This window comes from Aeromonas sp. FDAARGOS 1418, from assembly GCF_019048585.1.
Taxonomy (GTDB): Bacteria; Pseudomonadota; Gammaproteobacteria; order Enterobacterales; family Aeromonadaceae; genus Aeromonas; species Aeromonas caviae.
The window spans coordinates 1742416-1797793 of sequence record NZ_CP077387.1; the positions used below are offsets into that span (position 1 = coordinate 1742416).

52 protein-coding genes, 3 tRNA genes and 1 pseudogene (2 of these 56 running past the window's edge) are annotated in these 55378 nt (G+C 64.1%); 24 read left to right on the plus strand and 32 right to left on the minus strand.

Translation table 11 applies throughout. The annotated features are described in order from the left end of the window. Positions 1-657 carry the 5' portion of a putative RNA methyltransferase gene (locus I6L48_RS08370; RefSeq protein ID WP_113069754.1) on the minus strand. The gene continues 144 nt to the left of window position 1, outside the view, so the window shows 657 of its 801 coding nt (coding positions 1-657); it begins with the start codon at positions 655-657; its stop codon lies off the left edge, out of view. Between the two features lie 127 nt (positions 658-784). After that, entirely contained in the window at positions 785-1423 is a 639-nt protein-coding gene (gene crp / locus I6L48_RS08375; protein WP_010673237.1) for a cAMP-activated global transcriptional regulator CRP, read from the minus strand. Positions 1424-1796: 373 nt separating this feature from the next. On the opposite strand from crp, the gene I6L48_RS08380 reads away from it, so the two are divergent. Both I6L48_RS08380 and I6L48_RS08385 read left to right on the plus strand, forming a co-directional pair. Then, a complete protein-coding gene (locus tag I6L48_RS08380; RefSeq protein ID WP_010673238.1) occupies positions 1797-2201 on the plus strand; it encodes an OsmC family protein in 405 nt (134 codons plus the stop codon). 48 nt (positions 2202-2249) lie between these two features. After that, positions 2250-2549, plus strand: a complete 300-nt coding sequence (locus I6L48_RS08385; protein WP_010673239.1) for a hypothetical protein — start codon at positions 2250-2252, stop codon at positions 2547-2549. 69 nt (positions 2550-2618) lie between these two features. Here I6L48_RS08385 and I6L48_RS08390 read toward each other — a convergent pair whose 3' ends face one another. The 3 genes from I6L48_RS08390 to I6L48_RS08400 form a co-directional block, all read right to left on the minus strand. Beyond that, positions 2619-3152: a lipoprotein gene (locus tag I6L48_RS08390; RefSeq protein ID WP_048208269.1), complete on the minus strand. Its 534-nt coding sequence runs from the start codon at positions 3150-3152 to the stop codon at positions 2619-2621. A gap of 16 nt (positions 3153-3168) precedes the next feature. After that, positions 3169-4038: a phosphoribulokinase gene (locus I6L48_RS08395; protein ID WP_042016805.1), complete on the minus strand. Its 870-nt coding sequence runs from the start codon at positions 4036-4038 to the stop codon at positions 3169-3171. Positions 4039-4273: 235 nt separating this feature from the next. Further along, entirely contained in the window at positions 4274-4519 is a 246-nt protein-coding gene (locus I6L48_RS08400) for a YheU family protein (protein ID WP_010673242.1), read from the minus strand. Between the two features lie 89 nt (positions 4520-4608). Here I6L48_RS08400 and I6L48_RS08405 point away from each other — a divergent pair, with 89 nt between their 5' ends. Beyond that, on the plus strand, positions 4609-5760 hold the full coding sequence (locus I6L48_RS08405) for a GGDEF domain-containing protein (RefSeq protein ID WP_042864339.1): 1152 nt from the start codon (positions 4609-4611) through the stop codon (positions 5758-5760). Here I6L48_RS08405 and I6L48_RS08410 read toward each other — a convergent pair. The 3 genes from I6L48_RS08410 to I6L48_RS08420 all read right to left on the minus strand — a co-directional run bounded on the left by I6L48_RS08410 (position 5742) and on the right by I6L48_RS08420 (position 8510). After that, positions 5742-6725: a hydrolase gene (locus I6L48_RS08410; RefSeq protein WP_113069755.1), complete on the minus strand. Its 984-nt coding sequence runs from the start codon at positions 6723-6725 to the stop codon at positions 5742-5744. The two genes, I6L48_RS08405 and I6L48_RS08410, sit on opposite strands and share 19 nt — an antisense overlap. A gap of 60 nt (positions 6726-6785) precedes the next feature. Further along, complete coding sequence (locus I6L48_RS08415) at positions 6786-7685, minus strand: chemotaxis protein (RefSeq protein ID WP_069651814.1); 900 nt, start codon at positions 7683-7685, stop codon at positions 6786-6788. A gap of 138 nt (positions 7686-7823) precedes the next feature. Next, on the minus strand, positions 7824-8510 hold the full coding sequence (locus tag I6L48_RS08420) for a hypothetical protein (RefSeq protein WP_042881265.1): 687 nt from the start codon (positions 8508-8510) through the stop codon (positions 7824-7826). Positions 8511-8549: 39 nt separating this feature from the next. Here I6L48_RS08420 and I6L48_RS08425 point away from each other — a divergent pair, with 39 nt between their 5' ends. Continuing rightward, positions 8550-8756, plus strand: coding sequence for a YheV family putative zinc ribbon protein (locus I6L48_RS08425; protein WP_010673247.1), 207 nt, complete (start codon positions 8550-8552; stop codon positions 8754-8756). 146 nt (positions 8757-8902) lie between these two features. Next, a complete protein-coding gene (locus I6L48_RS08430; protein WP_113069756.1) occupies positions 8903-9541 on the plus strand; it encodes a peptidylprolyl isomerase in 639 nt (212 codons plus the stop codon). Between the two features lie 64 nt (positions 9542-9605). Here the strand turns inward: I6L48_RS08430 and I6L48_RS08435 are convergent, their stop codons facing one another. Continuing rightward, complete coding sequence (locus I6L48_RS08435) at positions 9606-9821, minus strand: SlyX family protein (RefSeq protein ID WP_010673249.1); 216 nt, start codon at positions 9819-9821, stop codon at positions 9606-9608. A 14-nt stretch (positions 9822-9835) separates the two neighbouring features. Next, positions 9836-10804, minus strand: coding sequence for a WD40 repeat domain-containing protein (locus tag I6L48_RS08440; RefSeq protein WP_113069757.1), 969 nt, complete (start codon positions 10802-10804; stop codon positions 9836-9838). Positions 10805-10923: 119 nt separating this feature from the next. On the opposite strand from I6L48_RS08440, the gene fkpA reads away from it, so the two are divergent. Both fkpA and I6L48_RS08450 read left to right on the plus strand, forming a co-directional pair. After that, entirely contained in the window at positions 10924-11733 is an 810-nt protein-coding gene (fkpA, locus tag I6L48_RS08445) for an FKBP-type peptidyl-prolyl cis-trans isomerase (protein ID WP_029313875.1), read from the plus strand. A 148-nt stretch (positions 11734-11881) separates the two neighbouring features. Then, positions 11882-13285 (plus strand): sigma-54 dependent transcriptional regulator, encoded by a 1404-nt coding sequence (locus I6L48_RS08450; RefSeq protein WP_113069758.1) that lies wholly within the window; start codon positions 11882-11884, stop codon positions 13283-13285. A gap of 69 nt (positions 13286-13354) precedes the next feature. On the opposite strand, the gene I6L48_RS08455 is transcribed toward I6L48_RS08450, so the two are convergent. The 3 genes from I6L48_RS08455 to I6L48_RS08465 all read right to left on the minus strand — a co-directional run bounded on the left by I6L48_RS08455 (position 13355) and on the right by I6L48_RS08465 (position 15109). Beyond that, positions 13355-14221, minus strand: coding sequence for a tetratricopeptide repeat protein (locus I6L48_RS08455; protein WP_113069759.1), 867 nt, complete (start codon positions 14219-14221; stop codon positions 13355-13357). 98 nt (positions 14222-14319) lie between these two features. Next, positions 14320-14655, minus strand: coding sequence for a hypothetical protein (locus tag I6L48_RS08460; protein ID WP_010673254.1), 336 nt, complete (start codon positions 14653-14655; stop codon positions 14320-14322). A gap of 115 nt (positions 14656-14770) precedes the next feature. After that, positions 14771-15109 (minus strand): DUF2956 domain-containing protein, encoded by a 339-nt coding sequence (locus I6L48_RS08465; RefSeq protein ID WP_041211201.1) that lies wholly within the window; start codon positions 15107-15109, stop codon positions 14771-14773. Positions 15110-15357: 248 nt separating this feature from the next. Here I6L48_RS08465 and ushA point away from each other — a divergent pair, with 248 nt between their 5' ends. Continuing rightward, a complete protein-coding gene (gene ushA, locus I6L48_RS08470) occupies positions 15358-17028 on the plus strand; it encodes a bifunctional UDP-sugar hydrolase/5'-nucleotidase UshA (RefSeq protein WP_041211202.1) in 1671 nt (556 codons plus the stop codon). A gap of 195 nt (positions 17029-17223) precedes the next feature. On the opposite strand, the gene I6L48_RS08475 is transcribed toward ushA, so the two are convergent. Then, entirely contained in the window at positions 17224-18078 is an 855-nt protein-coding gene (locus I6L48_RS08475; RefSeq protein WP_010673257.1) for a Tim44 domain-containing protein, read from the minus strand. A gap of 420 nt (positions 18079-18498) precedes the next feature. Between I6L48_RS08475 and dnaB the strand changes: the two genes are divergently transcribed. Then, a complete protein-coding gene (gene dnaB / locus I6L48_RS08480) occupies positions 18499-19893 on the plus strand; it encodes a replicative DNA helicase (protein WP_039040054.1) in 1395 nt (464 codons plus the stop codon). 138 nt (positions 19894-20031) lie between these two features. Beyond that, positions 20032-21105, plus strand: coding sequence for an alanine racemase (gene alr / locus I6L48_RS08485; RefSeq protein ID WP_216987945.1), 1074 nt, complete (start codon positions 20032-20034; stop codon positions 21103-21105). A 150-nt stretch (positions 21106-21255) separates the two neighbouring features. On the opposite strand, the gene putA is transcribed toward alr, so the two are convergent. Further along, complete coding sequence (putA, locus tag I6L48_RS08490; protein WP_183149473.1) at positions 21256-25203, minus strand: trifunctional transcriptional regulator/proline dehydrogenase/L-glutamate gamma-semialdehyde dehydrogenase; 3948 nt, start codon at positions 25201-25203, stop codon at positions 21256-21258. Positions 25204-25601: 398 nt separating this feature from the next. Here putA and I6L48_RS08495 point away from each other — a divergent pair, with 398 nt between their 5' ends. Then, on the plus strand, positions 25602-26039 hold the full coding sequence (locus I6L48_RS08495; protein ID WP_010673262.1) for a VOC family protein: 438 nt from the start codon (positions 25602-25604) through the stop codon (positions 26037-26039). A gap of 122 nt (positions 26040-26161) precedes the next feature. On the opposite strand, the gene fumC is transcribed toward I6L48_RS08495, so the two are convergent. After that, the gene (gene fumC, locus I6L48_RS08500) at positions 26162-27553 is read right to left on the minus strand and encodes a class II fumarate hydratase (RefSeq protein WP_216987946.1); all 1392 of its coding nucleotides are present in this window, start codon (positions 27551-27553) and stop codon (positions 26162-26164) included. Positions 27554-27675: 122 nt separating this feature from the next. Between fumC and I6L48_RS08505 the strand changes: the two genes are divergently transcribed. The 3 genes from I6L48_RS08505 to I6L48_RS08515 are packed head-to-tail and all read left to right on the plus strand — an operon-like array spanning position 27676 to position 30749. Then, entirely contained in the window at positions 27676-28104 is a 429-nt protein-coding gene (locus tag I6L48_RS08505; protein WP_045523708.1) for a MarR family winged helix-turn-helix transcriptional regulator, read from the plus strand. A gap of 37 nt (positions 28105-28141) precedes the next feature. After that, positions 28142-29209, plus strand: a complete 1068-nt coding sequence (locus I6L48_RS08510) for an HlyD family secretion protein (RefSeq protein ID WP_216987947.1) — start codon at positions 28142-28144, stop codon at positions 29207-29209. Between the two features lies 1 nt (position 29210). Next, positions 29211-30749: a DHA2 family efflux MFS transporter permease subunit gene (locus tag I6L48_RS08515; protein ID WP_103858720.1), complete on the plus strand. Its 1539-nt coding sequence runs from the start codon at positions 29211-29213 to the stop codon at positions 30747-30749. Between the two features lie 66 nt (positions 30750-30815). On the opposite strand, the gene pepE is transcribed toward I6L48_RS08515, so the two are convergent. The 3 genes from pepE to I6L48_RS08530 form a co-directional block, all read right to left on the minus strand. Further along, the gene (pepE, locus tag I6L48_RS08520) at positions 30816-31544 is read right to left on the minus strand and encodes a dipeptidase PepE (RefSeq protein WP_216987948.1); all 729 of its coding nucleotides are present in this window, start codon (positions 31542-31544) and stop codon (positions 30816-30818) included. A 120-nt stretch (positions 31545-31664) separates the two neighbouring features. Beyond that, the gene (locus I6L48_RS08525) at positions 31665-32276 is read right to left on the minus strand and encodes a response regulator transcription factor (RefSeq protein ID WP_216987949.1); all 612 of its coding nucleotides are present in this window, start codon (positions 32274-32276) and stop codon (positions 31665-31667) included. 1 nt (position 32277) lies between these two features. Continuing rightward, positions 32278-34245, minus strand: a complete 1968-nt coding sequence (locus tag I6L48_RS08530) for a PhnD/SsuA/transferrin family substrate-binding protein (RefSeq protein WP_216988064.1) — start codon at positions 34243-34245, stop codon at positions 32278-32280. A gap of 259 nt (positions 34246-34504) precedes the next feature. On the opposite strand from I6L48_RS08530, the gene dsrO reads away from it, so the two are divergent. From dsrO to I6L48_RS08545, 3 genes are read left to right on the plus strand one after another with little or no spacing between them, the layout of a single operon-like run. Next, on the plus strand, positions 34505-35293 hold the full coding sequence (gene dsrO / locus I6L48_RS08535) for a sulfate reduction electron transfer complex DsrMKJOP subunit DsrO (RefSeq protein WP_216987950.1): 789 nt from the start codon (positions 34505-34507) through the stop codon (positions 35291-35293). Further along, entirely contained in the window at positions 35283-36389 is a 1107-nt protein-coding gene (gene nrfD, locus I6L48_RS08540) for an NrfD/PsrC family molybdoenzyme membrane anchor subunit (protein ID WP_216987951.1), read from the plus strand. Before dsrO ends, nrfD begins: the two co-directional genes overlap by 11 nt. Next, positions 36389-39496 carry a tetrathionate reductase subunit A gene (locus I6L48_RS08545; RefSeq protein WP_216987952.1) on the plus strand — a complete coding sequence of 1036 codons (3108 nt, stop codon included), beginning with the start codon at positions 36389-36391 and terminating at the stop codon, positions 39494-39496. The genes nrfD and I6L48_RS08545 overlap by 1 nt, the downstream gene beginning before the upstream one ends. A gap of 56 nt (positions 39497-39552) precedes the next feature. Here the strand turns inward: I6L48_RS08545 and I6L48_RS08550 are convergent. The 7 genes and pseudogenes from I6L48_RS08550 to I6L48_RS08580 form a co-directional block, all read right to left on the minus strand. Further along, positions 39553-40858, minus strand: a pseudogene (locus tag I6L48_RS08550) (endonuclease/exonuclease/phosphatase family protein). Between the two features lie 82 nt (positions 40859-40940). Beyond that, complete coding sequence (locus tag I6L48_RS08555) at positions 40941-41672, minus strand: EAL domain-containing protein (protein ID WP_201901520.1); 732 nt, start codon at positions 41670-41672, stop codon at positions 40941-40943. Positions 41673-41786: 114 nt separating this feature from the next. Next, entirely contained in the window at positions 41787-42059 is a 273-nt protein-coding gene (locus I6L48_RS08560; RefSeq protein WP_042017737.1) for a hypothetical protein, read from the minus strand. A gap of 136 nt (positions 42060-42195) precedes the next feature. Further along, positions 42196-42280: transfer RNA gene (locus I6L48_RS08565), tRNA-Tyr, on the minus strand. Between the two features lie 31 nt (positions 42281-42311). Further along, positions 42312-42396, minus strand: a tRNA-Tyr gene (locus tag I6L48_RS08570). A 41-nt stretch (positions 42397-42437) separates the two neighbouring features. Continuing rightward, positions 42438-42522: transfer RNA gene (locus tag I6L48_RS08575), tRNA-Tyr, on the minus strand. A gap of 222 nt (positions 42523-42744) precedes the next feature. Next, a complete protein-coding gene (locus tag I6L48_RS08580) occupies positions 42745-43833 on the minus strand; it encodes a ketoacyl-ACP synthase III (protein ID WP_216987954.1) in 1089 nt (362 codons plus the stop codon). Positions 43834-44033: 200 nt separating this feature from the next. Here I6L48_RS08580 and I6L48_RS08585 point away from each other — a divergent pair, with 200 nt between their 5' ends. The 6 genes from I6L48_RS08585 to I6L48_RS08610 all read left to right on the plus strand — a co-directional run bounded on the left by I6L48_RS08585 (position 44034) and on the right by I6L48_RS08610 (position 49286). Continuing rightward, positions 44034-44987 (plus strand): LysR family transcriptional regulator, encoded by a 954-nt coding sequence (locus I6L48_RS08585; RefSeq protein ID WP_216987955.1) that lies wholly within the window; start codon positions 44034-44036, stop codon positions 44985-44987. 128 nt (positions 44988-45115) lie between these two features. Continuing rightward, positions 45116-45727, plus strand: coding sequence for a LysE family translocator (locus I6L48_RS08590; RefSeq protein WP_039041052.1), 612 nt, complete (start codon positions 45116-45118; stop codon positions 45725-45727). Between the two features lie 178 nt (positions 45728-45905). Then, on the plus strand, positions 45906-47768 hold the full coding sequence (locus I6L48_RS08595; RefSeq protein WP_216987956.1) for a U32 family peptidase: 1863 nt from the start codon (positions 45906-45908) through the stop codon (positions 47766-47768). A gap of 117 nt (positions 47769-47885) precedes the next feature. Then, positions 47886-48215, plus strand: a complete 330-nt coding sequence (locus I6L48_RS08600) for a DHCW motif cupin fold protein (RefSeq protein WP_041214635.1) — start codon at positions 47886-47888, stop codon at positions 48213-48215. Positions 48216-48251: 36 nt separating this feature from the next. After that, entirely contained in the window at positions 48252-48509 is a 258-nt protein-coding gene (locus I6L48_RS08605; RefSeq protein WP_010673281.1) for a DUF1272 domain-containing protein, read from the plus strand. Between the two features lie 111 nt (positions 48510-48620). Next, positions 48621-49286, plus strand: a complete 666-nt coding sequence (locus tag I6L48_RS08610) for a class I SAM-dependent methyltransferase (protein WP_216987957.1) — start codon at positions 48621-48623, stop codon at positions 49284-49286. Between the two features lie 22 nt (positions 49287-49308). Here the strand turns inward: I6L48_RS08610 and I6L48_RS08615 are convergent, their stop codons facing one another. The 6 genes from I6L48_RS08615 to I6L48_RS08640 form a co-directional block, all read right to left on the minus strand. After that, entirely contained in the window at positions 49309-49785 is a 477-nt protein-coding gene (locus I6L48_RS08615) for a methylated-DNA--[protein]-cysteine S-methyltransferase (protein WP_041214637.1), read from the minus strand. Further along, positions 49782-51290, minus strand: coding sequence for a DNA-3-methyladenine glycosylase 2 (locus I6L48_RS08620; protein WP_216987958.1), 1509 nt, complete (start codon positions 51288-51290; stop codon positions 49782-49784). Before I6L48_RS08620 ends, I6L48_RS08615 begins: the two co-directional genes overlap by 4 nt. 261 nt (positions 51291-51551) lie before the next feature. After that, complete coding sequence (locus tag I6L48_RS08625; RefSeq protein WP_216987959.1) at positions 51552-53030, minus strand: carboxypeptidase M32; 1479 nt, start codon at positions 53028-53030, stop codon at positions 51552-51554. A gap of 106 nt (positions 53031-53136) precedes the next feature. Further along, entirely contained in the window at positions 53137-53718 is a 582-nt protein-coding gene (gene smrA / locus I6L48_RS08630; RefSeq protein WP_216987960.1) for a DNA endonuclease SmrA, read from the minus strand. 115 nt (positions 53719-53833) lie between these two features. After that, entirely contained in the window at positions 53834-53983 is a 150-nt protein-coding gene (locus tag I6L48_RS08635) for a DUF3149 domain-containing protein (protein WP_010673287.1), read from the minus strand. A gap of 155 nt (positions 53984-54138) precedes the next feature. After that, on the minus strand, positions 54139-55026 hold the full coding sequence (locus I6L48_RS08640) for a TraB/GumN family protein (protein ID WP_216987961.1): 888 nt from the start codon (positions 55024-55026) through the stop codon (positions 54139-54141). Between the two features lie 70 nt (positions 55027-55096). Here I6L48_RS08640 and I6L48_RS08645 point away from each other — a divergent pair, with 70 nt between their 5' ends. Continuing rightward, positions 55097-55378, plus strand: the 5' portion of a protein-coding gene (locus tag I6L48_RS08645; protein ID WP_103244392.1) for a DUF1904 family protein. It continues 51 nt past the right edge of the window; 282 of the gene's 333 nt are visible here — the first part of the coding sequence; its start codon is at positions 55097-55099; its stop codon lies beyond the right edge, outside the window.

The window sequence follows — 55378 nt, forward strand, 5'->3', positions numbered from 1 at the left end:
CAGCGCCGTACTGAACTGTGCGCGTTGCTGGGCAACACTGACAAGCCCGGTGAGGGCGGGCCAACTCAGGGGATGTTCCATGCTCACCGGATTGAGGCTGACGCGCAATTGCCACTGATGGCGAGGGCCTGGCTGCACGTGGAGCAGATAGCCGCCCGGCGCCAGCCAGCTGACCAGGAGTTCCGTCTTGACCTTGAGGTCGTTGACCAGCAGCACCTGGGCCGTGCCAGGCAGTAGCGGGGCGCGCGCCGGGTCGGCGATGACGAACTGGCCTTCCGGTTGCGCCTTGTTGGCGGCGAAGATGGCATTCTTGGCCAGATCGAAACCGCCGACCTGCCAGCCGGACAGCCGCTCAGCCAGGGCGCGGCAGTAGTACCCCTCGCCACAGCCGAGGTGGACAAGCTCGCGCTCGCCAAGAGGAGCGAGCAGGTTCGCCATGGCGTCCACCAGAGGCAGTTGGTGGCCTTGTTCCAGGAAGCGGCGCTTGGCGCGCAGCAGGGCCCGGCTGTCGCTGTCCTTGGGGTTCTTCTTGCCGGGGATGAGGTCCAGATAGCCTTCCGGTGCGGGATCGAAGTGGTGCTTGTTGTCGCAATAGACCCCGCGGGAGGCGGCATGAAGGTGCAGGGGGCTGCGGCAAAGGGGGCATTGAAGGTGCATAGGAGTTCTCTTGGCGAAGGCCATGGCGGCGGGGCGTTCGGGATTATAGGGGAGAGGATCGGAAAAGGCTGCCATGGGCAGCCTTTTTATCCAACGGCGCTGTGCGGGCGCCGTCGGCGGAACCCGGTCATCGGGTACCAAACACCACTATGGTCTTGCCGTGGGCGGAGATGAGCTCCTGCTCTTCCAGCATCTTGAGGATGCGGCCGACGGTTTCACGGGAGCAGCCGACGATCTGGCCGATCTCCTGGCGGGTGATCTTGATCTGCATGCCATCCGGGTGGGTCATGGCATCCGGCTGTTTGGCCAGGTTGAGCAGGGTCTGGGCAATGCGGCCGGTCACGTCCAGGAAGGCGAGGTTGCCGACCTTCTGGCTGGTGTGCTGCAGGCGTTTGGCCATTTGACCGGATAGACGCATCAGGATGTCCGGGTTGACCTGGATCAGCTGGCGGAACTTCTTGTAGGAGATCTCGGCGACTTCGCAGGCGCCTTTGGCACGTACCCAGGCGGAACGCTCCGGATTCTCGTTCTCTTCGAACATCCCCATCTCGCCCAGGAAATCCCCCTGATTCAGGTAGGAGAGGATCATCTCCTTGCCTTCGTCATCCTTGATCAGGACGGCGACGGTGCCCTTGACGATGTAGTAGAGGGTTTCCGCTTTTTCACCGGCGTGGATCAGGGTGCTCTTGGCGGGATACTTATGAATGTGGCAATGCGACAAGAACCACTCAAGGGTGGGATCGCTTTGCGGTTTGCCAATGATCATGAGACTTCCTCTGTAGTGTCATTTTTATGGACTGTGCGTCCAGGCAAGTTGCCAAGCTTGCCATTCCTTACTCTTTGGTCGCAGTAGAATAAGAGCCTTTGCCTGTGCTGACAAGGCTTTGGGGTTTTGCCGTCCACCGGTGAGCCGCCATCTGCTGCGTCGTCCGGGGCATTCTAGGCAAGAAGAGGAGGTCGGATGTTGATTTCGATCTATTTCCCTTTGGGTCGTCGTCCGTTTCGCAGGAGAGGCTTGTCGCCGCAAAACGGGGCTTTATCGTCGGGAACGGGCAAGATCCTGGCGCATGTGCCACTCGACCCCGGCTTGAGGTATGCTATGGGCGTTAGAACCGTCGTCATTGAGAGGAAAGTGAGAGATGAAAGCCAAGGTCAGCTGGGTGGAAGGCATGAAGTTTGTGGGGGAGAGCGAGTCCGGTCATCAGGTGACCCTGGATGGCGCCAACCCGGGTGAAGGTGCCAGCCCGATGGAGATGATCCTGCTGGCTGTCGGCGGTTGCAGCTCCATCGATGTGGTCTCCATCCTGGAGAAGGCCCGTCAATCCGTGACCGCCTGCCATGTCGAACTGGAAGGGACCCGCGCCGATACCGTTCCCCGGGTATTTGAGCAGATCCACCTCAAGTTCGTGGTGACCGGCAAGGGTCTGGCGGAGAAGCAGGTCGCCCGTGCGGTGGATTTGTCCATGGAAAAATATTGTTCAGTTTCCCTGATGTTGGAAAAAGCGGTAGAAATTACCCATAGTTATCAAATCCTTGAGGGTTGACCGCTATAGTTTGTCCCGTCGATAACGCCATGACATAAGGAAAGTGCGATGAAAAAAATGATGATGTTGCTTCCCCTGTTCGGTCTGGCCGCCTGCAGCATGCCGCAGCCGACCCAGTATCAATACAGCCAGTATCAGTGCGGGGAAGAGTTGCTGGCCATCACCTATGATGCCCAGGCCGACATGGTGCAGTTCCCTTATGCCGGTGTCTATCACAAGCTGGGGCGCATCGAGTCGCCCAAAGAGACTGCCAGCTATTCCGACGGGGTGACTACCTTCTCCCGTCAGGACAAGCAGGCTACCCTGGTCAAGAGCGGTGTGACCCAGCTGACCTGCGAGTTGAAGTGACCCTGATGCCGTCACGGCGTGCATGGAAAACGGCCTGCGTGAAGCAGGCCGTTTTTGTTGAACGAGACATCAGTCTGACGGTAGCGAGCCCAGCAGCTGGGCGGCCAGTTGCTGGCTAAGCTGGCCACGGGCTTCCTCTGCGACGGGTACGTCGCTGGCGAGCTGGATGGCGCTGCTCCACACCGCTTTCTGGCTATGCCCGTCGAGCAGCACGACGGCCAGGGTCCCCTTGCGGGCATTGGCGGCGGCGTTCAGGCCCGGTGTCATGCCGAGGCGGGAGAAGATCTCGCCATCGCTCATGTCCTGGCTGCCAGCTACCCCGATGGCGACCCAGACGTCGGCCTCATCCAGGGGAACGCTGCGCCAGCCTTTGCCGTCCAGCTGCCGGATGACGGCCTGCTGTACCGGCTCGAGCCAGGGCGCGGCGCTGTTGCCCGCATACTGGAATTGTTCGGCCAGCGCATAGCGTGGTGTCGCCCCGTAGGTCCAATGCTCCGCCGGGCGAACCACCATGGTGCCCGTTTCGACCGTGGGTGCGGCGGGGCCGGAGCTGCAACCCCCCAGCAGGGTTGCCAGCATGAATGAGAGAAGTGCAGCGCGCATCGTTAAGCTCCTTGGCTCAGGTGATCTTGCCCGTTTCGATCAGTTGCTGGATCAGGGGGCGCAGGATCAGTTCCATTGCGAAGCCCATCTTGCCACCCGGCACGACGATGGTGTTCATCCTGGACATGAAGGCGCCGTCAATCATCGACAGCAGGTAGGGGAAGTCCACCTGCTTGATGCCCCGAAACCTGATCACCAGCATACTCTCGTCCAGGCTGGGTATCACCTTGGCGCTGAAGGGGTTGGAAGTATCGACGGTCGGCACCCGCTGGAAGTTGATGTGGGTGCGGGAGAACTGCGGCGTGATGAAGTTGATGTAGTCGTCCATGGAACGCACGATGGAGTCGGTCACCGCCTCGCGGGAGTGGCCGCGTTCCGAGGTGTCGCGAATGAGCTTCTGGATCCACTCCAGGTTGACGATGGGCACCACGCCGATGAGAAAGTCCACGTGCCGCGCCACGTTGTGCTCCCCCGTGACCACGCCGCCATGCAGTCCTTCGTAGAACAGCAGATCCGTCTCGCCGGGCAGCTCCTGCCAGGGCGTGAAGGTGCCCGGCATCTGGTTGAAAGGCACCGCCTCGTCGAAGCTGTGCAGATAGCGCCGATACTGGCCGGTGCCGCTCTGGCCATACTCCTGGAAAAAGGACTCCAGCAGACCGAAGTCGTTGGCCTCCGGGCCGAAGTAGCTGATATGCCGCCCCTGCTCCCGGGCCTTGCGGATAGCCACGTCCATCTCGGGCCTGGTGTAGCGGTGAAAACTGTCCCCCTCGACCACGGCCGCCTTGTATCCAAGCTGGTGGAACATGGAGCGAAAGGCGTTGGTGGAGGTGGAAGTACCGGCACCGGACGAACCGGTGACCGCGATGATGGGATGCTTGGCCGACATAGAATTCTCTCTTCCTTGGGAGTTCCGTTATAAGGGGTGGCCCAAAGTGCGGTCAAGTGCGCCGTCATCCTCCCGCTGCCCCCACGCTTCCCGGCAATAGCTGTGAACAAGGGCTGCCCTGTGCTCTGGGTACGTTGGAATAGGTGCTGCTGGGTGGCGAACTGGTCATGCGGCCTGATGGTGCGAGTTGGATAGGGGGAGGGCGGGGTGAGCCGCCCGATAAGCCGTGACCGCGTTACGCTTGGGGGAAGTCGTCAGTGGGTGACTTGCTTAAATGAGTCTTTGGGACGACATTGACACTTTCGTGCAGCTCGCTGTAGACAAGCACGGCGCTACCTTGTAGCAATTGTTGCCTGACTGCTTCGACCTTGTCGGTCAGGCTGACATCCTGTTCACCGTATTCGGTGCCTTCTTGCAGCACAAAGTGTTCGAGCAGGTTGGTGAGGGTGTCCGGCTCCAGTTCTTGCCAGGGGATAATCATGATTTCATCTTCACTCAGTGGGTTGCGGATATTGTCGGTGTCTGGTCGGCAAGCGCAAGGGATTTGTCTCGTTTTGGACGAGGGGTGCCATGCAATCCATTGACGCACGCCGACCCTCCAGTCAATTCGAACAGCACCTGTTCGATGCCCGCCGCCGCGCCCTGAGCGCCGGTTTGCGCTGGTACTGGGTCATCAATCTCATCGCCCTCGTATTTCTGCTGACCCGCTTCTACATCTATCGGGATGCACACCTGGTACTGGTCGGCAACCTGCCCTGGTCCTACAAATGGCAGCTCTTTGCCATGATAGGTGTTGGCCTGCTGCTGCCGCTCGGGTGGGGCTGGCTCTCCCGTCAATCCCATGCCATCTGGCTGGTGTCCCTGTGCGTCTGTGCCCTGGCCTGGGGGCTGGCCTGGGCCATGGTGGGTTACACCATCTCGATCGTCGACTTGAAGGGGGGCTTCAGTTTCATTTTCAACATGGTCAGTCTGTTGCTGCTGACCGGTCTCGTCGCCGCGTATTGCGATGTGCGGCTGTTTTACGCACTGGTTTCTGTCCCCCTGCTGTTCTTGTTGGTGAGAGCCTCCTGGAGTCCTGAGCCCTTTGTTCTGGTCAACACCATCGTGGTCGGGGTCTTGCTGGTGGTGCTGGAGACGGGGCGGCGCATGCTCAACGGCTGGTTCGAGCTTGCGGTGTCAAGGGAACACGACAACCTGATGCTGGCAAACAAGATGAATGCCATGGCCAACCGGGATCCCCTGACCGGCATAGCCAACCGTCGCCACTTCGATCAGGCGTGCAAGCGTGCCATTGCGCAAGGCACCACCCAGGATGTACCGCTCACCGTGATCCTGCTCGATGTGGATTTCTTCAAGCGCTACAACGATCGCTATGGTCATCAGGCGGGGGATGAGTGCCTGATCCTGGTGGCTGAGTGCCTGGAGGAGAGTGTGCGGGAGCCCGGCGATCTGGTGGCGCGCTACGGGGGAGAGGAGTTCGTGGTGTTGCTGCAGGAGACGACGCTGGCCGGTGGCCAGGAGGTGGCGGAGCGCATTCGCGCCACTCTGGCGGCCAGGGCTCTGCCCCATGAGGATTCCGACGTAGCCCCCCACCTCACCCTGAGCCAGGGGATAGCCCAGTGGCGAGCCGGGGAGAGCCTCGTCATGCTGCTCGAGCGGGTCGATGGCGCCCTCTATCAGGCCAAGGAAGAGGGGCGCAACGGTTACCGGTTCGCGCCCTGAGTCTGTTCCCGCAACCACTGGCTGATGCGCTCATCCAGCCAGAAGCGGGGGCGCCAGGGAGAGCCGTGCAGGAAGCCCACGTGGCCGCCCTGGCGGCTCAGCTCGTAGCGCACCAGAGGGGAGAGCTGCTCCGCCGTCGGAATGACGGCATCGGTCATGAAGGGATCGTCGGCGGCGTGAATGACGAGGGTCGGGATGGGAATGCGGGCCAGCAGGCTCAGGCCGGAGCAGGTCTGGTAGTAGTGATCTGCGCTTTCGAAACCATGGAGCGGTGCCGTCACCAGCTCGTCGAACTCCCTCAGTGTGGCGATGCGGGTGATCTGGGCCGGCTGCCAGCGCGCCCGTGCCGCGCTCTGGCGCCGGATCTTGCTTTGCAGGTTGGTTCGCATGGTGCGCAGCAGGTAGTTCTGATAGACCCGTGAGAAGCCCTGATTGACCCGATCGGCACAGCTTGCCAGTTGCAGCGGGGCCGACACTACCACCGCCGCCTTCAATGGTGCCGGGCAGGCCCGCGCCAGCAGATTGACCAGCATGTTGCCCCCCAGGGAATAGCCGATGGCGACCAGGGGACGGCCAGGAAAACGCCGCCCCAGCTCGGCAATCACCGCCTGGGCGTCCTCGATGGCGCCTGAGTGATAGGCCTGCAGCAGCCGATTCGGCTCGCCACTGCACCCCCGAAAGTGCATCAGCACCGCCTCGTTCCCTTGCCGCTGCAGGTGGGCAAAGAGCCCCTTGGCATAGTGGGAGTGAATGCTCCCCTCCAGTCCGTGGAACACCACCACCAGGGGTTGTTCATCCTGGCCGGGTTCGCCGCTCCAGGCCAGATCAACGAAATCGCCGTCCGGAAGTTCGAAGCGCTCCTGGATGAAGCGGGCAGGCGAGCGGCGCAGCCACTTGGGCAAAATGGTTTGCAGATGGGGGTTGCGGGCCCACCAGGGGGCGTGAAAGTGGCTTTCTGTCAACATGCAACGACTCGGAAGAGCAGGGAGGAAAAGGGGGCGGCGAGCCCTTGGCTCGCCGCGACATCAGGCCATCAGACGATCGTGGTGCTCGGCGCCGCGCAGCATGGCCTGGATCAGTTCGTTGGCTTCAAACTTGGTGAGCGCCTCGTGGGCGCCGACCTGATGGGCCCGCTCCACGCTGATCTCGCTGGAGAGGGAGGTGTGCAGGATGATGTAGGCTCCCGCCAGCTTGGCATCGCTCTGCACCTCGAAGGCCAGCTCGTAACCATCCAGTCCCGGCATCTCGATATCGCTCACCAGGATGTCGATCCGCGTGCCCTGGGAGACCCGGGTCTGCATCAGGGTGAGGGCGTCGCGTCCGTTGGTGCAGACCTCGTAGGGGATGTTGATGTAATCGAGCGCCGCCATGAGCTGGCGACGGGCGACAGAGGAGTCGTCTACCAGCAGGATCCGCATCGGCTTGAGCCGCTCGCGCTGCACGTCGGTCAGCACGGGGTAGAGATGGCTGGGATCGTCCGGATAGACCCGCGACAGGATGAGTTCCACATCCAGCAACTGGATCAACTGATCTCCCACCCGGGTCACGCCGGTGACGAAGACGTTCTGTCCCAAGGAGGGAGGGGGCGGTTCGATGTCACGCCAGTTGCACTCGGTGATCTTGTCGATGCCCCGCACCAGAAAGCCCACCAGGGTGCGGCGGCAATCGGTGATGATGATGAAGCAGTGGGGCATCTCCTCCCGGGTGATGGGGCGGTAGCCCACGGCCATTGCCATGTCGATCACCGGGATGGTGGTGCCGCGCATGCTGGCGGCACCGAGCACGGTGGGATGGGATTGTGGCAGGGCGGTGAGCTGGGTGTAGGGCACGATCTCCTTCACCTTGAGGGTACCGATGGCGAAGGATTGTCTGGCAGAGAGGTGGAACAGCAACATGCCCTGGGATTGGTTGGCCTTGCTCGTCATGGCGGATGTCCTGTTGATCTAGTCGGTGACGGTCAATCGGGTGTTCAGCATAAAGGATGGTGACATGAATGACTCCTTTGTTGTTAGCGGCGGTGAGCCGCAAAACTGGATTTCTTTTGCCATCCTTTTATGCCTCTCTTATCGGGTCGCGGACGGCTGAGGGGAGAGGGGCGCCCCGAGCCATTGCAGATGAGCCTCGGCCAGCGCGCTTTCATCCCGATAACCCAGCCTGCTCACCACCTGTGACGGTGTGCTGCCGCTTCGCAGCAGGCGAATCCCCTGCAACAGTTGCCACTGATCCTGCAGTGCCTGGGCGTGCGGGCCCTCGAGACCGCGAGTGCCCAGCAGGGTCTGCCAGGCAGCCACGCTATCCGGCTGTGCTCTGGCCAGGGCTTGCCAGGCATCTTGCAGTGCCTGATCCCCCAGTGACGAGATGGTGCAGCCATGCAACTCATCCCCCACCACTTGCAGTCGCTGCCCATAGGGGCCTTGCCAGTCTCGGGGGCGTGACCAGGCCGCCAGGCTGTCCAGCAGTGCGTCCATCAACGGGTTTGCCTGCAACCAGCCAGCCTGGGCGGGCTGGGGCACCCGCACGGAGCAGGCCAGCAGATCATGCTGGCAGTCAGCCAGAGGGGTGAAGGCGGCGAGGGCATCGGCACAGAGCCAGAAGTGGCTGCCAGGTGTCAGCAGCAGCTCATGGGCACCCAATTTCAGCAGCGCCGCCCCCTGGGTGACGCGCAGCAATTGGCCCATGGGGGAGCGCTTGCGGGGGCCGACCTGAAGGGTGGAAGTGGAAAAATGCTGATATTCGATGGCGTGATGCATGTAAAAACCCTGATATGATGCTGCCTGGAGGTAACAAAAATGGAAACCAGACGTAAAAAGCGCTTCATTGCCGGGGCGGTTTGCCCGGCGTGCGGCAAGATGGACACCATGATGCTGTATATGGAGCATGGAGTCGAGAAGGTGACCTGTGTCGAGTGCGGGGATACCCAGGTGCAGACCCAGGAGCAGGTGGACAAGGCCACGCGTGAGGCGGAGCAGGTGATAGGGGTGTTTCGTCCCGAGTGAGGGACATGCCTCAAGGTGATGGTACGCCGGTCAGGCGGGTCGCTGTTGATGACTTTTTCATCATATTGAAGCCGGGCCGACCATATGCTTGTCTGCCTTTTTGAGGTATTCTGAGCCCGTTTTTTTCTATCCGCAGGATCCCTGACATGAAAGTAGCTCCCCTGAGCGTGGTTACGCTGGAATACACGGTCACCGACGAACACGGTGAAGTCATCGACACCACTGTCGGTAAAGAGCCGCTGGTGTATCTGCACGGTACCCGTTACCTGGTCTCCGGCCTCGAAGCCGAGCTGGAAGGTCGCAGCGTGGGCGAGGCGTTCGACGTCACCCTGACGCCGAACCAGGCCTATGGCGAGTACGACGAGAATCTGGTGCAGGAAGTGCCCGGCGAGCTGTTCGACGGTATGGAAGTGTCTGAAGGGGATACTTTTGTGGCCGAGACCGACGATGGTCACCGTCCGGTGACCGTCATCGAGGTGTCCGAGGAGTTCATCAAGGTGGACGGCAACCATCCCCTGGCTGGCGTGACCCTGGGCTTCAAGGTCGAGATCAAGGACGTGCGTGCCGCGACCGCCGAAGAGCTGGCCCATGGCCATGTGCACGGCGCTGGTGGCTGCGGTCACGATCATGGTCATGACCATGATCACGGCCATGATCACGATCATGACCACGGTGGCTGCTGTGGCGGCCATGGTCACAGCCATGCACACGATCACGGCGACGATCACGGTCACGGTGGTTGCTGCGGTGGTGGTGGTTGTGGTGGCAAGGGCCATCAGCACTGATCACGGCCTGGCCGATGATAAAAAAACCCGCGCATGGCGCGGGTTTTTTTATGGCTGGCACTCATCAGTAGTGCGGTGGCGGCGTCTCTTCGGCCATGCTGGCGATCTGGCTCGGCTGTACGCTCTGCAATTTATCCACCAGTAGATGGATCTGGTGTTTGAGCCGGTCCAGCTCGCGACCCTGGGTGGTGACCTCGTCGTTGAGCTGCTCCACCGTGTATTCGGCAAAGGCGAGGCGGCTTTCCAGGGTTTCGAGGCGTTCGTTTAGTTGCTGACTCATGGGCCTTTTGGTCCTTACTTGATAGTCCAGATTTCAGCCAGGCCACTGGAGCTGGCACTGACGAGGTGGTCATTGTCGCGCAAAGCCACGCCATAGACCACAGCGCTCGGCGGTTTCACCTTGGGATGGGGCGAGACGCGCCAGCTCTGCAACGGCTGGCCGTCACTCACCTGCCACAGAGTGAGCTGGCGGGAGGGGGCGCCGGTGATGAGCCAGTTGCCGCCGTTGGCAAAGCGGGCGCTGGTGTAGACCTCGAAGCGGTGATCGTATTGCAACCGGCTGTGCTCCTTGCCGGTTTTGAGATCCCAGATGCTGGCCTGGCGACTGTCTGCGGTGAAGGCGAAGCGTCCGGACGGATCCAGTCTCGCCATCACGACTCGCCCGGCGTGGTTGAAGCGCCACACCACCTGGCCCGTGCGGGTATCCCACAGATAGGCGCTGTAATCGTTGCCGCCAGTGAGGGCATAGCGACCGTTGGGGGAGAGATCCACCGTGTTGACCTGTTCGGTGTGGCCGAGAAATTGCAGCCGGCGTCCGGTCTGGGTGTCGACCACTTCCGCCTTGCCGTCTTCACGGCCGATGAGCACCCGGCGGCCATCCGCCGAGATCGCCGCATCGCGCAGGCGGGATTCTGGCAGGGAGTAGTAGCCCTGGGAGCGGCCATCCTGCAAGCGCCAGATGGCGAAGGTGTGCTGGGTGGCGGTGATGGCATGGCTGTCATCGGGAGAGAAGCGGGTCAGGGTGACGAACTCCTCCTGGTCGTCGCTCTGGCGCCAGCGCCAGCGCTCCTTGCCCTGTTCAAGATCCCACACCACAGTGCCCTGACCCAGGCTGGAGACGAGCGCGAGCTTGCCGGAACTGGCGAGATCCGCGCTCAGCAGACCCTGGTTGGCGAGGCGGATCTGCTGGCTGGGAAGTGAGCGTTGTTCGCACCCCGTCAGCATCAGGCAAATACCGATGAGATAAATGGCACTTTTGATCATTTTTCCTGTCTCATGCTTTCGTTACCTGCGATCACGGCGTTAGTATAAGGCGCTTATCACGATAAACCTCTCATTTCACGAAGGAACCGAGAGCGGTATTTAGAGTTTTGGAGAAACTGATGAACAATTTTCTGAAGGTGTCCCTGTTGGCTGCGGCGGTTGCCGTCGGTCTGACTGCTTGCCAAAAAGATGAGAAACCTGCTGCTACCAACACCGCAGAGGTCAAGGCAGAAGCCAGCAAGCCGGCAGAGGCCCCCAAGGCTGAGGCCAAGAGCTTTGAAGAGCAATCCGGCTATGCGATCGGCCTCTCCATGGGTCGTTATATCGCCAATACCCTGGAGCGCCAGCAGGAGCTCGGCATCAAGCTGGACAACACCGTGATCCTAAAGGGTGTCACCGACGGTCTGGGCAAAGAAGCCAAGATGACCGACGAGGAGATCCAGAAGGTTCTGCAGGAATACGACGCCAAGATCAACGAGCTGACCAAGGCGAAGGCCGACAAGGATGCCGTGGAAAACCTGAAGAAGGGTGAAGAGTTCCTGGCTGCCAACGCCAAGAAAGAGGGCGTGAAGAGCACCGAGTCCGGCCTGCAATATCAGGTCGAGAAGATGGGTGACGGCGCCAAGCCGAAGGCCACCGACATCGTCAAGGTGCACTACACCGGTACCCTGACCGACGGCACCAAGTTTGACAGCTCCGTCGATCGCGGCGAGCCGGCTACCTTCCCGCTCAACCAGGTGATCCCGGGCTGGACCGAAGGGGTGCAACTGATGCCGGTCGGCTCCAAGTTCAAGTTCTTCCTGCCGTCCAAGCTGGCCTATGGCGAGCACGGTGCAGGTTCCATCCCGGCCAACGCCGTGCTGGTATTTGACGTAGAGCTGCTGGCCATCGAAAAACCGGCTGCCGATGGCGACAACGCCAAGAAATAAGCTCAAAGCACCATAAAAACGGCTCCCCAGGGAGCCGTTTTTGCTTGTGTATTGTCGCAATCCCCCGGATAAAGCGATGAGGCCGTCTTGAGTGTGTGGCGGCTAGCCCCCAGAATAGACAACAAAATCAAGCGCAAGGATGGATCTCGTGGCTGAAAGCAAACCCCGTGTCCTGTTGGTGGAAGATACCCGCAGTCTGGCGGTCGTCTATGAGCAGTATCTGGCCCAGGATGGCTACGAGGTGCAGCTGGCAGATTGTGGCCAGCAGGCTTTGGCACAATTGCTGGCAAGCCCGCCCCCCGTGGTGCTGCTCGACCTGGAGTTGCCCGACATGTCCGGCATGGACATCTTGCAGCAGATCACGGAGCGGCAACTGCCCTGTTCCGTGGTGGTGATCACCGCTCACGGCTCGGTGGATGTGGCGGTGGAGGCGATGCGGTTCGGGGCCTTCGATTTTCTCACCAAGCCGTTCGATGGCAAGCGCCTGTGCGCCACGGCGCGCAATGCCCTGAAGCACCAGCAACTCAGCTCGCTGGTGGCCCAGTATCGGGAAAACTTCGAGCGCAGCTCCTTTGCCGGTTTCATTGGCGCCTCCATGGCGATGCAGGCGGTCTATCGCATCATCGAGAGCGCGGCGCCGAGCAAGGCCACCGTCTTCATCACTGGCGAGAGCGGCACCGGCAAGGAGGTGTGCGCCGAGGCCATCCACCAGTGCAGCCCGCGTCGGGATCAGCCCTTCATCGCCCTCAACTGCGCCGCCATTCCCCATGACCTGATGGAGAGCGAGATCTTCGGCCACGTGAAGGGGTCGTTTACCGGTGCCCAGGGGGATCGCAAAGGGGCGGCCAGTCTGGCGGACGGCGGCACCCTCTTCCTCGACGAGATTTGCGAGATGGATCTCGACCTGCAGAGCAAGCTGCTGCGTTTCATCCAGACCGGCACCCTGCAGCGGGTCGGCAGCGGCAAGCTGGAGACGGTGGATGTGCGCTTTGTCTGCGCCACCAACCGGGATCCCCTGGTGGAGGTCAAGGCCGGACGGTTTCGTGAAGACCTTTACTACCGCCTGCACGTGATCCCGCTGGCGCTGCCCCCCCTGAGGGAGCGGGGAGAGGACATACTGCTGCTGGCCCGGGAGTTGCTGCTGCGTTATGCCGGTGAGGAGAACAAGCGGTTCAGGGACTTTGATGCGGACGCAGTGCAGGTGCTGCTCGACTACCCCTGGCCCGGCAACGTGCGAGAGCTGCAAAACGTGGTGCGCAACATAGTCGTGCTCAACGATGGCGAGCTGGTGAGCCCGGATATCCTGCCACCTCCCCTCAACGGGGGGCGTACCCAGGCCCCGGAGCCTGTGGTCGGGATCGCGGATCCCCAGTCAGAACCCGTCGTCGTTCGCAGGCAGGTCCGTCCGCTCTGGCAGGTGGAAAAGGAGGCCATCGAACAGGCCATCGCCAGTTGTGACGGCAACATCCCCAAGGCGGCGGCCCTGCTGGAAATAAGCCCTTCCACGATTTATCGCAAGAAGCAGAGCTGGGAAGAGGCGAGTCCGGCCTGAGCCGTCATCCCTGCTCCCGGGCAGACATGCTGATGTGCGGGGCGGCCAATTGGCTGCCCCGCATGCTTATCAGAGTTTGGCGAGCAGCTTGAGCCTGGCCAGCCGTTCTGCCTCGTTGGCGGTGAACCAGCCATCCTGTGACAGCAGAAACCAGGCGCGGGCAAAGTACTCGGTCGCCGCGGGATCATTGAGCACGAGTGCATTCTCCCCCAGCTCCTCGAACACATAGCCATCCTCGGGGGTGCCTGCGGCGGCCATGTCGTCGCGCAACTGCGCCAGTTCGGCCATGGCCTGTTCATGGCGATCCTGGGCCCGGCTCAGGCGCGCCAGACTCCAGCGGGCGATAAAGGCTTTGCCCTGGTTGTTGTGCTGCTCGTGCCAGGCCAGGCACTTTTGCTGACAGGCGATGGCCTCGTCGAGGCGACCCAGCTCGAACAGGGTCCAGCCCTGATTGTTATAGAGGGTGGCGAGCCAGCCTCGCGCCCGCTTGTCGTGACTGCGCTCGGCCAGGGTCATCGCCAGCTGGTGCCAGTGGCTCTGCTCCTCCAGGGGGGCGGCGATGGCCACCATGTGGGCCGCATCGATGGCCAGATAGTGCTCTTCGTACTGCTCTCCCAGTTGCCAGGCCTGTTCAAACAGGGCTCTGGCGCTGGCCTTGTCACCGGCGGAGTTGAAGGTGCGGCCACGCTCCAGCAAGGCGCGCAGGCGGGCCCGGGGAGTCGCCTCGGTGAGGCGGGGTTCTATCTCGTCGAGCAGTTGGTGCGCCTGTGCAAACTGGCGTTGCAGCGAATGGGTACGGGCTATCTGGGTGAGGAGCTCCAGCTCCCATTGCAGGTTGGTGGCACGCGCCTCGGGCAGCAGTGCTTGAAAACGCTGGGCGCTGGCAACGGGATCCTGATAATCCCACAGCGCCATGAAATCGGGCGGATTGTTCATCTGGCCTCCATGCCGGTTATCCGCCCACCAAGATGCCTGAAGGCCATTCTTTGTACAAGAAGGGGGGCTGGCGCCATCGTGACGCCAGCGTTTGCCGATCAGTAGACCATGGCAAGGCTCATCAGCATCAGACCCAGGGCGGCAAAGGCTCCCTCCTTGATAGCCAGGCGCGGTACCAGTGCCTTGGGCAGGGCAGGGAACAGGCTCAGGGCAAAGCCGAACCCCGGCATCAGCCAGTGGAAAGCAGGGCTTCGCAGGGCGGGATCCGCAGCGCCATTGATGACGATGAGCAGGATAAAGAGAGTGAAGGCGGGCAGGATAAACCAGCGGGCATGGCCGGCGGCAACCGCCCGCAGTGGCGAGATGCGATAGAGCACCAGGGTCACGAGGAAGAGGGCGAGGGGAGCCAGCAGATAGAGCGGGGCCGGGTTCATGATGAGGGTCTCCTGACAAGGGGGGCAGAGTGTAGGCAGTCCGGGTGGGGAATGACCAGTCCCCCGCGCCCGGGCTGTGAAGCGGATCGCAGGGCAAAGGTTTGCCTGGGCAGGATCAGCGGAACCAGAACCAGAGCACGGCAAATACCAGCCAGCTCAGCACCAGCAGGATCCAGGGCAGCGGGTGCTGGCGGGTGAGCTCGATGACCTCGGCTTCGCTCTCCTCTTCCCGTGTCTCTTGGGAAGAGTGCCTGGCTTTGGCTTGCAGTTTCTTCTGGCGGCTGGCCTCGCGGGCCTTCGCTTTCATCTGTTTCTTGTATTCGTCTATGCCCTTCTGGATCCCCTGGGCGATGAGCTGGGTTTGCTCCTTGGTCTGCCCCGGCTTCTGGTTGGCACGGGCGATCTTCATCGCCTCCTGCTGGGTTTCGGGGGAAATTTTGTCGTACTTGGCCATTCCAGGCACTCCTTGGCATTGATTGGCGGGCAGTATGCCATAACCGTTACCGGCGGGCTGCCATCATGGGGGAAATTGCTCTGTGAGTGGGGGGCCTCTGTTCCAAATAGGGGAAACAGGTTGCGTGGATGATCACATTTGGCGGAATTTGTGAGTCGCCGATGAAAAACCGTCACATGTTGTTTGTTATATTACCGCCCGATCCTGGATAGGGTCGTCCAATAACAAAATAACAAGGTGATATGGAAATGAATTATAAATTTGTCAAAGGAAGTATCGCACTGGCAGTGCTTGCCGCATTGAGCGGCTGCAATACCTCAAGCAACGACAGCGTCGCCCCCTGCACCGAAAATGTCTGCAAGCTGACCATTTTGCATACCAATGATACCCACGGTCGTTTCTGGCACAACGACAAGGGCGAATATGGCATGGCGGCCCAGAAGACCCTGGTCGAGCGGCTGCGTGCCGAGGCGAAAGCGGCGGGCAGCGAAGTGCTGGTGCTCTCCGGCGGTGACGTCAATACCGGGGTGCCAGAGTCGGATCTGCAGGATGCAGAGCCGGACTTCATGGCCATGAACAGCATCCGTTACGATGCCATGGCGGTGGGCAACCACGAGTTCGACAACCCCCTGACCATCCTCGAGAAACAGCGCCAGTGGGCCCAGTTCCCGATGATCTCCGCCAACATCTATGACAAGACGAGCGGCAAGCGCTACTTCGATCCCTACAAGGTGTTCAAGCTGGAGAGCGGCCTCAAGGTCGCCGTTCTGGGTCTGACCACAGAGGACACCGCCCAGCTGGTGGATCCCAACAACGTCCAGACCCTCGAGTTCCGCGATCCGACCACGGAAGCCGCCAATCTCGGCAAGCAGATCCGCGACAACAAAGAGGCGAACCTGGTTCTTGCCATCACCCACATGGGCCATTACGAGAATGGTCAGCACGGCAGCAACGCACCGGGTGACGTGGAAATGGCCCGTGCGCTGCCGGCAGGCACCCTGGACGCCATCATCGGTGGTCACTCCCAGAACCCGGTCTGCATGGAGCCGGGCACCCCGGACAAGTACGCCGACTTCAAGCCGGGCGACGATTGCCAGCCGGATCAGCAGAACGGCACCTGGATCATGCAGGCTCACGAGTGGGGCAAGTATGTGGGTCGTGCCCAGTTTGACTATCAGAATGGCAAGCTGACCCTGACCCAGTACGATCTGATCCCGGTCAACCTGAAGAACGCGGACGGTGATTTCATTCAGGAAGAGATCGTCAAGGATCCCGAGCTCTACAACACCCTGCTCACCTATCAGGAGAAGGGACAGCAGGAGCTGGGTGTGGTCATCGGTGCCACCGATGGCGTACTGGACGGTGAGCGCGCCAACGTGCGCAACAAGCAGACCAACCTGGGTCGTCTCATCACCACCGCGACTGCCGAGAAGCTGAGCACCGACTTTGGCATCGTCAACTCCGGCGGAGTGCGTGCCTCCATCGCGGCAGGGGACATCAGCTACCGTGACGTGCTGACCGTGCATCCGTTCGGCAACACCGTCAACAAGGCGACCATGAGCGGCAACGAGCTGCTGACCTACCTGGGTCAGGTCGCGACCAAGACCGCCAATACCGGTGGCTATGCCCAGTTCGGCGGCATCAAGATGACGGTGGATTGCCAGGCCAAGAGCGTGGACATCGCCACCATCGGCGGGAAGGCCTTCGATCCGGCAGCAACCTACAGCTTCTCCATCCCGAGCTTCAGCGCGGCCGGTGGTGACGGTTATCCGAAGATCGACACCATCAATGCCGGTCTGGTGGATGCCGGTGTGCTGAAGGATTATATCGCGGCGAAGAAGACCATTCAGGTCGCCGATTATCAGCCGGCCGGCGAGGTCAGCTATATCAACTCCACCTCGGTAGAGGGTTGCAAATAATCCCTGCACCCCGAGCCAATAAAAAAGAGAGGCAGCCATGGCTGCCTCTCTTTTTATTTTCAATATCATCAGCAGTGTCTCTCGGGAAATATATCCTGCTACGGGAAGCTGCCCCGAAATAGGGCATGACACGATCTGATGGCAATAAAAGGCGACCCTGAGGTCGCCTTTATCATGCTTGCCGGAGGAGCGTGCTTAGAGCTGCTCGATGCCGACGATATGCCAGGGGGCATTGTCCTTGGCGAGATCACGCTCGAGGTGCCACACCTCCTTGATGTCCTCCTCGACCTGCTCCTGACGGTCCATGTAGCGGCCGCTGAAGCGCACGCTCACCTGGGCCCAGTCGCTGCCGTAGTCGGCACGGACCAGCTGGGTGTCCACGTACATCACCTCGGTGTGCTGCTCACCGGAGAGCTCGGCTCGTTCGGCCTTGAGGTGCTCGAACAGCTCGGGGCTCACGTACTCGCGGATCTTCTCCAGGTCGTTCTTGTTCCAGGCCTCTTGCAGGGTGCGGTAGTGATCGCGGGCGCCGGCCAGGAAGCCGTTCATGTCAAAGCCCGGGGGCAGACGGAAGGGCACGTCGCTGTCGGCAAAACCGGTGGCCTGCGGGGCGCTGTGGCTTTGCTCGAACTGCTGGGGGGCCGCGCTCTGGGGCGGTTGATAGCCCGCATAGGCCGTCTGTGGCTGGGCCGCTGCCGCCTTGTTCCTGCGCAGGGCTCGGAACAGGAAGACACCGCCCAGTGCCAGCAGGGCGATCAGCAGGAAGTCCATCCCTTGCAGACCTTCGAAGGCACCGCTTCCCAGCAGGTAGGCGAACAGGCCGCCGGCCAGCAGACCACCCAGCAGGCCGCCCATCATGCCGCCTTTCTTGGGTGCCTGGGCGCCCACTGTCGGGTTCTTGGTGTCGACCGGCTTGGCCGCAGGTTGGGCCGGGGCCGTCTTGTAGCTCTTGCCAAAGGATTTGCCGCCACCAAGTTTTTTGGCCTCGGCGATGGGTGCCCCAAGGCCAATGGCCAGGATCAGGGCAAACAGGGTCAGCATCTTTTTCATTTTGACTCTTTCACTCTCATGTAGGTGGGGGCATGCTCTGCTTGTGCAAGCTCAGCGAGGCGCATGGCAGGCTGCCAGTCCCTTTTTGTGTTGCAGCTTGCGGGTATGATTATCACGGATGGCATGAATTATTCATGAACAGATTGAGTCGTCCGACAGGGGGGCACCCATGAGACACAGACGGCCGAGTCGCTCGGTGCGCAGGTTGCGCAACAAGCAAAGAGCAAGAACGAAAGATCAGACTCTGGTCTGGCCCTTTCTCGTACTGTGAGGCAGGTCTGCGGCGCAGAAGTGGATGACGCTGACGAGGCCAGGGTCCCGTCTTGTCGCCGGATGCGATGACGGGACGTATTAGCACTCGCGATGGCGGGGTTTCTTTTGTAAAATTCCCGTCCCCTTCCCGCTGCGGTTTTTATGTGTATGGCAGAGCAAGTGACGGCGAAAAAAGACGCCAAGACACAACAGCTGAAAGTACCTCCCCACTCTTTTGAGGCCGAACAGTCCGTACTGGGCGGCCTGATGCTGGACAACGAGGCCTGGGATCGGGTCGCCGAACGGGTGATCGACAAGGATTTCTACAGCCGCCCGCACCGCCTGATCTTCCAGGCCATGACCCGCCTCTCCAATGCGGGCAACCCCATCGACCTTATCACTCTGCAGGAGGAGCTCGAGCGCTCCGAGCAACTGGAAGAGGCCGGTGGCTTCGCCTATCTGGTGGAGATCGCCAAGAACACCCCGAGTGCCGCCAACATCAGTGCCTACGCCGAGATCGTGCGTGAGCGGGCGGTGGTGCGGGAGATGATCTCGGTCGCCAACGAGATAGTCGAAGCGGGCTACGAGCCCCAGGGGCGTACCTCCAACGATCTGCTGGACTTGGCCGAGAGCAAGGTGTTCCAGATCGCCGAGCAGCGCACAAGCGCCAACGAGGGCCCCCAGCCGCTCAAGCTCATCCTCGAGCAGACCGTCGACAAGATTGAAGAGCTGTTCAAGACCCCCCACAACGGGGTGACCGGCGTGTCGTCCGGCTACAACGATCTGGACAAGATGACCGCCGGCCTGCAGCGTTCGGATCTGGTCATCGTCGCCGCCCGTCCCTCTATGGGCAAGACCACCTTTGCCATGAACCTGTGCGAGCACGCGGCCCTCACCGCCGACAAGCCGGTGCTGATCTTCTCCCTCGAGATGCCCTCCGAGCAGATCATCATGCGTATGCTCGCCTCCGTGGGGCGCATCGACCAGACCAAGGTGCGGACCGGCCAGCTCGACGACGAGGATTGGGCGCGGCTCTCCTCCACCATGGGGCTGCTGCTGGAGAAGGGGAAGATGTACATCGACGACTCCTCCGGCCTCACCCCGACCGAAGTGCGCTCCCGTGCCCGCCGGGTGGCGCGGGACAACGGCGGCATCAGTATGATCATGGTGGACTACCTGCAGCTGATGCGGGTACCGGCGCTGTCTGACAACCGTACTCTGGAAATCGGTGAAATCTCCCGCTCCCTCAAGGCGCTGGCGAAAGAGCTGCAGTGCCCCGTGGTGGCGCTCTCCCAGCTGAACCGAAGCCTGGAACAGCGGGCCGACAAGCGCCCGGTCAACTCGGATCTGCGGGAATCCGGCTCCATCGAGCAGGATGCGGACTTGATCATGTTCATCTACCGCGACGAGGTCTATCACGACGACAGCCCCGACAAGGGGATCGCCGAGATCATCATCGGCAAGCAGCGTAACGGCCCCATAGGACGAGTGCGGCTCACCTTCCAGGGTCAGTTCTCGCGTTTTGACAACTACGCCGGCCCGGCGTTTGATGATGACTACTAAGTAAGCCGGGAGCCTGCTCCCGGCATCCATAAACAGTTTTCCCGGTTCGACAATTCTGCCGGTCCGGCCTTAGACGATGAGATTTGAGGGCTGACACCACCCGGTGCCTGATTATCATGCCCTCGTAAGGGAAAACAGATGAAAGCGGCTATCGCCCAGATCAATACAGCGGCCCTGCGCCACAACCTCGCTGTGGTCAAACGCCACGCCCCCCAATGCAAGATCATTGCCGTGGTCAAGGCCAATGCCTACGGCCACGGCCTGCTGCCGGTCGCCCGCACCCTGGTGGATGCGGACGCCTACGCGGTGGCCCGCATCGAAGAGGCGCTGATGCTGCGCTCCTGCGCCGTGGTCAAGCCCATCGTGCTGCTGGAGGGCTTCTTCAGCGCCGCCGACCTGCCGGTGCTGGCGGCCAACAACCTGCAGACCGCGGTGCACACCTGGGAGCAGCTCGAGGCGCTGGAGCAGGCGGAGCTGCCTGCTCCCGTGGTAGCATGGCTCAAGCTCGATACCGGCATGCACCGCCTCGGGGTACGGGCCGAGGAGATGCCCGTCTTTATCGAGCGCCTCGCCAAGTGCAAGAACGTGGTGCAACCGTTCAACGTCATGACCCACTTCAGCCGCTCCGATGAGCTGGAGCAGCCCACCACCCGCGAGCAGATCGACCTGTTCAGCCAGCTGACTACGCCGCTCAAGGGCGAGCGCGCCATGGCCAACTCGGCGGGCATCCTGGCCTGGCCGGATTCCCACTGCGATTGGATCCGCCCCGGTGTCATCCTCTATGGCGTCTCCCCCTTCCCCAATACGGTGGCGGCCGATTACGACCTGCAGCCGGTGATGACCCTCAAGACACAACTGATCGCGGTGCGGGATCACAAGGCGGGCGAGCCGGTGGGTTATGGCGCCAACTGGGTGTCGGATCGCGATACCCGGCTCGGTGTCATCGCCATCGGCTATGGTGACGGTTATCCGCGCATGGCCCCCAACGGCACGCCTGTGCTGGTCAACGGCCGCATCGTGCCGCTGGTGGGGCGCGTCTCCATGGACATGACCACAGTGGATCTCGGTCCCGACGCCACCGACAAGGCGGGCGACGAGGCGGTGCTCTGGGGGGAAGGGCTGCCGGTGGAGCGGGTGGCCGACCAGATCGGCACCATTCCCTATGAGCTCATCACCAAGCTCACCTCCCGCGTCTTTATGGAGTACGTGTAGGCGAGTCGCCCCTCATCCCCAACCCTTTTCCCGCGAGGGGAGAACAAAAAGGCCGCCCCGACAAGGGCGGCCTTTTTCATGGGCGTGTCCCAGAGACGAAAGAACAAGCCCCGCATTGGCGGGGCTTGAGTCTCCGTCACTATGCGGCGCTTAGCCTATGGTCATCAGGCTGGCGTTGCCACCGGCGGCGGCGGTGTTGACCGAGAGGGCGTGCTCGATGAGCAGGCGCTCCAGCGGGATGTCGGTCTCGCCGCGATGCAGGCCGTGCACACCGATGATGGCGCCGTTACGGGCTGCCTGGCGCGCGGCGGCGAGCTTGCTCACCTCCCGCAACTGATCCGAGTCGCCGTGGTGCAGCAGGGCATCGAAGTCCGTCTCCCCCGTGGCCCAGTCCGCCACCAGCGCGATGGGATCCCGCACCTCGGTTGGCAGGGAAGAGAGCAGGGCGCGTGTCTGGGCATCGTCCGGCAGCAGCACCTGGCTACCGACCGCCAGACAGGCGGCCAGCTGGGCCAGCAGGTCGGCCTTCTCCTGGGCAAGACAGAGCACCCGTTCCCGGGGCAGCAGGCTGTAGCTGTTGCGCTCGCCGGTGGGGCCGGTCAGCAACTGGGTACGGCCGCTCTGGGAGAGCGCGGCGTAGTGATCGCACAGGGCGGCGAGGGCAGGATCCTGCTTGCTCGCCCAGTCGCGCAGGGCCACGAGGGGGGCTTTCGCCTCGGCATGCAGGGCACCGGACTCCTGGTGCAGCTGGTTGGCCACCGCCTCCTGGGGACGGGCGCCGAGCAGGCGATACATGTAGAGCGGGCCACCGGCCTTGGGACCGGTGCCGGAAAGCCCTTCCCCACCGAAGGGTTGCACCCCGACCACGGCGCCCACGATGTTGCGGTTGACGTAGAGGTTGCCCACCTTGGCCACGTTCACCACCTGGGCGATGGTCTCGTCGATGCGGGTATGAACACCCAGGGTCAGGCCGTAGCCGCTGCCGTTGATCTGCTCGAGCAGCTCCCCGAGCCGGGTGCGCGGGTAGCGGACCAGGTGCAGCACAGGGCCGAACACTTCGCGTCCCAGTTCGTCCAGGCTGTCGAGCTCGATCAGGGTCGGCAGCACGAAGGTGCCGCGGCTGCAGGCATCCCCCTGGGTGCGGGCGATCTGGTGCACTTTGCGCCCCTTGTCGCCCATGGCCTTGATGTGGCGCTCGATGTTGGCCTTGGCCTCGGCGTCGATGACGGGGCCGATGTCGGTGGAGAGGTGCTCGGGGCTGCCGACCTTGTACTCGGCCATGGCGCCCTTGAGCATCCGGATCACCCGATCCGCCACGTCATCCTGCACGCACAACACTCGCAGGGCGGAGCAGCGCTGACCGGCGCTGTCGAACGCCGAGGAGATGACATCCATCACCACCTGTTCGGTCAAGGCGGAAGAGTCGACGATCATGGCGTTCTGGCCGCCGGTCTCGGCGATGAGGGGAATGGTGCGACCCTGGGCGTCGAGGCGACCGGCCAGGTTGCGGGAGATGATGCCCGCCACCTCGGTGGAGCCGGTGAACATGACGCCGCGCACCCGTTCGTCCGCGATGAGCGCCGCACCCACGGTCTCTCCACGGCCCGGCAGCAGTTGCACCGCACCGGCGGGAACCCCCGCTTCCAGCAGGATGCGCACCGCTTGTGCCGCGATGAGGGGGGTCTGCTCGGCAGGCTTGGCCAGCACCGTATTGCCGGCGGCCAGGGCCGCGCACACCTGGCCGCTGAAGATGGCCAGCGGGAAGTTCCAGGGGCTGATGCAGACCACGGGGCCGAGCGGTCGGTGGGTGTCGTTGGCGAAGTGGTTGCGCGCCTGGGCGGCGTAGTAGCGCAGGAAGTCCACCGCCTCGCGTACCTCGGCGATGGCGTTGGCGAAGGTCTTGCCGGATTCGCGAACCAGCAGGCCCATCAGGGGTTGTAGTTCGGATTCCATCAGATCGGCTGCCCTGTCCAGCACGGCGGCCCGCTCGGCTGGCGGGGTGGACTGCCAGATCTGGCCGCTCGTGAGGGAGCAGGCGAGCGCCTTGTCCACCAGCGCTACCGTGGCTTCGCTCACCTGACCGACGACATCGCGGTGATCCGCCGGGTTGAGCACGGGCTGGAACTGGGTCGGCGCCTCGGTGTCGCAACCCAGCATGGGCACGGCTTGATAGGCCGTGTTGGTGCTGGCGAGCAGGGCGGCGGAGAGTGACCCCAGGCGGTGCTCGTTCGCGAGATCCAGACCTGCGGAGTTCGGGCGCGCCTCGCCGTAGAGATCCCGGGGCAGGGGGATGCGCGGATGGGGCAGACCCAGGGTCCCTTCACGGGCGGCCATCTGCTCGATCTGCTGCACCGGATCCTGCACCAGATCCGAGAGGGAGATGTTGTTGTCCGCGATGCGGTTGACGAAGGAGGTGTTGGCCCCGTTCTCCAGCAGGCGGCGCACCAGGTAGGCGAGCAGGGTCTCGTGGCTGCCTACCGGTGCATAGATGCGGCAGGGGCGACCCAGCTTGCCGTCGGCCACCTTGCCGACCACCTGTTCGTACAGGGGTTCACCCATGCCGTGCAGGCACTGGAACTCGTACTGGCCCGGGTAGTAGTTCTGACCGGCGAGCTGGTAAATCGCCGACAACGAATGGGCGTTGTGGGTGGCGAACTGGGGATAGATGGCCTCGGGCACCGCCAGCAGCTTGCGGGCGCAGGCGAGGTAGGAGACGTCCGTGTAGGGCTTGCGGGTATAGACCGGGTAGCCTTCCAGCCCTTCCTGCTGGGCACGCTTGATCTCGCTGTCCCAGTAGGCGCCCTTCACCAGACGGATCATCAGGCGGTGACGGCTGCGCTTGGCGAGATCGATGACGTAGTCGATCACATAGGGGCAGCGCTTCTGGTAGGCCTGGATGACGAAACCGATGCCGTTCCAGTCGGCGAGGGACGGATCGAAGCAGAGCTTTTCCAGCAGATCGAGGGAGATCTCCAGGCGATCGGCCTCTTCGGCGTCGATGTTGATGCCGATGTCATACTGCCTGGCGAGCTGGGTCAGGCCCAGCAAGGTGGGGTAGAGCTCCTCCATGACGCGATCGTACTGGGCGCGGCTGTAGCGCGGATGCAGGGCGGAGAGTTTGATGGAGATACCCGGCCCCTCGTAGATGCCGCGACCGTGGGAGGCCTTGCCGATGGCGTGGATGGCCTGCTCGTAGGAGGCCAGATAGCGTTTGGCGTCCTCCTCGGTCAGGGCCGCTTCCCCTAGCATGTCGTAGGAGTAGCGGAACCCTTTGCTCTCCATGCCGCCTGCGTTCGCCAGCGCCTCGGCGATGGTCTCGCCGGTGACGAACTGTTCACCCATCAGGCGCATCGCCATGTCGACGCCCTTGCGGATGAGCGGCTCACCCCCCTTGCCGATGAGTCCCTTGAGGGAGCTGTTCATGCCCGCTTCGTTGTGGGTGGCCACCAGCTTGCCGGTGATGAGCAGACCCCAGGAGGCCGCATTGACGAACAATGAGGTGCTCTGGCCCAGGTGCTGGCTCCAGTTGCCGCCGCTTATCTTGTCGCGGATGAGGGCATCCCGGGTCGCCTTGTCGGGGATGCGCAGCAGCGCCTCCGCCAGGCACATCAGGGCCACCCCTTCCTGGGAGGAGAGGGAGAACTCCTGAAGCAGCCCCTGCACCAGGCCCTGACGGCCGCTGGCGCTCTTCTGGTTGCGCAGCTTCTCGGCGATGCCCATGGCCAGCTTCTGGGTCGCGTCAGCCTTCTCCTTGGGCAGACGGGCCTGCTCCAGCAGCATGGGGACGGCTTCGGTCTCGGGGCGGCGATAAGCCCCCGTGATGGCGGCCCGCAGCACGGACTGGGGCAGAATGCTCTCGGCAAACTCGAGGAAGACCTGGATGCCCTGCTCGGTCAGGGTCTCGACGGCCTCTTCCCCGGCGGCGGCAGCCAGCCCGGAGTGCTCGGGCGGGGTCAGACCGCGATCCAGTTGCTCCAGATAGGTGAAGATGGCTTGCTTGATCAGCCAGTGGGGAGTGCGATCCAGGGTCTGCGCAGCCTGTTTGAGGCGGTCGCGGGTCGCTTCATCGAGTTTGACGCCGAGGGTGGTAGTGGCCATGGGACTTCCTGTGTCTAGAAGGTAACAATATTACCGGACGGTTAAATTTCGCCGATGATGGTGCAACCAGGTGCAACCTTCAAGCAAGAAATTTTAATATATTGGTTACATTGTTGAATTCTTCCATGAATCCGGTCTCCATCAGGCTCCTTTCAAGCCCGCCGCTTGTCCGCTTTTCACAGCATTATTAATGGGTTGGCAATGCATCTTATGAATGCCTATATGAGGTGCAACCCACTGTGAATCGGGTTGCGCTTTTGCGTGTTCGACCGAGCCTGGGCTGTGAGCGCGGCTCCCCCGTGCGCAGAAGGGGGCGGAGCGCCACCTGACAGAGCCCCGTGCTCTTCTATGCTGTTAGCTGGCCACAGGGGCCAGCTATCGGTGACAAGGAGAAACCCATGGCGCGTGTCAGTACCTATCTCAATTTTGCCCGGGAGACGGAGGCGGCCTTCCTCTTCTATCGCGAAGTGTTCGGCGGTGACTTCAGCGGCCCCATCCACAGGTTCAAGGAGTCCCCGGGTTGCCCGGGCCAGCCCCCTTTGTCGGAGGAAGACGGGGAGCTGGTGATGCATGTGGCCCTGCCCATCCTTGGGGGTCACGTGCTGATGGGCACGGATGCTCCGGCCAGCATGGGGTTCACCCTGGTGCAGGGCAACAACAGCTACCTCAACCTGGAGCCGGACAGCCGGGGCGAGACCGATCGCCTGTTCGCAGCCCTGGCTGAGGGAGGCCAGGTGGAGATGCCGCTGGCGGAGATGTTTTGGGGTGACTATTTCGGATCCCTGGTGGACAAGTTCGGCACCCACTGGATGTTCAACTGCCAGAGCAAGACCTGACGGCAGATCTGCAATGAAAAGGGCGCCATGGCGCCCTTTTCATCTTTATTGCCCATCACAGTCCCTATTTGCTGCGCCTGCCACCTGCGCTGGTATGCCCCATGGGATTACCGTGCGCTGCCTTATGGCGTGCGACCCACCATGTCAGCGGGGATCACCCAGGCATCGAATTGCTCCGCGCTGAGGTGGCCCGAGGCAATGGCCGCCTCCCGCAGACTCAGTCCCTGATGGTGCGCCCGCTTGGCGATCTCGGCCGCCTTGTCATAGCCGATATGGGGGTTGAGGGCCGTCACCAGCATCAGGGAGCGGGAGAGCAGATCGTCGATCCTGGCCTGGTTCGGGGTGATGCCGACGGCGCAGTGGTCGTGGAAGCTCTGCATGCCATCCGCCAGCAGCCGCACGCTCTGCAGGACGTTGTAGGCGATCATCGGCCTGAACACGTTGAGCTCGAAGTTGCCGCTGGCACCGCCGATGTTGATGGCCACATCGTTGCCCATCACCTGGGCGCAGAGCATGGTGAGCGCCTCGCTCTGGGTCGGGTTGACCTTGCCGGGCATGATGGAGGATCCGGGCTCGTTCTCGGGGATGAGCAGCTCCCCCAGCCCGCTGCGGGGGCCGCTCGCCAGCCAGCGCACGTCGTTGGCGATCTTCATGAGGGAGGCTGCCAGCGTCTTGAGGGCACCGTGGGCGTGAACCTGGGCGTCACTCGCCGCCAGGGCCTCGAACTTGTTGGGGGCGCTGATGAGCGGCAGGCCGGTCTGCTCGGCCAGGGTTCTGGCCACCGCCTCGGCAAAGCCGGGAGGGCAGTTGAGGCCGGTGCCCACGGCGGTGCCGCCGAGCGCCAGCTCGCACAAATGGGCCAGGGCGGCCCGTAGATGGCGCTCCCCCTGTTCAAGCTGGGCGACCCAGCCGGAGATCTCCTGGCCCAGGGTGAGGGGAGTGGCATCCTGCAAATGGGTGCGGCCAATCTTGACGATGTGGTCGAAGGCGGCGGCCTTGCCTGTCAGGGTCTGCTTCAGGGCAGCGAGGGCCGGCAGCAACAGCTGCGTGATGGCGGTGACCGCCGCCAGGTTCATGGCGCTCGGGAAGACATCGTTGCTGGACTGGCTCTTGTTTACCTCGTCGTTGGGATGCACCAGCCGCGCTTCCCCCCGGGGGCCGCCGAGCAGTTCGCTGGCCCGGTTTGCCAGCACCTCGTTGAGGTTCATGTTGGTCTGGGTGCCGGAGCCGGTCTGCCACACCATCAGGGGAAACTCGGCGTCGTGCAGGCCGCGCAGGATTTCGTCGGCGGCGGCCATGATGGCCTGGGCCTTGCGGGCGGGGAGCAGCCCCAGGGCGTGGTTGACCCGGGCGCAGGCGGACTTGATGCGGGCCAGGGCATGGATGATCTCCATGGGCTGGCGCTCCCCCGAGATGTTGAAGTGATGCAGGGAGCGCTGGGTCTGGGCCCCCCAGAGCCTGTCCGCCGGGACGGCTATCTCCCCCAGGCTGTCCCGCTCCATCCTGATGTTCATCGCGTTTCTCCTGCCGTTGGGGTGGTGATCCCCAGCATGAACTCAAACGGCGGCCGGGGCCAGCTTGCACATAACATCGCTTTGCTTATAATAAGCAAAGCTTACTATATGGGTTGCATATCATGAACAAACAACCGGACACCCTTGGCTTTCTCATCGGCGACGTCCAGCGCCTGATGCGCCGCCAGTTCCAGCAGCAGCTGGAGGGAAGCTGCCTCACCCTGGCCCAGGCCAGGGCTCTGGTGCACATTGCACGCAGCGAAGGGATCCGCCAGGTGGATCTGGCGGAGCGACTCGACATCCAGCCCATCACCCTGGCCCGTCAGCTCGATCAGTTGGCGGAGAGCGGCCTGGTGGAGCGGCGCAGCGACCCCCATGACAGGCGGGCCTATCAGCTCCATCTGACCGAAGGGGCCGCCCCCTATCTGGCGATGATCAAACAGGCGTCCGATCTGGTGCATCAGAGGGCCATCGGCGAGCTGGGGGAGGAGGCGACCGAGGCGCTGTGCCGCTCCCTCAAGATCCTGCGTGCCAACCTCGGCCACCTCTGATGCTTTCCTGTGATGCCAACCAACGTGGAGCCATATCATGACCACTGATTCCCCCTCTTCCTCCCGTCCCGCCGCCAACCGGCGCCGCACCCGCCTGCTGTTGCTGGTGGTGGTGCCGGCACTGGCCCTGATCGGCGCGGGCGTTATCTACCTGCAGGGCGGGCGCTATGTGGAGACGGACAACGCCTATGTGAAGGCGGACAAGGTCCCCATCAGCACCGAGGTGCTGGGCCGGGTGGCCAAGGTGTTCGTCGAGGAAAACCAGCAGGTCCGGGCCGGCCAGCCGCTGTTCGAGCTGGAGCAGGAGTCCTTCCGGGTCGCCGTGGCCAAGGCCGAGGCGGAACTTGCGAAGGTGCGCACCGATCTGGTGGCGCTGCAGACCAGTTATCGCGGCCAGCAGGCGGAGATCGCCGTGGCCCGCACCCGCCATGCCTATGCCCTGAAGGAGGAGCATCGCCAGGCGGATCTGGTGACCAGGCACTTCACCTCCACCGCCAATTACGACGATGCCCGCCAGCTCACCATACAGACCGCCCAGCAGCAGGTAGCGCTGGAGGAGGGGCTCAAGAAGATTGAAGCCTCCCTCAGCGGGGACGTGAACCTGCCGGTGGAGCAGCAGCCCGCCTATCAGGAGGCCGCGGCCGAGTTGGCCAAGGCCAGGCTGGATCTGGCTCGCACCACCATCTATGCCCCCGCCAACGGCATCGCCAGCCAGTTGCCCAAGCCCGGCCAGTACAATCTGGTGGGCATGACCGCCATGATGCTGGTAGAGACCGACACCCCCTGGGTGGAGGCGAACTTCACCGAGACGGAGCTGACCCATGTGCAACCTGGCCAGAAGGTGGACATCAGTGTGGATACCTACCCCGATGCGCACTGGACCGGTGTGGTAGAGAGCCTTAGCCCGGCCACCGGCTCCGAGTTTTCGGTGATCCCGGCCCAGAACGCCACCGGCAACTGGGTCAAGATCGCCCAGCGGGTGGCAGTGCGGATCAAGCTGGATTCGGGAGCGGATCTGCCCACCCTGAGGGCGGGTCTGAGTGCCACCGCCGAGATAGACACCGGCCATCAGCGCACCCTGCCTGGCCTGTCAGGTCGAGGTTGATATGACGAGCGCAGCCACAGGGCAGGCAGACCAGGCTTCCCGTCGCACCTTCATCACCCTGTCGGTGATGGTGGCGACCATCATGCAGGCGCTGGACACCACCATCGCCAACGTCGCCCTCCCCCACATGCAGGGAGCCATGGGGGCGACCCAGGATCAGATCTCCTGGGTGCTCACCTCCTACATAGTGGCGGCCGCCATCTTCATGCCGCTGACCGGTTTCATCTCGGCAAGAATTGGCCGCAAAAGGCTGTTCATGTGGTCGGTGGCGGGCTTTACCGTTGCCTCCATGCTGTGCGGCGCGGCCCAGAGCCTGGATCAGATAGTGCTGTTCCGCCTGCTTCAGGGGATCTTCGGTGCCAGTCTGGTGCCCCTCTCACAGGCGGTGCTGCTGGACACCTATCCGCCAGAGAAGCACGGCTCCGCCATGGCGCTCTGGGGGATAGGGGTCATGGTGGGCCCCATTCTGGGGCCGTCGCTGGGGGGCTGGCTCACCGAGTACTACAACTGGCGCTGGGTCTTCTACATCAACCTGCCGTTCGGCCTGCTGGCCTGGTTCGGACTTGCCGCCTTCATCGAGGAGACGAAGATCGATGCCAGCCGCCGCTTCGATCTGCTGGGGTTCGCCCTGCTGAGTCTCGGCATCGGGGCGTTGCAGATGGCGCTGGACAGGGGAGAGTCCCAGAACTGGTTCGCCAGCCGGGAGATCGTCATCGAGACCGCCCTGATGGTGATGGCGTTCTACCTCTTCGTGGTGCATATCTTCACCCACCCGCACCCCTACATAGAACCGGCCCTGTTCCGGGATCGCAACTTCAGCGTCGGTCTGCTCTTCATCTTCATCGTCGGCATCATCTTGCTGGCGACCATGACGCTGCTGCCTCCCTTCATGCAGGGGCTGATGGGTTACCCGGTGATCGACGTGGGTTACCTGCTCGCCCCGCGCGGGGTGGGCACCATGGTTGCCATGATGCTGGTGGGCAGGCTGTCGGGCCGGGTGGACGCCCGTTACCTCATCCTGTCAGGGCTGCTGCTCACCAGCTTCTCCATGTGGGAGATGACCCTGTTCAACACGGACATCGGCAGCTGGGACATAGTGCGCACCGGCATCATCCAGGGGCTGGGGCTCGGCTTCATCTTCGTGCCCCTCTCCACCATCACCTTTGCGACCCTGGCGCCGCGCTATCGCAACGAGGGGACGGCGCTGTTCAGCCTGGTGCGCAACATCGGCAGCAGCATCGGCATCTCGGTGGTGATCACCTATCTGGCCCAGCGATCCCAGATGAACCACGAGGCGTTCGCCGCCTACATCACCCCGTTCAATGTCAACCTGCATCAGGGCGGGGGCATGGCGGAGCTGATGACGCCGAAGGGGCTGGCCATGATCAACGGCGAGGTGACCCGGCAGGCCAGCCTGCTCGCCTACCTGCAGGATTTTCGCCTGATGATGTGGGTCAGCCTGTGCGCCGTGCCGCTGGTGGTGTTGCTGAGGGCTCCCGGGCGCAGCGGCTCTCGGGAGGAGATGGCCATTCTGGAGTGAATCACGAAGGGGCGAGCAACAAAGAAAGAGGGATGGCGCAGGCCATCCCTCTGTCGTTTGGCAGGATCAGCGTGCCGGCGTGAAGGGGGTGAGCGCTGCCAGAGGCGCAGCGTCCCCGTATTCCCGGATGGGTTCGCCGTGCTTGAAGATCTTGAAGGTCTCGCCCCGGGCACTCCAGTACTCGATGTGATCGCTGCCGATCTGCAACAGGCTCGCCTCGCGCAGGGCCACCACGGATTCGCTCGGGTTGATGGCGCAGAACTCGGCCAGACGCTCGTACCGGGTCTCCCCCATGTGGCCGCTGATGCTGGCGTCCAGATAGTGAGGGTTGATCTGCACGGGGAAGAGCCCCAGCGCAGGCAGCACCACGGCGCTGCACACCGGCATGTCGTTGGTGGTGCGGATGCTGGGGGTGGCCACGTTGCAGCCGGCGCTCCAGCCCACATAGGGCACGCCCCGCTCGCGCACCGCACGCTGGATGGGGACCACCAGACCATACTCGTGCAGCCGCTGGTTCAGGAGCCAGGTATTGCCGCCGCTGATGAAGATGGCGTCGGCCCGGTTGATGGCATCCACCGGATCGTCGAAGTGATGGATGCTGATGGCGTCCACCCCCAGACTCTCGGTGAGCTCCCGGGCGCGGGCATCCCAGTCGCTGCGGATCACCGCGTAGGGGATGAGCAGGATGCGCTTGACCTGGTTGCGAGCGAGCAGGGTTTGCACCCGGTCGCGGGCCCAGCCGAGCAGGCCGGGGTGTTCTGTGGTTTTACCGTTGCTGAGCAGAAGCAGTTCCATGATGTGTCCTCGAAACAAGGCGCAGGACCCGGGCGATCCTGGTGAAGAGAAGAGGGCACTCTACCGCCATCGAAGCGCCAAATGTGTGATCCCGGCCCGTTTTGTACGGTTGCAGGCCACTCAGGGTTGTTCGTTCACCTGCGCGTAGCGCAGCAGCATCTCGGCGAGGGAGTTCACCGCCAGGCGTTTCATCAGGCTGGCGCGGCACACCTCGACGGTGCGCACCGAAATGCAGAGATCCCGCGCTATCTGCTGGTTCTTGTGGCCCCGGGCGATGAGCTGCAACAACTGGCGTTCGCGCGGGGTGAGGCGCTCAAAGGCGGCCAGTTGGGCGAGGCGGGTGGCCGCCGCCTGCGTCGCCTGCTCGGCCCGCTCGATGGCGGCGAGCAGGGGGGCCAGCTGCACCGGTTTTTGCAAGAAATCCACCGCCCCCAGCTTGAGGGATTCCACCGCCAGTGGGACCTCGCCGTGGCCGGTGAGAAACAGGATGGCGATGGGGCTCTGGGCCGCCTTCAGCCGCTGTTGTACCTCGGGGCCAGAGAGCCCCGGCATGCGGCAGTCGAGGATGAGGCAGGCGGGCTGGTGCAGGTCGACCTCTGCCAGGAAGCGCTCGCCATCGGTAAAGCTGAACAGCTGTCGCTCGTCGCAGCTCTCCAGCATGTAGCGCAGGGAGTCGAGCACGGCCTCGTCGTCGTCGACCAGATAGAGCGGGGGGCGGGAGGGGGACGTCATCTCAGTTCCTCGGTGTCGGCGGATGGGTGGGGGTGGCTGAGGCGGGATCCTCGGGTGGCGGCGCGGGCAGAATGACCCGGGCCAGACAGCCGTGGGGGCTCAGGTTCTCCAGGCTGAACTGGCCGCGATGGCTCTCGACCACCTCCCGGCAGATGGCCAGCCCCAACCCCATGCCGTCCGGCTTGTCGCTGTAAAACGCCTGCTGCAGTTCGGTCACGGGGATCCTCAGGCCGGCGCCGTTGTCGCGGATCTCCAGCAGCAGGTTCTGCGCCTCGAAGGCGATCAGCAGCTCGACCCGGGCAGGCGCCTGTGACGGTGTTTGCGTAGTGGGGTGAGCAGGGGAGTGAACAGCGGGGCGCGCACTCTTCGCTGCCCTCTTAGCTGCCCTCTGCGCCGCACTCTCGGCGCCATTCTTGATGAGGTTGACCAGCAACTGCTCCATCCCGGTGCCGTCCAGAGGTAACGGGCGCGGCTGGCCTCGCCAGTGCAGGGTGAAGGCGACGTCGAGGGGCGCCAGCATCTGCTCCAGCAGGGGGCGCAACTCCGCCACCAGGGTGGGCAGGTCGCAAGGCGCGAAGCGGGGAGGGCGCTTTTGCAGCCGGGCCCTGAGCCGGTTGACGGTCTGGGTGATGCGCTGGACCTGGAGCCCTATCTGCTCCAGGGCCTGACGCAGGGAGGCCTGGGCGGCAGACTGGGTCGGATCCTGTGCCAATTTGTCCAGTCGCAACAAGGCTCCCTGGCTGTAGTTGGCGATGGCGCTGAGGGGCTGATTGACCTCGTGAGCCACGTTGGCGCCCAGTTCGCCCAGTTCGGCGAGCCGTCTGGCCTGTGCCAGCTGGCGTCCCTTCTGCTCGAGCTGGTGGCGGGCTTTGAGCAGCCGGCGCTGGCTGCGGTTGAACAGGTACTGCAGCAGCAGGTGGTGGCCCCCCAGCAGCAGTACCAGCGCCAGAGCACCCCAGCCCCACTGCTGATGCTGGCGCAGCCAGTGCCAGGCCGCTTGCCACCAGGGGCCCTGCAGCGGGTGGCGATCCAGCGCCTTGAGCAGGCGGTCGATGGCAAGCTCGCTGGTGGGCACGGTCCAGCCCGCCGAATCGGCGGCGATGGCCGCCTCGCTATCAGAGGGCAGATCGTACAGCGCGCGGGTTACCGCCAGCGCCAGCGCGGGGGAGGCCCGCTCTGCCTTGGCGAAGGACCAGTTGGGGTAGAGCCGGGTCGAGCTCTGGCAACCAAAGCCGGCCGGCGCCCGATCGTCCAGCACCCGAAACGCTCCCCTGGCGATCTTGCCCTCCCGCTCCATGCGCTCCAGCTGACACACCGGTACGATGGCGGCGGCCACCTCCCCTGCCGCCAGCTGCTCGATGAGCCGGTCCAGCGGAAAGCCGGTGAACTGCACGGTGGAGAAGAAGCGCTCCAGCCGAACTCCCTGTTCGCCCGCCTCGAAACGATAGGCGAGGTAGCCGCCGAAGGCGTTCTCCGAGACGGCGGCTACCGATTGCCCCTCGAGATCACGCCAGTGTCGGTAGGGGGCCTGGGCAGGCACCACCAGGGCGGCGCCGATGGCGAGGTTGTCTCCCCCGGCCGGGCTCTTGAGGGTGGCGAGCCAAGCCAGCGGATACTGGCGCGCCAGACTCACCGACTGGCCCGGGTTGGTGATGACGAAATCGAGGTGCTCGCGGGCGACGGCCTCGGCCAGTTCATCGAGCCCCAGCGGATGCAGCACGAAGCGATGGCCGTGCACGCGCTGTGCCAGCCAGCGCAGCAGCGGTTGCCACTGGGCTCTGGCCAGGGCCGGGCCGCGGGTTGCCAGCACGCCGATGCGTATCGGCTCGGCCAAGGCCTGCACCGGCGTGGCCTGGGATGGTGCGGATTCCTGTCGGGCCGGCGCTGGCGAAGAGGGGGGCGGGGCGGCCTGCACCCGCAGCGGCAGTGCTGACAGGGCGAGCCAGAGCAGCAGGCTGAGCAGGGGCAAGGGGACTGGGGCGTGCAGGGGGATCTCCTCTCTATGCAAAGGGGCAGTCTATCACCGGGACGTGCGCTTGCACGCGAACGGGGGCCGGGAGGGGTGGCAAACGCCGCCCCGGTCACAGTTCAGCAGGGCTGGGGCATTTTTTATTGCGCTGGATCAACCCGGCTCCCGGTATGTGGAAAACCACAATAGAGGCGACTTCCTGCGTTGAGGACAATCGGCCCAACCCCTTTCAAGCCAGCTCAGCAGAAGGAAAGATGCCATGGAGCCCAGCAAGCGCCGATTGTTATCCGGGATCGCCGCCCTCACCGCAGGGGCGGCCCTGATCCCCGTCACCCAGGCTCAGGCGCAGTCCGTTCCCGCTCCCCGCAACGGGCGGGCGGCCATCAGCCGGGGGGACGGGCGCAAGCGTTACGGCATGCTGATCGACCTGCGCCGCTGCGTCGGCTGTCAGGCCTGCACCGTGGCCTGCACCATCGAAAACCAGCCCCCCCTCGGCCAGTTTCGCACCACGGTGAGCCAGTACGAGGTGAGCGACGTGGCCGCCCTCGAGGCTCCCGCCTCCCTCTTGATGCTGCCGAGGCTGTGCAACCACTGTGCCGAACCCGCCTGCCTCGATGTCTGCCCCACCGGCGCCACCTTCCAGCGCGATGACGGCATCGTCGTGGTCAACAACGACTGGTGCGTCGGCTGCGGCTACTGCGTGCAGGCCTGCCCCTATGACGCCCGCTTCATCAACCACGAGACCAACACCGCCGACAAGTGCACCTTCTGCGCCCATCGGCTGGAGGCGGGGCTCTTGCCCGCCTGCGTCGAGAGCTGTGTCGGCGAGGCGCGCATCATAGGCGATTTGAACGACCCCAAGAGCCGGATAAGCCGCTTGCTGCGCGAACACGAGCCGGCGCTCAAGGTGCTCAAGCCCGAGGCCAATACCCAGCCACGGGTCTTTTATCTCGGCATGGACGAGGCCTTCGTCAGCAAGGTCGACGGCAACCCGGCCCTGCGCACCCTGCTCACCGACGATGGCAAGGAGATAGCCCATGGTCATTAACGAACTGCTGGCCCCGGCTCATCCCATCACCTGGCTGCCCTGGGCGGTGCAATATTTCTTTCTCATCGGCCTCGCCTACGGGGCCCTCTGGCTCGGTGCCGCCGATCTGTGGCGCAAGGCGCCGGATCCACGGCTGCAGACCCTGGCGGCGGTGTTGATGGTGGCGGCCGGTCTGGTGGCTCCCATCGCCCTGACCGCGGATCTGCACCAGCCGGCCCGGGCCTGGCACTTCTATGCCCAGACGCGCGTTGGCTCCGTCATGTGGTATGGCGCCTATCTGCTGCCGCTGTTCAGCCTGCTCTCCATGCTGCTCGGCTGGCTGCTGCTAAGGCCAGCCCTGGCCCGGCGCGGTGCAGAAGGGGACAAGATAGCCCGCCTTGCCCGGCTGCTCTGTCTGGGAAGCTGGTCGGGGCACGTTTGGCTGCGGCCCCTCTCCCTGCTGGCGGCCCTGAGCGGGCTCAGCATCGCCCTCTACACCGGGCTCGAAACCATGGCGGTGGCGGCGCGCCCGCTCTGGCATACCCCCTGGTTGCCCTGGCTGCTGACCCTGAGCGCCGTGCTGGGGGCCCAGAGTGCCCTGCTGCTGCTCAACCGCTTGCTGGCGGGCTGGGGTGTCCAGACCGAGTCGACCCTGCTGCGCCAGAGCGGCTGGACCTTGAGCCTGCTGGTGCTCTCCCTGCTGGGCTGGGCCCTGTTTGGCGGCGCCTCGGCGGCAGAGGGCGCGGCCCTCTATCGGCTCGACCCGAGCTGGCGGCTGGCGGCCCACTGGCTGTTGCTGGCCCTGGGGCTGGCCGGCCTGCTGATGCTGCTGCGGCCAAGGATCTCTGCCCGCCTGGCACTCTGGGGGCTGGCGCTGCTGGGGCTGCACCTGGTGTGGGGCTTGCGCTGGCTGGTGCTGATCCAGGGGCAGCTCGTACCCAAGTACGGGGCCGGCGTCTATCTCTATGAAATCGCCTGGGGCCCGGCCGGTGTGCTCGGCATTCTCGGCACCTTCGGTCTGCTGCTGGCCCTGCTGGTGGCCCTCTCGGAGCTGGTGCGCCCCTCTGCTTCCCCCGCCATCAAGGCACCCACTCCTTTTGCACGCGAGGCACTCTGATGGATCACAGCAAACGCACGTTTCTCAAGGGCGCCGCCATCGCTGGCGGCACCGGGCTGTTCGTCGCCGGTTACAGCGACACCCTCAAGCAGGTGGCGACTGGTCTTGCCACCGGCAGCTCGGGTCAGCCGACCCGGGATCCCATCCATGGCAACTCGCTGGCCGTGGAGTACCGGGTTGACGAGCGGGGGGAACTGCACCCCAACCCGGCCCAGCGGGTTGCCAACACCATGTGCCTCGGCTGCTGGACCCTGTGCGGAGTGCGGGCCCGCATCGACAATGAGCGCGACCAGATAGTGCGGATCCTGGGCAACCCCTATCACCCCCTCTCCGCCCGGCACCACATTGACTTCAAGACCCCGGTCAAGCAGGCGCTGCTCGCCACCAGCGGCTACCAGGAAGGGGGGCTGGACGGGCGCTCCACCGCCTGCGCGCGGGGCAATGCCATGCTGGAGCAGCTCGACAGCCCGCAGCGAGTCACCCGCTGTCTCAAGCGGGTGGGGCCCCGTGGCAGCGGCCGCTGGCAGAGCATCCCCTTCGAGCAGCTGGTGGCCGAGGTGGTGGAGGGAGGGGATCTGTTTGGCGAGGGCCAGGTTGAGGGGCTGCGGGCCATTCGCAACCTCGCCGAGCCGCTCGACCCGGCCAACCCGGAGTACGGCCCCAGGGCCAACCAGCTGCTGGTGAGCAACGCCTCGGACGAGGGGCGGGATCACTTCATCAAGCGCTTCACCTTCAATAGCTTCGGTACCCGCAACTTCGCCAACCACGGTGCTTATTGCGGCCTGTCGTTCCGGGTCGGGGCCGGCGCCCTGCTGGACGATCTGGAGAAGAACGCCCACCTCAAGCCGGACTGGGACGAGAGTGACTTCCTGCTGTTCATGGGCACCTCGCCCCAGCAATCCGGCAACCCCTTCAAGCGCCAGTCCCGCCAGCTGGCGGCAAACCGGGCGCGACCGGGCAAGCCGTTCTCCTACGTGGTGGTGGCCCCCAGCCTGCCGAACACGGTGAACATGCCCTCCGCCCCCGCCAACCGCTGGCTGCCCATCCGCCCCGCCACCGACTCGGCGCTGGCCATGGCCATGCTGCGCTGGATCATCGACAACCAGCGTTTCGCCGAGTCCTTTCTGGCAGCCCCCCATGCCGCTGCCGCCGAGCGAGCCGGCTATCGCGGTTTTTGCAACGCCAGCCACCTGGTGCTCTGCGACGAGTCCCACCCGCGCTTCGGTCAGATGCTGCGGGCCAGCGATCTCGGTTTGCCCTTTGAGGGGGAAGCCTACGGGGAGGGGGACGCCATGCTGGTAGAGGAGGCGAGCAGCGGCGAGCCGAGACCCGCCGGCCAGTGTGAGCGGGCCAACCTCTGGGTGGATCGCACCATTCAGGGCCCCAAGGGGGAGTTCATGGTCAAGAGCAGCTTCCAGCTGCTGGCCGAGGCGTGCCGCGAGCACTCCCTCGCGCAATACAGCGCCGAGTGCGCCGTGCCGGTGGCCGATATCGAGGCGCTGGCGCGGGAGTTCACCAGCCACGGCACCCGCGCGGCAGTGGTCTCCCACGGTGGCACCATGAGCGCCAACGGCTTCTACTCGGCCTGGGCCATCATGATGCTCAACGTCATGGTAGGGAACTTGAACGCCCGGGGCGGCGCCGTGGCGAGCGGCGGCAAGTTCGATCCCTTCGGGGCGGGGCCGCGCTACGATCTGGCGAGTTTCCCCGGCATGGTCAAACCCGCCGGGGTCTTCCTGTCGCGCTCCAAGTTCCCCTACGAGAAGACCTCTGAGTATCGGCGCAAGCGTGAGGCGGGTCAGAACCCCTATCCGGCGCAAGAGCCCTGGTTCCCCATCTCCGGCCCCTTGCTCGGCGAGCACCTGACCGCAGCGGTGAATGGTTACCCCTACCGGCTCAAGGCCTGGATCAATCATATGGGCAACCCCCTCTACGGCCAGGCCGGGCTCGCCAAGGCTATAGGCGAGCAGTTGAAAGACCCGAGCGTGCTGCCGCTCTTTATCAGCATCGACAGCTTCATCAACGAGTCGTCGGCGCTGTCGGACTACCTAGTGCCGGATACCCTGACCTACGAGTCCTGGGGCTGGGCCACCGCCTGGCACGGGGTGCTGACCAAGGTCTCCACAGGCCGCTGGCCCATCGTGGAGCCCCGTGTCGCCAAGACTGCCGAGGGAGATCCGGTCTGCATGGAGTCCTTTTTTATCGCGGTGGCCAAACGGCTGGGGCTGCCGGGCTTTGGCGAGGGGGCGCTCAAAGGGGCGGACGGCAAGTTGCATGCCCTGCATAAGGCGGCGGACTTCTCCCTCTACGGGGCGGCCAACGTCGCCTATCTCGGCGAGCCGGTGCCTCCTATCGGGCCTGAGGATCTCGCCTGGTCCGGGGTGGAACGGATCCTGCCGGTGCTGAATGCCACCCTGAGTGCGGAAGAGGCGGGCCGCGCCGCCTATCTCTTCGCCCGTGGCGGGCGCTTCGAGCCGGCGGCCAAGGGGCGCGACGAAGCGGGTCAGCCAAGCAAGCGCTGGCCCAAGCCGCTGATGGTGTGGAACCCCGAGGTGGGCAGCCGCCGCCACAGCCAGAGCGGCCGGTTCTTGAGCGGCACCCCGCGCTTTTTCCGCCCCCAGCTGGCTGACGGCACGCCGCTCAATGAGGCGTTCAAGCCGGCCCAGTGGCCTCTGCTGCTCACCAGTTACAAATCTCACACCATGAGCTCCATGAGTATCGGCTCGGATCGTCTACGCCAGGTGAATCCCAGCAACCGGGTGCGGCTCAATGCGCAGACGGCGGCGCAGCTGGGCATCGAGAGCGGGGACAGGGTGCGGGTCAGCACCCCGGATGGCAGCGTGATCGGGGTGGCCGAGTGCGTGGCCGGGGTGCAGGCCGATGCCATCGCCATCGAACACGGCTTCGGCCACAAGGAGCTGGGGGCGCGGGAACACTGGATAGACGGCCAGAAAGTGGTTGCCAATCCGCTGCGCGGAGCCGGGGTCAATCTGAATGACTTGGCGGTGCTGGATCCCAGCCGCCATGGCCGCTACCCCCTGGTGGACTGGGCCATCGGCTCGTCGGCCCGCCAGGGGCTGCCGGCCCGGGTGGAGAAGCTGGTATGACAAACCAATGAAAACGGGGCCTGCGGGCCCCGTTGCTTGTCTGCTCTGCGTCACTGTCACAGTGTGACGTCGACCCACACCAGGCGGTGATCCGAGCTGACGCCCTTGGCGATGCCGAGCTTGGCGTCGTACACCAGGTGGTAACCCGGCTCGAAGCTGGCCGGCCAGAACACGCCGGAGGCGACCGCGTTCAGGTTGGCGGAGGGCAGCACGTGGTCGAGCTGCAGGCCGCTGCTGCTGGTGATGCGCTCCGGGGTGGGGTGGTTGTTGTTGTGTTTGCACAGATCCGGCTGGCTGGCGAGGCACTCGGGACCGCCCTGGCTGACCGGGATCAGGGCGCCGTTGGTGACGGCTTGATTGACCAGCGCATGGTTGTGCAGATCCTGAATGGCGGTGAGATCCCCATCGCCAATCTGGGGGTCGGCGTTGAGATCGCCGGCGATGACGAACTTGGCGCCCTCGGGCAGGCCACCGACCTTGCCGGCGTCATCCACCATGTAGCTGGCGGTCTCCACGTAATCCTGCCAGAAGGCGACTTCGGCCCGGTTGTGCTTGACGTTGTGGCGCGCCGCGTTGCCGAAGATGGGCGGAGTCGGGTGGGAGATAAGGAAGTGGATCACCTCCTCCTTGTCTCCCTGCCTGATGCGCACCGGCACGTCGGCGTGGTTCTTGGACGAGAGCGGGAAGGACTGCCAGGCGGCGTCGTCATACCAGGCATCGCCGCATTGGCGGCCGGCCGGGATCGGCGCCTTGGCATTGTTGCAGTCGTCGATGACGGGGTTCGCTTCGCCCGGCATCTCCTTCCACTTGAATGTCTGGAAGGTGCGGATCTGCTTGGTATCGATGGGGTACTGGGACATCACGGCGAAGGCGTACTGGCCGTGGTAGTTGCCAAAGCCCCAGGCGTCGTCCGGCCCGTTGTTGACCTTGCCGTCCAGGTTGAGGTCATGGCCGCTCATCAGGCCGGTGTTGGTGGCGAAGTTCTGCAGCACCGGGTAGCTGGTGGCCTTCACCTCGTCGTGCTGGGCGTGGGCCAGGTAGTTATCGTTGAAGGCGTTGAGGTCCGTGGTGTCGCCGCCCTTGCCGTCATTGTCGAATTCGCTCAGCAGCAACACGTCCGGCCGGGTGCGCTGGATGATTTCGGCGATGTTGCGGATCTGCTGCACGTCGAGGGCCTTGGTCTTCTCGGCGCCGCTCAAGGTGCCGTCGGTGAGGCGCGCCAGCAGGGCGTCCTGCTCGGTGCGGCTCAGGGCGAGCTCTTCCCCCAGCATGCCGGGTGCAGTGCGATCGAAGGCGAGATTGAAGGTGGCAAAGCGAACCATGGCGGGCCTCGGCGTCAGTGTGGCCGGGACAGCCTGCCATCTTTGGCAGGAAAATGGCAGCACCCTGCCGGACTTTATGGGAAAGGTGACCGGGTTTCCCCCGTGACGAGCAAGCGCTCCGCTCAGGCCCAGCGGGAGAGAGGGGAGGGAATGGCGTAGGCGTAGCCCTGCTGGTAGTCGCAGCCCAGCCGGTTCGCCACCTCGATATGGGCCTGGGTCTCCACCCCCTCGCAGACCACGGCCATGCCGAGTCGTTGCAGGTATTTCACCAGACCCGTCAGCATGTTGAGGGCGTGGGTGCTGCGCGCAGCCTGAAGCAGCAGGGAACGATCCAGCTTCACGATCTCGTAGGGGAGCATCATCAGGCGCTGGAAATTGCACGCCAGGGAGCCGAAGTCGTCACAGGCGATGTGGGCGCCATGGGCCCGCAACACCTCGATCATCTCCCTGTGCTGGTGTTTGATCCTGACGTGCTCCAGCACCTCGAACCAGATGTCGATCCCCAGCTTGCGGGCCTGGAGCAGCACCAGCAACAGCAGATTGCGGTAGGTGGGGCTGGAGAGCGCCGGATTGAGGTTGATGGAGAGCGCATAGGGGCCTTTTTGGGCGAGCACGGGCAGATCGCGCATGATGGCCCTGAGCATGACGATATCGAGGTGCAGAGCGTCATCTTCGCCGAGGGCGGCAAAATCGATGCCCTGATAACCCTGGCTATCGGCATCCCAGCGCCTGGCCAGCACCTCATACCCCTTGACTTGACGATCCTGGCCGATGATGGGCTGATAAAAGGGGACGACGATATCCGCCATGCTGACCATGGCACTCACGGGATACTCTTCTTTGAACGCAAACATGGCCTTCACCTGACGGGAACATGGTTACGCATCATACAGGGAGGGTCTAAAGGGAGGCTGTAGGAAGAGTCTGATAATGAGCCCTGTTTGGGTGTGGGCAGGATGAGAGGGGGGTCAGGGAAGAGCATGGCCCTGTGCAGGTTCGGCGCCAGCCAGGGGGGCTGCGTGCATGGCCTGGGCAAGCCAGGACCAGTCGAGCATGGGGGAACCCGCCTTAAAGCGCTGATAGGCGCATCCCTGACGGATGGTCAGGAAGAGGGTGCTCGGCAGGCCGAGGCGGTTGAGGTAGCGCACCATCACGTCTCCCTGGTAATCCCGCAGCCGCAGTTGCAGCTCGGGCAGTGTCAGCCCGTGCTCGCGACCCGTTTCATCCCAGATTTCAAACATCTGTGTGCACTCCTTGCGACATGAGGCTCCACTGTTTCTAAAAAGTGCGGGGAGGGCAATTGTCAGATCTGACAGCGCCATATGGATTCTATCCAGAAAAGCGAAAACCCGGCGCGAGGCCGGGTTGTCTGAAGGATGGTGGAGGGAGAAGGATTCGAACCTTCGAAGGCAGAGCCGTCAGATTTACAGTCTGATCCCTTTGGCCGCTCGGGAACCCCTCCACAGGGGCATTGCATATTGTGTTCAGGAAGATGGTGGAGGGAGAAGGATTCGAACCTTCGAAGGCAGAGCCGTCAGATTTACAGTCTGATCCCTTTGGCCGCTCGGGAACCCCTCCACGGGGTATTTTCCTGATTTTACTTACTTGACGCACTTGAATGGTGGAGGGAGAAGGATTCGAACCTTCGAAGGCAGAGCCGTCAGATTTACAGTCTGATCCCTTTGGCCGCTCGGGAACCCCTCCCCAAGTGCGAGGCCGCATACTACCAGATCCGGCAAGGTTGTGAACCCCTTGGCCGCATTCTGACGACAAAAAAGTGTCAAGTGGTCATTTTTTGATATGTTTCGCTCAAAATTCACACTTTTCAATGACTTTTATGTCGCTGCCGAAACGGCGAGGGGGCGTAGGGGGCTGGCAGCCAGGAGCCCCGGGGCTCCTGGCGGATCATGGGGAGCGGGCGCTCGCTCAGGCGTCGGCGGGGCGGGCCTGCTGGCAACCCTGCACCGCATGGGCGATGAGTTCGAGGGCGCTCTGCTCGCAGGGGGGCAGCACCTCGTCGCAACTCGCGATCGGGGTGACGCGGTCTCCCCACTTGATGAGGGCGGCGCCCCAGGTCAGCCCGGCCCCGAAGGCGGCGGTCAGCAGGTAGCTGTTCGGCTTGACCCGACCCTGCTCCAGCGCCTCGCACAGGGCGATGGGCACAGTGGCGGCGGAGGTGTTGCCGTACTGCTCTATATTGACCATCACCTTATCCATGGGGGCATTCATCCGCTTGGCCAGGGTCTCGATGATGCGCACGTTCGCCTGGTGCGGCACGATGAGGTCGACCTGCTCGGGGGCGATGCCCGCCTGGGTCAGTACGGTGCCGGTGGCTTCGCCCATGCCGCGCACGGCGCGCTTGAAGATCTCCTGCCCCTCGAAGTTGAAGGTGAAGAGGCCGTCAATGTCGGCGAAACGCACCCTATCCGTACCGAAGTTCGGCACGTGCAGTATCTCCCGCGCTTCGCTGTCACAGCCGAGCTTGCTGGCAATCAGGCCGCTCTCCTGCTCGCTCGCCTCGATGATGACGGCGCCGGCGCCATCCCCGAACAGCACGGCGGTGTCGCGCTTGGCCCAGTCCAGCAACTGGGTCAGCCGCTCGGCACCGATCACCAGCACCCTTTGCATCATGCCGGTCTGCACCAGGGAGGTGGCGACCGAGAGGGCATAGACGAAGCCGGTGCAGGCGGCGTTGAGGTCGAACACCGCCGCCTTGTGGGCGCCGAGGGCCTGCTGCACGGCGGAGGCACCATTGGGGACCAGCGTGCCCGGGGTGGCGGTCGCGAGGATGATGCCATCGAGGGCGGCGGCGTCCAGGCCTGCGCACGCCAGGGCGCGACGGGCGGCCAGGGTGGCGAGCGCCTGGGTGCTGACATGGGAGACCCGGCGGGCCTTGATGCCGGTGCGCGGGTAGATCCACTCGTCCGAGGTATCCATGATGGTGCCGAGGTCATCGTTGGTCAGCGAGGCGGGGGGCAGGCATTTTCCCCACCCGGTGATAGTGGCGTATGTCATCTTGTCGTCGCTTGTCGTGATGGCCGCTCTGGGGCGGAAAGTGGCGAAATTATGCCGCACGGGGCGTTCACTGTCATCCTGCGGCCCCTCCAGTGTAAGGGGAGTGGGAGGAGCAAGACCGTGATTTTGCTTAAATTTCCGCTTCTCCTTGCCGTAAGATGAAGGCCCGATCCCGGCGACCCCTTCCCGAGGTGACTCCTGTGCACAAAGCGAATCTCAATCTCTTGCCCACCCTCAAGGTGCTGCTGGAGACCCGCAACATCAGCCGGGCGGCGGAGCTGCTGAACCTGAGCCAGCCCTCCATCAGCAAGCAGCTCGGCCAGCTTCGCAGCGAGTTTGGCGACGAGCTGCTGGTGCGGGAAGGGCAGCGCTGGCTGCTGACCCCGCGGGCCGAGGCCCTGGCGGCCCAGCTTGCCGATTCCCTCGGGGCCCTGGAGCGGCTCTACGAGGCACCGGAATTTGCCCCCGAGCGCTGCGAGCGGGTGTTTCGGCTCGCCTCCTCCGACTACGTGGCCCAGCACATCCTGCCGGACATCTGTGCGGCCCTGGCGAGGGCCGCCCCCCAGGCGGCGCTGGAGTACAGCCTGTGGGACAAGCGCCAGTTGCCCCAGCTCTGGCAATCGGAGCTGGACATGGTCTCCACCATCACGGAGCTGGTGCCGGACCAGATCCGCGGCCTGCATCAGGGGGAGGACAGGCTGGTGGTGCTGATGGGGCGCCATCACCCGCTCTCTGGCATGGCGCCCAGTCTGGAGGATTACCTCGCCTGGCCTCACCTGCAGGTGAGCGGGGGCGGGGACAAGGACAGCCCGGTGGAGCAGGTGCTGGCCCCCCGCGGGCTCTCCCGCCGCTGGTTTGCCCGGGTGCCTTTCTTCCAGGCCGCGGTGGAGGTGCTGCTGCGCACAGACTGTCTGATGACCACCCCGGCCCATATCGCCTGGCAGCTCTCCCGGGAACATGCCCTGAGTTTTTGCGATCTCCCCTTCGCCACCCGGGTCCAGCAGTATCATCTGCTGTGGCACCAGCGCCACCACCTGGATCCGGCTCACCGCTGGTTTCGCGAGCTGGCCTATCCCTTCCTGCGGGATCACCTGCAATTCACCCTGGGGGAGAGTCGCAAGCAGTTGGCTGGAGGGTCGCAGGCGGGTCGCTGAGAGCAGCGGGTTGTGCCACTCTATAGCCACTGGCTATGGGCTCTATTCATAACTTTCACTTCTGGCATAGCAAGCCACCCCCTACCCTGATCCCGAGTGACAACAATCGACACGAAGGAAGAGAAGGTATGGAGCTGACGAGTTGGCTGGCGCTGGCCGCCATTTGCGTGATGGGGGCCATCAGCCCGGGGCCGAGCCTGGCACTGATCATCCGCAATACGGTGCAGGGAGGGCAGGGCCACGGGGTTGCCACGGCGCTGGGACATGGCCTGGGAGTCGGCATCTATGCGCTGATCACGGCCCTCGGCCTCGCCATCCTGATCACCCAGACCCCGCTGCTGTTCGATCTCATCCGCTACGGCGGCGCGGCGTTCCTCGCCTGGCTCGGGATCAAGGCGTTGCTGGCCAGGCCCGCAGGGGGTGAGGCAGGCAAGGAGGAGGGGCACCCGCCACGGGGACGTCAAGGGGCGTTCGAGGGCTTTATGGTGGCCTTCTTGAACCCCCAGCTCGCCATCTTCTTTATCGCCCTGTTCAGCCAGTTCGTGCATGCCGACACCGGCTGGCGTGAGGGGGGCATCATGATGCTGACCGCAGGCGGCATCGATGCGCTCTGGTATGTGCTGGTGGCCCTGGTGCTCTCTCGCGGGCCCGTACTCGCCTGGCTCAAGGCCAAATCCACCGTGATCGACAAGGTGAGCGGCCTGGTGCTGCTGGGGCTGGCTCTCAAGGTCGTGATCTAGCTCCGCGTCGGGTGCCTGCGTAGTCGGCACTCTGTCAGGGCCGGGGGATGAGGGGGCAGCCAGACGTCCTTGTACCGGGTCAATCCTGCATTCTGCGGTGATCTTAAGCGGGATCAAGGCAGGGGGCGGGGAGTCTGGCTAGAGTGGCGGCTATTTGCAGCCCTTCGAACCGGACGTTATGCGCGATCAGAACCATCACAACCGCCTGGAGTTGCTGGCCCCGGCCAAGAACCTCGCCTATGGCATCGAGGCCATCAACCACGGCGCCGATGCCGTCTACATGGGGGGCCCCGCCTTCGGTGCCCGCAGCGCAGCGGGCAACAGCCTCGAGGACATCGAGGCCCTGGCCCGCCATGCTCACCGCTTCGGCGCCCAGGTCTTCGTCGCCTTCAATACCCTGCTGCACGACCACGAGCTGGAGCAGGCCCGGCGCCTGACCCATCAGATCTACCAGGCGGGCGCCGATGCGCTGATCGTGCAGGACATGGGGCTGCTGGCGCTCGATTTGCCCCCCATCGCGCTGCACGCCAGCACCCAGACCGACAACCGCACCCCGGAAAAGGTGACGTTTCTGCAGGACGTGGGCTTCTCTCAGGTGGTGCTGGCCCGCGAGCTCTCCCTTGCGCAGATCCGCGAGATAAGCGCCGCCACGAGCGTGCAGCTGGAGTTCTTCATCCACGGCGCCCTGTGCGTCTCCTACAGCGGCCAGTGCAACATCAGCCACGCCCGCACCGGCCGCAGCGCGAATCGCGGCGAGTGCGCCCAGCTCTGTCGACTGCCCTGTTCCCTGCAAACGCCAGGGGGAGAGGTGCTGGTGGAAAACAGCCACCTGCTCTCCTTGAAAGACATGGATCAGACTGACAACCTGGAGGCGCTGATCGCCGCAGGGATCCGCTCCTTCAAGATTGAAGGGCGCCTCAAGGGGCTCGACTACGTCAAGAACGTCACCGCCTGGTATCGCCAGAAGCTGGACACCATCCTGGCGAGCCGCCCCGATCTGGTGGCCGCTTCCGCCGGTCGTTGCAGCTACACCTTTACGCCGGATCCCAAGAAGAGTTTCAACCGGGGCAGCACCGACTACTTCCTCCATGGCCGACAGCCAGGCATCGATTCGCCGCGCAGCCCGAAATACGTAGGGGAGCCGCTCGGGCGCGTCACCAGCGTGACCCGCGATGGCATCGAGATCGACGGCCAGGCCGTTGCCCTCAACAACGGCGATGGCCTCGGCTTCTTCAAGCCGGGGGGCGAGCTGGTGGGGATGCGCCTCAATAAGGTGGAAGAGAAGGCACAGAGCAAGCGGTTACTCCTGTCGGAACCCATGCCCGGTCTCAAGGTGGGCACCGAGATCTTTCGCAACCACGATCAGGCCTTCAGCAAGCAGCTCGAAAAGGGGAGCGCGGATCGCCGCATCCGGGTCGATATGCGGCTATCGGAGTGCGACGAGGGATTGCGGCTCGAACTTGTGGACGAGCAGGGCATTGGCGCCGCCGTCACGCTCCCCTGCGACCAGCAGCCGGCCGACAACCCGGAACGGGCGCTGCAACAGGCCAGGGATCAGCTCGGCAAACTCGGCAACACCCTGTTTGTGGCTCGCCAGATTGAGTTGGCATTCACTCGCCCGCTATTTATTGCGGCTTCACAGCTTAACGGCTTGCGCCGGGACGGCATTGCCGCCTTGGAGGCGGCCCGTCTGGCAGCCTACCGGCGACCCGAGCGGCGCATTCCCCTGCGAGGCGCCGTTTATCCCCAGCATCGGCTCTCCTACCTCGGCAACGTGCTGAACAGCGCGGCGGAGCAGTTCTTTCGCGAACACGGGGTGGGGAGCATCGCCCCCGCGTATGAGGCGAACAAGGAGGAGCGGGAAGTGGTGCTGATGACAACGAAGCACTGCATCCGCTACAGCCAGCAGCTCTGCCCCAAGGAGGTGCCCGGTCTCAAGGCCGAGCCCCTGGAGCTCAAGATGGGCAAGGAGAGTTTCCGCCTGCGCTTTGACTGCCATCGCTGCGAGATGCAGGTGATGGGCAGCCTGAAGAGAGGATGATTGCCCGAGTGGGCATGGGGCTGGAGCGGATTTGATGGCAGTATGGGGTGCGGCCTTGTCACGGATATCCCGTGGTGAGGCGCCTTCCCCCAGCCTTCTTCTGACAAAGGATCCGTCATGAACATCCATGCACTGCCGTTTTGCACCACGAACTGGGCCGAGGTCCCGCCGACCGAACACAAGGGAGAGCGCGGCGTCGCACGCTGGCACACCCGGCAGTTCGGGGAGCTGCGGGTGCGAATGGTGGAGTACTCCCCCGGGTATCTGGCGGATCACTGGTGCAGCAAGGGCCATGTGCTGCTCTGCCTCGAAGGGGAGCTGCACACCGAGTTGCAGGATGGCCGCGTCTTCACCCTGACGCCGGGCATGAGCTACCAGGTGGCGGACAACGCCGAACCCCATCGCTCCTATACCGAACTGGGCGCTCGCCTCTTTATCGTCGACTGAGCTGCCCTCTTTCCCCTTGCGCTTCAGGAACTTGCCATGCTTGAACTCAGACCCAACTGCGAGTGCTGTGACCGGGATCTGCCCGCCGACACGGCGACGGCCTACATCTGCTCCTTCGAGTGCACCTTCTGCGCCGAGTGCAACGATCAGTATCTGCACCTGACCTGCCCCAACTGTGGCGGCGAGCTGGTCAGGCGCCCGCGCCGCCCGGCGGCCAAGCTGGTGAACAACCCCGCCTCCCTCCAGCGCGTCTTCAATCCGGCTCTGAAAGCGGCGCTGGGCAAGGGGGGCTAGGGCCCTCCCTTCATGGGAAGGGCTGGGCTGGCAACTGGCTCGTCCCTGTGGCTCTTGACCTTCTCCCGGCGGCAGCCCCTATCAAGGGGGCTCACACCAAAGGAGCAAAAGATGACGGAGCGATTCGAAGGAGAAGGGGCGAAGGCCTATGACAGCCGCATCCCCCTGCTGGTGCCAGGCTACGAGCTGCTGCACCAGCTTTGTGCCTCCCGGCTGATGGCCGCGCTGGGCCAGGAGGCCCGTGTGCTGCTGGTGGGGGTGGGCACGGGCAGCGAGTTGCTGCTGCTTGGCCGTCTCTGCCCCCGCTGGACCTTTGTGGCCCAGGATATCTCGGCGGACATGCTGGCCCAGGCCAGGATGCGGGCCGAGCAGGCGGGCATGGGGGAGAGGGTGTGCTGGCACCTGGGCGCATTGCCTGTGGTGGATAAGCCTTGCGATGGTGCACTCTGTCTGCTGGTTCTGCATTTTCTGGCGCAAGATGCCAAAACCGCGCTATTGGGTGATATTTATCGCCAGCTCAATCCTGGCGCTCCCCTGCTGCTGGCGGATCTGATGGCGCCAACGGACCCGCTCGAGCGCAAGGCCATGGGGTTGCAAGCCGCCCTCGCCGGTTTGCCGCTTCCTGCCTGCGAGCAGATGGTGCGCCGCCTCGGAGAGGACTTCACCTCCCTGGACGAGGGACAGACCCGGCGCCTCTTGCAAGGGGCCGGTTTCGCAGCGGCGCACCGCTTCTTTCAGGCGCTGGGGTTTCACGGCTGGCTGGCGCAGCGGCAGTGAGCCCTGGCCGGGCTGCGCCGGATCAACGAGAGGCCCTCTCCAGCGTCAGCAGTGCCTGCTTGATGGGCAGGCCTCCCGCATAGCCGGTGAGGCTGCCATTCTGGCCGATCACCCGGTGGCAGGGGATGATGATGGAGAGCGGATTGCGGCCGTTCGCGGCACCCACCGCCCGCACCGCGTTTGGCTTGCCGATGGTGCGGGCGATGTCGCCGTAGCTGCGGGTCTCCCCGTAGGGGATGTCGCACAGCGCCTGCCACACCGCTTGCTGAAACGCCGTGCCCCTGGGGGCGAGCGGCAGGGTGAAGCGCTGCAACCGGCCCGCGAAGTAGTCCCGAAACTCGGCGAGGAAGGGGGCGAGCGCCTCGCCGTCCTGCTGCCAGTCCTGCATGTCGGGCAGCGGCCGCAGTCCGGCCAGGAAGTCCACATGGACCAGACCGCGCTCGTCGATGGCGACCAGCAGTTTGCCCTGGTCGGTGGGCATCATGTCATAGCGGATCATGGGCTCTTCTCCTCGTCTTGTGTCTGTGTTGGCCGGGTGAGCAGCGCCGGTTGTTCACTCATGGCGTGCCACAGCCAGCTCGCGGCATAGGCGCGCCACGGCTGCCAGGGGGCGCTGCGCGCTGTCACCTCTTTCACCGGCAGCTTGTCACCGCCCCCCAGCGCCTTTTGCAGCACGAGATCCGAGGCGGGGAAGGCATTCGTGTCGAGCCCGCAGCGCAGCCGCCAGTAAGCGACCGTCCAGGGGCCTATGCCCGGCAGCGCGAGCAGTTGCTCGTCGCTTGCCGTGGCGAGGGTGAGTGCGCCGCTTGCGAGCGCCGAGGCCAGCCCTTGCAGGGTGCGGATGCGGCTGCCCGGCATGCCGATGCCGTCGAGATCCAGCTCGCATAACTGGGTCGGGGTGGGCAACTGCGCGGTGCCGAACTGCGCCTGGGTGCGCGCCACCAGGCGCCCCATGATGGTGATGGCACCCTTGACCGACACCTGCTGGCCGACGATGGCGCGCAGCATCACCTCGTATTCATCCCACCCCCCCGGCAGCCGCACCCCGGGCCAGCGCCCCTGGATGCCGGCGAGCAGCGGATCCTGCCCCAGGTGTTCGCCGATGCGGCTCATGTCGGCGTCGAGATCCCACATGCGGCGTACGCGGTACAGGATGTCCGGCAGCGCTCCCGGCGGCAGATCCCGCACCGTGAGTCTGAGCCTCTCCCCCTCGACGGGCTCGATGCGGATGAGCCCCTCCTGCTCGCCGACCCGGTGACGGCGTTCGTAACCGTGCTCATCCACCCGCTCCAGCCCCGGAATGGCGCGCAACCGGTAGAACGCGAGCATGGCCTGGACGTCGAACGGCGGGCGATACAGCAGGTGCAGTTGCAGGCTCGATTGCGGCGTCTCCTGCTCTGCGCCCCCTTCCTGCTTGCGCAGGGCGCCCGGCGTCATGCCATACGCCTGCAGCCAGGCGTCGTTGAAGCGACGAATGCTCGCAAAGCCTGCGGCAAACGCCACGTCCGTGATGGGCAGGCGCGTTTCCGTCAGCAGCCGTTTCGCAAGCAGCAGGCGGCGCGTCTGCTCCACCTGTTTCGGCGAGGCACCGAGGTGTTGCTCGAACTGGCGCCTCAGGGTGCGCTCCGTGATCCCGGCCTGCGTTGCAAGGGAGCCCAGGCTGTGCTCCGCCAGCTCGCCGCGCTCGATGCGCGCCAGCACCTGGGCGATGAGCGGTGGCAGATCGCCGCTCTGGGCCGGTGCGAGCTCGGGGCGACAGCGCAGACAGGGGCGCAGCCCGTGCTGCTCCGCCGCCGCCGCGAAACGAAAATAGCGCACATTGTGCTCGTGCGGTGCCCGCGCCGGACACACGGGGCGGCAATAGATGCCGGTGGAGAGCACCCCGGTGAAGAAGCGACCATCGAAACGCGCGTCTCGCGCGAGGCGTGCGGCGTGGCACTGCTCGCGGGTGAGGCCGGGGATGATCTCGTCCTGGGGTGATGAGACGGGGGACGCTGTGTTCATGGCATGACTCGGCTGAGGGGGTGCATGTCCCAGAGACTAAGCGGGTGCAAGGGGAGTGACTAGCCAAAAACGGACAGGGATAGCAAAAATAGTGCGATCCGAGGAATCCCAGTCCTCCCTTTGTAAGGTTAGGGGGGCAGGACCCCACCCTAACCCTCCCCTTCGTAAGGGGAGGGGACAAACAGCTCCCCTCTGTGAACGGGGGCGGGGTTAGCTCCTCCCCCTTGTGAAGGGGGAGGCTGGGAGGGGGGTCAACCTCGCTTATTTCAGATAGCGCTGTTCGAGGTGTTTGCGCAGCCACTGGGGATTGAGCGCCTCACCGGTCGCGCGGCGAATGAGCTCGTCCGTGCCGTGCAGGCTGCCCTGGGACCAGATATGGCGACCGAGCCAGCCAAAGATCTCCGGCAGGCGGCCGGACTCTACGAGCGTGCCCATGTCGCCGAGCTCACGCTCGAGTGCAAAGCGCAGCTGCGCCGCGTACATGGCGCCGAGCGTGTAGCTCGGGAAGTAGCCAAACGAGCCGTCCGTCCAGTGGATGTCCTGCATGCAGCCATTCTGGTAATTGCCCTTCGTGGACAAGCCGAGCCACTGTTGCATCTTCGCGTCCCACAGCTCGGGGATGTCCGCGACCTCGATGCGCCCTTCCATCAGGTCCCGCTCCAGCTCGTAGCGCAGGATGACGTGGGCCGGGTAGGTGACCTCGTCCGCATCGACGCGGATAAAGCCGGGCTCGACCCTGTTGTACAGCTTCTCGAGGTTCGCGGGGGCGAGCGCGGCCTGTTCGCCGAAGTGTGCGCGGATGCGCGGTGCAATCTGTGCGAGGAACGCGGGGTGATGGCCGAGCTGCATCTCGCAGAACAGGCTCTGGCTCTCGTGAATGCCCATGGAACGCGCCTCGGCCACCGGCTGGCCGAGCCGTGCGCGCGGCAGGCCCTGCTCGTAGCGTGCGTGGCCCGTCTCGTGGATGATGCCCATCAGGCTGGAGACGAACTCCTGCTCGTTGTAGCGCGTGGTGATGCGCACGTCCGTCGGCACGCCGCCGCAGAACGGGTGGCTGCTCACGTCGAGCCTGCCGTGCGCGAAATCAAAGCCGAGCAGTCCCATCACCTCCTGACCGAGCGCCTGCTGCGTTGGGATCGGGAACGGGCCTTGCGGGGTGAGGATGGTCTCGATTTTCTGCCGCTCGCTCACGGTCTGGATGAGGCCGGGCAGCCAGCTCGTCAGATCGCCGAAGATCTGATCCAGCCTCGCGCTCGTCATGCCGGGCTCGTACAGCGCCAGCATGGCGTCATAGGGGCGCAATCCGAGCGCGTCGGCGCGCAGGCGAGCCACCTCCCGCGACAGGCGCACCACCTCCTCGAGGTTCGGGGCAAAACCTGCCCAGTCGTTCTCCTTGCGCTGGCGACGCCAGGCGTGCTCGCATTTGCTGCCGGCGAGCGACAGCGCCTCCACCAGCGCCCCCGGCAGCAGGCTCGCATCCTGCCACTGGCGCTTGATCTCCCGCAGGTTCGCACGCTGGTGCTCGTCCAGCGGTTCACTCTCTGCCTTGGCAATCCACTCCCCAAGCTCGGGGGCGGTGCGCTTGCCGTGGATCAGCACGCCGAGCTCCGCCATCGCTTCGGCGCGGGCCTCGTTGCCCCCCTCCGGCATCATGGCGGCCTGATCCCAGCCGCAGATGGCGGAGAGGTGGGAGAGGCGGTGCAGTTGTTGCTGATGTTGTTCGAGTTTCTGGTATGACATGGGATTGTCCTTGTTATCGTCCCTGATGATATGCACCCCGTACCTGGCATGATCGGGGCCGCCCGATGCTAGCACTGCCATCCACCCTGGTGCCACCCTCAGGCAGTCAGCCGAGGCGCTTCTGGTGCCGTTCGCGGTTTTCCACCTTCTTGCGCTCGCTCTTGCGCAGCAATACGTAGAGCGCACCGCTGCCGCCGTGGCGGCGCTCGGCGCTGTGCATGGCCATCACCGAAGGCAACTGTGGCAGCCAGGCGCTGACATGGCTCTTGAGCAGGGCACGCGGGGTGCTGCGCTCCCCCTTGCCGTGCAGGATCAGCAGGCAGCGGATATCCCGTACTTCGCATTCGGCAATGAACTGCACCAGGGCGATACGGGCCTCGTTGAGCGTCTTTTGGTGCAGGTCGAGGGAGCCTTGCAGCTCGTATTTGCCAAGGCGCAGCTTCTTGTAGACCCCTTCCTGCACGCCGTCACGCTTGAAGCCGACGATGGCATGGGGGTCCAGCATCTCGACTGCTTCCGTGCCGAGGTGATCCAGGGTGAGTTGTTCGGCGGTGGCGGCTTCCCGGCGCGCGAGTTGCGCCTCGGTGGGCTGGCTGTTGCCCGCAACGGGGGCGATATGGTCGCTGCGAAGGGGCCTCACGTCGGCCACTTCAAGCAGGAACAGTGAGAGTTCGTCGTTATGAGACACGGCAGGCTCCCCGCATGAAAATGAGGGAGCCAGTATAGCGGGCCTTGGTGGGCCTTAGAATGGCAACGCTCGCAGGCCCCGGCCCTGCCGGGGAGGGCGGTCTGAGCGAGCCTGGTTATTGCCCCTCTTTGGGCGGCTCTGCGTGCATCACCTTGTAGATGAAATAGACCGCATAGGCGCTGATGAGCAGGAAGGTGCCGAAAATCACCAGCATGGACATCAGCCCCACGCTGTTGCCGAACATCAGGTTCATCCAGAATTCCATCTCGTTCACTCCTGTCACTGGGCGGTGACAGGCATGATAGATACCTCTTCAGGAGGGAGGGGATGATCTCGATCAACTCCCTCTCTGGTTATTTAATCGGCAGCCAATTCTGTGAGCCGACGCGCATCCGGCGCGTCAGGTCGCCGGACTGGACGCTATTTTGCTTTCTCCTGGGTCGGTTCGGTGAGGGGCGTGATGCGCCAGCCCTGCTGCTCCAGCAGGGCGAGCAGCCCATGCTCGCCGTAAAGATGCAGGGCCCCTACTACGATAAAGCTCTCGTTCGGCAGGCTGGGCCACTTCTTGACCCAGTTGCGGTTGCGCTCTGCCAGCAGGGTCTGTTCCAGCCAGGCTTGCAGCTTGGGCGGCGCCATCTCCTCCCTGAGCAGATTGATGAGGGTGTCCTCGTCCCCGTTCTGCCAGGCGGTCATCACGGCGTCGAACCCCTGCTGGATGTCGGGCAGCTCGTCCAGGGTGCTCTCCAGCATCAGGGTCTGGTTGTCGCCGACGCTCGCGAGATAGCCGAGCTGCTCCAGCAGGGTCTCCAGCCCGACGATGGGCTTGCCGCCGTCGTTCGCCCGCTTGGCGAAGTGCTGGTCGACACCGTATTCACCGCGATAGCCGGTGCGCTCCAGGGCCGCCTGGGTCAGGGTAATGGCCGCAAACCAGGGACGCAGCGGGGCCAGCATGCTCTCGTTCAGACCATTCTGGCCCGCAGCGATGAGGGTGCGACGGTAGAGGTCGATGGGCAGGTGATCCTTGAGGGTCTTGCCGTCGACGAGCCGGGTGATGGCGCCCATCTCCTGCCACTGCTCCTGGCTGATGTGGGTCATGTCCACCTCCATCACCAGGGCGCGGCTCTGCTGCCAGGCGCGCTCCACCGGGTCCGGCAGGGGATAGAGAGAGGGTTTGCCCGCGTGGATGGACCCCAGCAGCCAGTGCTGTTCGTTGCCTTTGTTGATGCGGTAGAAGGCCGGATCGGCCATGGCATGGAGCGGCAGCAGCAGGCAGAGCAGGAAGGAGAGCAGCGTGGGATGGAATCTCATGAGGCACCTTATGTGAGCGGGATGAGTGCTCTATGATAAGTCCTCATTTGTCACAGCCAAGAGGTTTCCCATGCCCCACCTTCGTTTTCGGGCAGTTTCTGTCGACACCCTGCAGCGGATAAGCGCCCCCCTGATGGCGGAGCTCTGCGCCCTGACCGGTGGCAAGCCGGAGTTCATCACCCTGGAGTGCGTGCCGAGCCAGTGGGTACGAGATGGCCAGCCCGAAGCCGGTTTCCCCTTCGTGGAGCTGGTCTGGTTCGAACGACCGCAGGAGATGCAGGATGCCGCTGCCGCCCTCATCACCCGCCACCTGAAAGGGGTGCTGGGGGAGCAGACCTATGTGGTGGTGCAG

Excerpts from the sequence above, each read along its gene's own strand:
- I6L48_RS08395 (WP_042016805.1), bottom strand. The coding sequence starts at position 4,038 with ATGTCGGCCAAGCATCCCATCATCGCGGTCACCGGTTCGTCCGGTGCC.
- I6L48_RS08430 (WP_113069756.1), top strand. The coding sequence starts at position 8,903 with ATGAAAGTAGCTCCCCTGAGCGTGGTTACGCTGGAATACACGGTCACC.
- I6L48_RS08525 (WP_216987949.1), bottom strand. The coding sequence starts at position 32,276 with ATGACGTCCCCCTCCCGCCCCCCGCTCTATCTGGTCGACGACGACGAG.
- I6L48_RS08455 (WP_113069759.1), bottom strand. The coding sequence starts at position 14,221 with ATGAACAATCCGCCCGATTTCATGGCGCTGTGGGATTATCAGGATCCC.
- I6L48_RS08580 (WP_216987954.1), bottom strand. The coding sequence starts at position 43,833 with ATGACATACGCCACTATCACCGGGTGGGGAAAATGCCTGCCCCCCGCC.
- I6L48_RS08610 (WP_216987957.1), top strand. The coding sequence starts at position 48,621 with ATGACGGAGCGATTCGAAGGAGAAGGGGCGAAGGCCTATGACAGCCGC.
- fumC (WP_216987946.1), bottom strand. The coding sequence starts at position 27,553 with ATGAACATCAGGATGGAGCGGGACAGCCTGGGGGAGATAGCCGTCCCG.
- I6L48_RS08600 (WP_041214635.1), top strand. The coding sequence starts at position 47,886 with ATGAACATCCATGCACTGCCGTTTTGCACCACGAACTGGGCCGAGGTC.
- I6L48_RS08505 (WP_045523708.1), top strand. The coding sequence starts at position 27,676 with ATGAACAAACAACCGGACACCCTTGGCTTTCTCATCGGCGACGTCCAG.
- pepE (WP_216987948.1), bottom strand. The coding sequence starts at position 31,544 with ATGGAACTGCTTCTGCTCAGCAACGGTAAAACCACAGAACACCCCGGC.
- putA (WP_183149473.1), bottom strand. The coding sequence starts at position 25,203 with ATGGCCACTACCACCCTCGGCGTCAAACTCGATGAAGCGACCCGCGAC.
- I6L48_RS08635 (WP_010673287.1), bottom strand. The coding sequence starts at position 53,983 with ATGGAATTCTGGATGAACCTGATGTTCGGCAACAGCGTGGGGCTGATG.
- I6L48_RS08425 (WP_010673247.1), top strand. The coding sequence starts at position 8,550 with ATGGAAACCAGACGTAAAAAGCGCTTCATTGCCGGGGCGGTTTGCCCG.
- I6L48_RS08605 (WP_010673281.1), top strand. The coding sequence starts at position 48,252 with ATGCTTGAACTCAGACCCAACTGCGAGTGCTGTGACCGGGATCTGCCC.
- I6L48_RS08625 (WP_216987959.1), bottom strand. The coding sequence starts at position 53,030 with ATGTCATACCAGAAACTCGAACAACATCAGCAACAACTGCACCGCCTC.
- I6L48_RS08620 (WP_216987958.1), bottom strand. The coding sequence starts at position 51,290 with ATGAACACAGCGTCCCCCGTCTCATCACCCCAGGACGAGATCATCCCC.
- I6L48_RS08615 (WP_041214637.1), bottom strand. The coding sequence starts at position 49,785 with ATGATCCGCTATGACATGATGCCCACCGACCAGGGCAAACTGCTGGTC.
- I6L48_RS08380 (WP_010673238.1), top strand. The coding sequence starts at position 1,797 with ATGAAAGCCAAGGTCAGCTGGGTGGAAGGCATGAAGTTTGTGGGGGAG.
- I6L48_RS08390 (WP_048208269.1), bottom strand. The coding sequence starts at position 3,152 with ATGCGCGCTGCACTTCTCTCATTCATGCTGGCAACCCTGCTGGGGGGT.
- I6L48_RS08385 (WP_010673239.1), top strand. The coding sequence starts at position 2,250 with ATGAAAAAAATGATGATGTTGCTTCCCCTGTTCGGTCTGGCCGCCTGC.
- I6L48_RS08560 (WP_042017737.1), bottom strand. The coding sequence starts at position 42,059 with ATGTTTGAAATCTGGGATGAAACGGGTCGCGAGCACGGGCTGACACTG.
- I6L48_RS08435 (WP_010673249.1), bottom strand. The coding sequence starts at position 9,821 with ATGAGTCAGCAACTAAACGAACGCCTCGAAACCCTGGAAAGCCGCCTC.
- I6L48_RS08465 (WP_041211201.1), bottom strand. The coding sequence starts at position 15,109 with ATGGCCAAGTACGACAAAATTTCCCCCGAAACCCAGCAGGAGGCGATG.
- fkpA (WP_029313875.1), top strand. The coding sequence starts at position 10,924 with ATGAACAATTTTCTGAAGGTGTCCCTGTTGGCTGCGGCGGTTGCCGTC.
- dsrO (WP_216987950.1), top strand. The coding sequence starts at position 34,505 with ATGGAGCCCAGCAAGCGCCGATTGTTATCCGGGATCGCCGCCCTCACC.
- I6L48_RS08475 (WP_010673257.1), bottom strand. The coding sequence starts at position 18,078 with ATGAAAAAGATGCTGACCCTGTTTGCCCTGATCCTGGCCATTGGCCTT.
- I6L48_RS08420 (WP_042881265.1), bottom strand. The coding sequence starts at position 8,510 with ATGCATCACGCCATCGAATATCAGCATTTTTCCACTTCCACCCTTCAG.
- I6L48_RS08555 (WP_201901520.1), bottom strand. The coding sequence starts at position 41,672 with ATGTTTGCGTTCAAAGAAGAGTATCCCGTGAGTGCCATGGTCAGCATG.
- dnaB (WP_039040054.1), top strand. The coding sequence starts at position 18,499 with ATGGCAGAGCAAGTGACGGCGAAAAAAGACGCCAAGACACAACAGCTG.
- I6L48_RS08640 (WP_216987961.1), bottom strand. The coding sequence starts at position 55,026 with ATGAGATTCCATCCCACGCTGCTCTCCTTCCTGCTCTGCCTGCTGCTG.
- ushA (WP_041211202.1), top strand. The coding sequence starts at position 15,358 with ATGAATTATAAATTTGTCAAAGGAAGTATCGCACTGGCAGTGCTTGCC.
- I6L48_RS08515 (WP_103858720.1), top strand. The coding sequence starts at position 29,211 with ATGACGAGCGCAGCCACAGGGCAGGCAGACCAGGCTTCCCGTCGCACC.
- I6L48_RS08410 (WP_113069755.1), bottom strand. The coding sequence starts at position 6,725 with ATGTTGACAGAAAGCCACTTTCACGCCCCCTGGTGGGCCCGCAACCCC.
- I6L48_RS08400 (WP_010673242.1), bottom strand. The coding sequence starts at position 4,519 with ATGATTATCCCCTGGCAAGAACTGGAGCCGGACACCCTCACCAACCTG.
- I6L48_RS08590 (WP_039041052.1), top strand. The coding sequence starts at position 45,116 with ATGGAGCTGACGAGTTGGCTGGCGCTGGCCGCCATTTGCGTGATGGGG.
- I6L48_RS08495 (WP_010673262.1), top strand. The coding sequence starts at position 25,602 with ATGGCGCGTGTCAGTACCTATCTCAATTTTGCCCGGGAGACGGAGGCG.
- I6L48_RS08405 (WP_042864339.1), top strand. The coding sequence starts at position 4,609 with ATGCAATCCATTGACGCACGCCGACCCTCCAGTCAATTCGAACAGCAC.
- I6L48_RS08460 (WP_010673254.1), bottom strand. The coding sequence starts at position 14,655 with ATGAACCCGGCCCCGCTCTATCTGCTGGCTCCCCTCGCCCTCTTCCTC.
- I6L48_RS08545 (WP_216987952.1), top strand. The coding sequence starts at position 36,389 with ATGGATCACAGCAAACGCACGTTTCTCAAGGGCGCCGCCATCGCTGGC.
- I6L48_RS08415 (WP_069651814.1), bottom strand. The coding sequence starts at position 7,685 with ATGACGAGCAAGGCCAACCAATCCCAGGGCATGTTGCTGTTCCACCTC.
- nrfD (WP_216987951.1), top strand. The coding sequence starts at position 35,283 with ATGGTCATTAACGAACTGCTGGCCCCGGCTCATCCCATCACCTGGCTG.
- I6L48_RS08510 (WP_216987947.1), top strand. The coding sequence starts at position 28,142 with ATGACCACTGATTCCCCCTCTTCCTCCCGTCCCGCCGCCAACCGGCGC.
- I6L48_RS08440 (WP_113069757.1), bottom strand. The coding sequence starts at position 10,804 with ATGATCAAAAGTGCCATTTATCTCATCGGTATTTGCCTGATGCTGACG.
- I6L48_RS08595 (WP_216987956.1), top strand. The coding sequence starts at position 45,906 with ATGCGCGATCAGAACCATCACAACCGCCTGGAGTTGCTGGCCCCGGCC.
- crp (WP_010673237.1), bottom strand. The coding sequence starts at position 1,423 with ATGATCATTGGCAAACCGCAAAGCGATCCCACCCTTGAGTGGTTCTTG.
- alr (WP_216987945.1), top strand. The coding sequence starts at position 20,032 with ATGAAAGCGGCTATCGCCCAGATCAATACAGCGGCCCTGCGCCACAAC.